Raw genomic sequence first — 41,860 nt, 5'->3', positions numbered from 1 at the left:
GCGAGAAAGTTGCCATGTGGCGTTTCTATGCAACGGCGCTGGGCATGGCTATCATGCGGGCCTCATTGTGAGGCGATACTTGCATGCTGACGTTGTTAAAACTCTTGAAAGATGGTCGTTTCCATTCCGGGGAGGCGCTTGGTGTTGCTTTGGGGATCAGCCGGAGTGCTGTCTGGAAGCAGCTACAGCATCTCGAGGCGGAGTTGGGCCTCACTATTCATAAGGTACGCGGTCGCGGTTACCAGTTGCGAGCGCCATTGACGCTGCTCGATCCGGCCGGTGTCGCTGAGTATTCGCCGTCCAGCCAATGGCCGGTGCTGGTGTTTGACTCGCTTGATTCAACCAATGCCGAGGCCCTGCGTTCAATCGAGCGCGGGATGGCCGCGCCGTTCCTGGTACTTGCGGAGCGACAAACTGCCGGTCGTGGTCGCCGGGGTCGCAAGTGGGTCAGTCCCTTTGCCGAAAACCTTTACTACAGCCTCGTGCTGCGTATCGATGGTGGTATGCGCCAGCTAGAAGGCCTGAGCCTGGTGGTGGGCCTTGCCGTGATGGAGACCTTGAGAGATCTGGGTATTGCCGGTGCGGGGTTGAAGTGGCCAAACGATGTTCTGGTTGGCGAGAAAAAGATCGCCGGCATATTGTTGGAGTTGGTCGGAGATCCTGCTGACGTGTGTCATGTTGTCCTGGGTGTCGGGATCAACGTGAATATGCAAGAGGCCGATGAGGTCGACCAGCAGTGGACCTCCATGTATCTGGAGGCGGGCAGGGCGTTTGATCGCAATTTGCTGGTGGCACGCCTCGGCGGCGTGCTCCAGGAGCACCTGAATCGTCACCAGTCTTCAGGTTTTGCGGTACTGCAGGCGCAGTGGGAGCAAGGGCACCTCTGGCAAGGGCGTGCGGTGTCGCTGATTGCCGGGGTCAATCGGATCGACGGTGTGGTGATGGGCATCGACGGGCAAGGTGCGCTGCGCTTGAAGGTCGACGGCGTGGAAAAGGTTTTTAGTGGTGGCGAGCTAAGTTTGAGGCTGCGCGATGATTCTTGAGCTCGACTGTGGGAATAGCTTTATCAAGTGGCGTGTGCTGCATGCAGACGCTACGCATCTGGTTGCCGAGGGGGTAGTGGATTCGGACCTGGCCCTGCTGGACGGTCTGCGCGGATGTGCGGGGCTGGATCTCAAGCACTGTCGCCTGGTCAGTGTGCGCACCAACGATGAAACGGCCGCGCTGGTGAAGGCATTGGCTGATGCGTTTGGCGTTGTCGCGCTGTGTGCGGCGCCATCCCGGGCGATGTCCGGGGTTGAGAATGGTTACGAGGATTTTCAGCGACTAGGACTCGATCGCTGGCTGGCCATGCTCGGCGCCTATCACCTGGCCGCAGGCGCCTGTCTGGTGCTGGATTTCGGTACGGCACTGACGGCTGACTTTATTGCTGCCGATGGCAAGCACCTGGGGGGCTTCATTTGCCCTGGTATGCCCTTGATGCGTCATCAATTACGCACGCACACTCGGCGCATTCGTTATGACGATGTCGCGGCCACCAGGGCGCTGGAAAGTTTCGCGCCGGGTCGCAATACGGTTGAGGCGGTAGAACGTGGTTGCTCATTGATGCTGCGTGGGTTCGTCCTGACGCAGCTGGAGCTGGCGCGTGAGTATTGGGGGGAAGGTTTTACCGTATTTCTCACCGGTGGCGACGCGGACCTGGTGTCCGGGGTCGTCCCGCAAGCGCGGGTGGTGCCGGATCTTGTATTTGTGGGCCTGGCCATGGCCTGTCCATTGTCCTGAGGTTCTTATGCGTTGGTTGTTTCTGCTGTTGTTGGTTCTTAACGTCTTCTATTACGTCTGGCATCAGCAGGAGGTCCCCTTGCGTGCCAAGGACGTCACGCCGCTGAGTCTGTATAAGGGCTCGCAGCAGGATATCCGTCTGTTGAGTGAAACCAAGGACTCCGCAGCGGCGCGCGACAAGTCCAGGGCGGAGTTGGCGGATGAGAACTGCCTGTACTTAGGGGGCTTTGCTCGCCAGGAGACGGCTAGAGCATTTGAGGGGCGTTTAGCAGCGCTCGATATTACGGTGCAGCAGCTGGCGACTTCGCTGCCAGATTCAGCCGGCTTCTGGATGCGCGTATCCCCTCAAACCCGGTATTTGGCCGATGACGCTGCCTTGCAGAAGCTTGTTAATGAATTCAATGAGTTAAAACATAAAATAATGCGGTGCGAGGGGGTTGCAACTGCTCAATAGGTTGCATAGAATGGCGCCCGCTACGCAGTGAAGGCCTTTAACGGCAAGCATCGCGAAGCACGGTCAACGCAGCTAACCTCAGGTTTTTAATGAGAAAATGCTTGACAGAAGGCTGGCATGATGTAGAATGCCGGCTCGCTTAGGAGGGGTTCCCGAGCGGCCAAAGGGATCAGACTGTAAATCTGACGTCTACGACTTCGAAGGTTCGAATCCTTCCCCCTCCACCATTTTTAGCGTGAGCTGCAAGCTTACGCGGGTATAGTTTAGTGGTAGAACCTCAGCCTTCCAAGCTGATGATGCGGGTTCGATTCCCGCTACCCGCTCCAAGTTCGCAGGTTGTGCAAGGTGTTTCGCTCTTGTAGCTCAGTTGGTAGAGCACACCCTTGGTAAGGGTGAGGTCAGCGGTTCAAATCCGCTCAAGAGCTCCATATAACAAGGCAGATATGAAAATATCTGCCTTTGTTTTAATGGCTAGTGTGACTTGTTTAATTCTTCTCTGTAGGGGTGAATTCGATGGCTAAGGAAAAGTTCGAACGTAATAAGCCGCACGTCAACGTAGGCACCATTGGTCACGTCGACCACGGTAAAACTACTCTGACAGCTGCTCTGACTCGCGTCTGCTCCGAAGTATTCGGTTCGGCGAAGGTTGACTTCGACAAGATCGATAGCGCCCCTGAAGAAAAAGCTCGTGGCATTACCATTAATACCGCTCACGTTGAGTACGATTCGGCTGTGCGTCACTATGCGCACGTTGACTGTCCAGGTCACGCCGACTACGTAAAAAACATGATTACCGGTGCTGCTCAGATGGATGGCGCTATTCTGGTTTGCTCGGCCGCTGATGGTCCGATGCCGCAAACTCGTGAGCACATCCTGTTGTCCCGCCAGGTAGGCGTTCCGTACATCGTGGTCTTCCTGAACAAGGCTGACATGGTTGACGACGCTGAGCTCCTGGAGCTGGTTGAGATGGAAGTGCGTGACTTGCTCAGCACTTACGATTTCCCGGGTGATGACACTCCGATCATCATTGGTTCGGCGCTGATGGCGCTGAATGGTCAAGACGACAACGAGATGGGTACTACTGCCGTCAAGAAGTTGGTCGAGACCCTGGATACCTATATTCCGCAGCCTGAGCGTGCTATCGACAAGCCGTTCCTGATGCCAATTGAAGACGTATTCTCGATCTCTGGTCGTGGTACGGTTGTGACTGGTCGTGTTGAGCGTGGCATCGTTCGCATCCAGGAAGAAGTTGAGATCGTTGGTCTGCGTGACACGGTCAAGACGACTTGCACGGGTGTAGAGATGTTTCGCAAGCTGCTGGACGAAGGTCGTGCTGGTGAGAACTGCGGCGTTCTGCTGCGTGGCACCAAGCGTGATGACGTTGAGCGTGGTCAGGTCCTGGTCAAGCCGGGTACTGTCAAGCCGCACACCAAGTTCACTGCAGAGGTTTACGTTCTGAGCAAGGAAGAGGGTGGTCGTCATACGCCATTCTTCAAAGGCTACCGTCCACAGTTCTATTTCCGGACCACTGATGTGACCGGTAACTGCGAGCTGCCGGAAGGCGTCGAAATGGTAATGCCAGGTGACAACATCCAGATGACTGTCACTTTGATCAAGACCATTGCGATGGAAGATGGTCTGCGTTTCGCTATCCGTGAAGGCGGTCGTACCGTCGGCGCTGGCGTCGTAGCCAAAGTAATCGAGTAAGTTGTTGTAATGTCTTTTTCAGGCCGGCATAATGGTCGGCCTGATTTTGTTTTAGGTCAGTAGCTCAATTGGCAGAGCGACGGTCTCCAAAACCGTAGGTTGGGGGTTCGATTCCCTCCTGACCTGCCAGATTCACTCAGTGTGTCTGGCTTTCTTTTCACAGGATCTTCATAGATGACTCCTAAGGCTGAAGCTCAAGGCTCTCGCTTCGATCTGCTTAAGTGGCTAGTAGTAGCTGCTTTGGTGGTTGTTGGCGTTGTTGGCAATCAGTATTACTCTGCTTCGCCGATCCTGTACCGCGTACTCGCTTTGCTTGCCATAGCTGCTGTAGCTGCCTTTGTAGGCTTGCAGACAGCGAAGGGCAAGTCTTTCTTTGTACTGGTTAAGGAAGCTCGCACCGAGATTCGTAAAGTCGTGTGGCCAACTCGCCAAGAAACCACGCAGACCACCCTGATTGTGGTGGCTGTTGTTCTGGTTATGGCGTTGCTGTTGTGGGGGCTTGATTCCCTGCTCGGTTGGCTTGTTTCCTTGATTGTTGGCTAAGGGTGTCCCGTGGCTAAGCGTTGGTACGTTGTGCATGCTTACTCGGGTTACGAGAAGCATGTCATGCGCTCGTTGGTAGAGCGCGTAAAGCTGGCTGGCATGGAAGATGGCTTCGGCGAAATTCTGGTTCCCACTGAAGAAGTGGTTGAAATGCGTAATGGCCAGAAGCGCAAAAGCGAGCGTAAGTTCTTCCCTGGTTATGTGCTGGTCCAGATGGATATGAATGAGGGTACTTGGCACTTGGTCAAGGACACTCCTCGTGTGATGGGTTTCATTGGCGGTACTGCTGATAAGCCTGCGCCGATCACTGATAAAGAGGCAGAAGCGATTCTGCGTCGTGTTGCTGATGGTAGCGACAAGCCGAAGCCGAAGACGTTGTTCGAGCCGGGCGAAGTGGTTCGTGTCACCGACGGTCCGTTTGCCGATTTTAATGGCACGGTCGAAGAAGTTAACTACGAAAAGAGCCGGATCCAAGTGGCAGTGCTCATTTTCGGTCGCTCTACTCCGGTAGAGCTAGAGTTCAGCCAGGTCGAAAAGGTCTAGCCGAACAAGCATCCCAACCCCGCAGCCCTAGGCTGTGGGGTTTTGTCGTCACTGGGATAAACGCGCAAGTAACCGGGGAGCCTCTCGAGGCGTTTGAACCCGTAATTGGAGTGCCTCATGGCCAAGAAGATTACCGCTTACATCAAGCTGCAAGTGAAGGCCGCTCAGGCTAACCCAAGCCCACCTGTTGGTCCGGCCCTGGGTCAGCACGGCGTGAACATCATGGAATTCTGCAAGGCTTTCAACGCCCGTACTCAGGGTCTTGAGCCAGGTCTGCCGACTCCAGTGATCATCACTGTCTACAGCGACCGTAGCTTCACGTTCGAAACCAAGTCGACCCCTGCTTCGGTTCTGCTGAAGAAGGCTGCTGGTCTGACTAGCGGTTCCGCTCGTCCTAACACCGTTAAGGTTGGCACCGTAACTCGTGCTCAGCTGGAAGAAATCGCGAAAACCAAAAACGCGGATCTGACTGCAGCTGATATGGAAGCAGCCGTGCGTACTATCGCCGGTTCTGCTCGTAGCATGGGCCTTAACGTGGAGGGTGTGTAATGGCTAAGCTGACCAAGCGCCAAAAGGCTATCGCCGGCAAAATCGAAGCGGGCAAGTCCTACAACTTTGTAGACGCTGCTGCCCTGCTGACCGAGCTGTCGACTGTCAAGTTCAGCGAGTCCGTTGACGTTGCTGTAAACCTGGGCGTTGACCCACGTAAATCCGACCAGGTCGTTCGTAGCGCTACTGTGCTGCCACACGGTACTGGCAAGACTGTACGTGTTGCTGTCTTCACCCAAGGCCCGGCAGCTGAAGCTGCTCTGGCCGCTGGCGCCGATCGCGTTGGCATGGACGACCTGGCTGCCGAAATGAAAGGCGGCGACCTGAACTATGACGTAGTAATTGCTTCCCCGGATGCAATGCGCGTTGTAGGTCAGTTGGGTCAGATCCTCGGTCCACGTGGTCTGATGCCTAACCCTAAAGTCGGCACCGTAACTCCAGACGTAGCTACCGCGGTTAAAAACGCCAAGGCTGGTCAGGTTCGTTATCGCACCGACAAAAACGGCATCATCCACACTTCCGTTGGCAAGGTCGGTTTCGACGCCGTCAAGCTGAAGGAAAACGTTGAAGCCCTGATCGCTGATCTGAAGCGTATCAAGCCAGCTTCCTCGAAAGGTATCTACGTCAAGCGCGTTACCCTGAGCACCACTATGGGCCCAGGTCTGGTCATCGACCAAGGCTCGCTGGACGTATAAGCAATACATTGGCGTGAGTAATCACGCCAATTGAAAAATTGGGGTCCCTGCCTGGCGGGGGCTATCCAAGACCGTAGGCGACGCAAGTCTTAAACCACAAGCCTACGCAGATGGTGCTCCCGGTTCCTTACCGAATCAGACACCAAAACGACATCCGGCTCCGGCCAGATGAAACGGTAACAAGCAGGAGTTAAACCCGTGGCAATTAATCTCGAAGACAAGAAGGCCATCGTCGCTGAAGTCAACGAGGCTGCCAAAGCTGCTCTGTCCGCTGTCGTGGCTGATGCCCGTGGTGTGACAGTAGGCGCTATGACCGGACTCCGTAAAGAGGCTCGTGAAGCTGGCGTATACGTACGTGTTGTACGTAACACCCTGCTCAAGCGCGCTGTTGCTGACACTGAATACAGTGTCCTCAACGACGTGTTCACTGGCCCGACTCTGATCGCGTTCTCCAAAGATCATCCAGGCGCTGCTGCCCGTTTGTTCAAGGAATTCGCCAAGAGTCAGGATAAGTTCGAGATCAAGGCAGCTGCGTTCGAGGGCAAGTTCCTCGCAGCTAACCAAATCGACGTACTGGCAACACTGCCGACCCGTAACGAAGCTATTTCTCAGCTGATGAGCGTGATTCAAGGCGCTACCAGCAAGTTGGCTCGTACTCTGGCTGCAGTTCGCGAGCAAAAAGAAGCTGCCGCAGCCTAAGGCTGAGCACTTTCTCTCGCGTATTTTTGTTTATTTCGATGGCCGCGTAGGCCGTCCCCCAATTCAGGAAATACAGCAATGTCTATCTCCCAAGACGATATCCTCAACGCCGTAGCTGAAATGTCGGTTCTGCAGGTTGTTGAGCTGATCAAAGCTTTCGAAGAAAAATTCGGCGTTTCCGCTGCTGCTGCATCGGCAGGTCCTGCTGCTGCTGCCGCTGTTGTTGAAGAGCAAACCGAATTCAACGTCATGCTGACCGAAGCTGGCGAGAAGAAAGTAAACGTGATCAAGGCAGTACGTGAACTGACCGGTCTGGGCCTGAAAGAAGCCAAGGCTGTAGTTGACGGCGCTCCTGCCATGGTTCTGGAAGCTGTTTCGAAAGACGCAGCTGACAAAGCCAAAGCAACTCTGGAAGAAGCAGGCGCTAAAGTCGAGCTGAAGTAAGCTTCGACTTTGCGTCTCCAGCCCGAGCGTTAAGCGAAAGGCTGATGGCTGGTGGCTCTTGCCACCGGCCTTTTTCCGTTATTGGCAGCCGATTGGGTCGGTGTCGATAACGTGCTGTAACCACCCGATGCGGTGGCGCAAACCATGGGGTTTGCACGATTTTCTGGCTGCTCCCGTCGGGAGGGGCCAAACAAGCAGGTGACCAAGCTGGGGAACGCTGATGGCTTACTCATATACTGAGAAAAAACGTATCCGCAAGGACTTTAGCAAGTTGCCGGACGTCATGGATGTGCCTTACCTCCTGGCCATCCAGCTGGATTCGTATCGTGAATTCTTGCAAGCGGGAGCGACTAAAGATCAGTTCCGCGACGTGGGCCTGCATGCGGCCTTCAAATCCGTTTTCCCGATCATCAGCTACTCCGGCAATGCTGCGCTGGAGTACGTCGGTTATCGCCTGGGCGAACCGGCATTTGATGTCAAAGAATGCGTATTGCGCGGTGTAACTTACGCCGTACCTTTGCGGGTAAAAGTGCGCCTGATCATTTTCGACAAAGAATCGTCGAACAAAGCGATCAAGGACATCAAAGAGCAAGAAGTCTACATGGGTGAAATCCCCCTGATGACTGAGAACGGTACCTTCGTAATCAACGGTACCGAGCGTGTAATCGTTTCCCAGCTGCACCGTTCCCCGGGCGTGTTCTTCGACCACGACCGTGGCAAGACGCACAGCTCCGGCAAACTGCTGTACTCGGCGCGGATCATTCCTTACCGCGGTTCGTGGCTGGACTTCGAGTTCGACCCGAAAGACTGCGTATTCGTGCGTATCGACCGTCGTCGCAAGCTGCCTGCATCGGTACTGCTGCGCGCGCTGGGCTATACCACTGAAGAAGTGCTGGACGCGTTCTACACCACCAACGTATTCCACGTGAAAGGCGAGAGCCTGAGCCTGGAGCTGGTGCCTCAGCGCCTGCGCGGTGAAATTGCTGTCCTGGATATCCTGGATGACAAAGGCAAGGTTATTGTCGAGCAAGGTCGTCGTATCACCGCTCGCCACATCAATCAGCTGGAAAAAGCCGGGATCAAAGAGCTGGAAGTACCTCTGGACTACGTCCTGGGCCGTACTACCGCCAAGGTCATCGTGCACCCGGCAACCGGCGAAATCCTGGCAGAGTGCAACACCGAGCTGAACACCGAGATCCTGGCGAAAATCGCCAAGTCGCAGGTTGTTCGCATCGAGACTCTGTACACCAACGATATCGACTGCGGTCCGTTCGTCTCCGACACCCTGAAGATCGACTCCACCAGCAACCAATTGGAAGCGCTGGTCGAGATCTATCGCATGATGCGTCCAGGCGAGCCGCCAACCAAAGACGCTGCCGAGACCCTGTTCAACAACCTGTTCTTCAGCCCTGAGCGCTATGACCTGTCTGCGGTCGGCCGGATGAAGTTCAACCGTCGTATCGGTCGTACCGAGATCGAAGGTTCGGGCGTGCTGTGCAAGGAAGACATCGTCGCGGTACTGAAGACCTTGGTCGACATCCGTAACGGTAAAGGCATCGTCGATGACATCGACCACCTGGGTAACCGTCGTGTTCGCTGCGTAGGCGAAATGGCCGAGAACCAGTTCCGCGTTGGCCTGGTACGTGTTGAGCGTGCGGTCAAAGAGCGTCTGTCGATGGCTGAAAGCGAAGGCCTGATGCCGCAAGACCTGATCAACGCCAAGCCAGTGGCTGCGGCGGTGAAAGAGTTCTTCGGTTCCAGCCAGCTGTCCCAGTTCATGGACCAGAACAACCCGCTGTCCGAGATCACCCACAAGCGTCGTGTCTCTGCACTCGGCCCGGGCGGTCTGACTCGTGAGCGTGCAGGTTTTGAAGTTCGTGACGTACACCCGACGCACTACGGTCGTGTTTGCCCGATCGAAACGCCGGAAGGTCCGAACATTGGTCTGATCAACTCCTTGGCCGCTTATGCGCGCACCAACCAGTACGGCTTCCTCGAAAGCCCGTACCGCGTGGTGAAAGACGCTCTGGTCACCGACGAGATCGTGTTCCTGTCCGCCATCGAAGAAGCTGATCACGTGATCGCTCAGGCTTCGGCCACGATGAACGACAAGAAAGTCCTGATCGACGAGCTGGTAGCTGTTCGTCACCTGAACGAGTTCACCGTCAAGGCGCCGGAAGACGTCACCCTGATGGACGTGTCGCCCAAGCAGGTGGTTTCGGTTGCAGCGTCGCTGATCCCGTTCCTCGAGCACGATGACGCCAACCGTGCCTTGATGGGTTCGAACATGCAGCGTCAAGCTGTACCAACCCTGCGCGCTGACAAGCCGTTGGTCGGTACTGGCATGGAGCGTAACGTAGCCCGTGACTCCGGCGTTTGCGTCGTGGCTCGTCGTGGTGGTGTTATCGATTCCGTCGACGCCAGCCGTATCGTGGTTCGTGTTGCGGATGACGAAGTTGAAACCGGTGAAGCCGGTGTCGACATCTACAACCTGACCAAATACACCCGCTCCAACCAGAACACCTGCATCAACCAGCGTCCGCTGGTGCGTAAGGGTGATCGGGTTCAGCGTAGCGACATCATGGCCGACGGCCCGTCCACCGATATGGGTGAGCTGGCACTGGGTCAGAACATGCGCATCGCCTTCATGGCATGGAACGGCTTCAACTTCGAAGACTCCATCTGCCTGTCGGAACGTGTAGTTCAGGAAGACCGCTTCACCACGATCCACATTCAGGAACTGACCTGTGTGGCACGTGACACCAAGCTTGGGCCAGAGGAAATCACTGCCGACATCCCGAACGTGGGTGAAGCGGCACTGAACAAGCTGGACGAAGCCGGTATCGTTTACGTAGGTGCTGAAGTAGGCGCTGGCGACATCCTGGTGGGTAAGGTCACTCCGAAAGGCGAGACCCAACTGACTCCGGAAGAAAAACTGCTGCGTGCGATCTTCGGTGAAAAAGCCAGCGACGTTAAAGACACTTCCCTGCGCGTACCAACCGGTACCAAGGGCACTGTCATCGACGTACAGGTCTTCACCCGTGACGGCGTTGAGCGTGATGCTCGTGCACTGTCCATCGAGAAGACCCAGCTCGACGAGATCCGCAAGGATCTGAACGAAGAGTTCCGTATCGTTGAAGGCGCGACTTTCGAACGTCTGCGTTCCGCTCTGGTCGGCCACAAAGCCGAAGGCGGCGCCGGCCTGAAGAAAGGTCAGGACATCACCGACGAAGTACTCGACGGTCTTGAGCACGGCCAGTGGTTCAAGCTGCGCATGGCTGAAGATGCTCTGAACGAGCAGCTCGAGAAGGCTCAGGCCTACATCGTTGATCGCCGCCGTCTGCTGGACGACAAGTTCGAAGACAAGAAGCGCAAACTGCAGCAGGGCGATGACCTGGCTCCAGGCGTGCTGAAAATCGTCAAGGTTTACCTGGCAATCCGTCGTCGCATCCAGCCGGGCGACAAGATGGCCGGTCGTCACGGTAACAAAGGTGTGGTCTCCGTGATCATGCCGGTTGAAGACATGCCGCACGATGCCAATGGCACCCCGGTCGACGTCGTCCTCAACCCACTGGGCGTACCTTCGCGTATGAACGTTGGTCAGATTCTCGAAACTCACCTGGGCCTCGCGGCCAAGGGCTTGGGCGAGAAGATCAACCGCATGATCGAAGAGCAGCGTAAGGTTGCCGAGCTGCGCAAGTTCCTGCACGAGATCTACAACGAGATCGGCGGGCGTCAGGAAAGTCTTGATGACTTCTCCGACCAGGAGATCCTGGATCTGGCGAAAAACCTGCGTGGCGGCGTACCAATGGCCACTCCAGTGTTCGACGGCGCCAAGGAAAGCGAAATCAAGGCCATGCTGAAACTGGCAGACCTGCCAGAAAGCGGCCAGATGCAGCTGACCGACGGCCGTACCGGCAACAAGTTCGAGCGCCCGGTTACCGTTGGCTACATGTACATGCTGAAGCTGAACCACTTGGTAGACGACAAGATGCACGCTCGTTCTACCGGTTCGTACAGCCTGGTTACCCAGCAGCCGCTGGGTGGTAAGGCGCAGTTCGGTGGTCAGCGTTTCGGGGAGATGGAGGTCTGGGCACTGGAAGCATACGGTGCTGCATACACTCTGCAAGAAATGCTCACAGTGAAGTCGGACGATGTGAACGGCCGGACCAAGATGTACAAAAACATCGTGGACGGCGATCACCGTATGGAGCCGGGCATGCCCGAGTCCTTCAACGTGTTGATCAAAGAAATTCGTTCCCTCGGCATCGATATCGATCTGGAAACCGAATAACACGTGACGTGAATCGAGAGCGGGGCAGGATTGCCCGCTCTCTGCTCCGCCAGGAGGAAAGGCCTTGAAAGACCTACTGAATTTGCTGAAAAACCAGGGTCAAGTCGAAGAGTTCGACGCCATCCGTATCGGATTGGCATCGCCTGAGATGATCCGTTCGTGGTCGTTCGGTGAAGTTAAAAAGCCGGAAACCATCAACTACCGTACGTTCAAACCAGAACGTGACGGCCTGTTCTGCGCCAAGATCTTTGGCCCGGTAAAGGATTACGAGTGCCTGTGCGGTAAGTACAAGCGCTTGAAGCACCGTGGTGTGATCTGCGAGAAGTGCGGCGTTGAAGTTGCACTGGCAAAAGTTCGTCGTGAGCGCATGGCGCACATCGAACTGGCCTCGCCAGTTGCCCACATCTGGTTCCTGAAATCGCTGCCGTCGCGTATCGGCTTGCTGATGGACATGACCCTGCGTGATATCGAACGCGTTCTCTACTTCGAGAGCTACGTCGTTATCGATCCAGGCATGACCACCCTTGAAAAAGGTCAGCTGCTCAACGACGAGCAGTACTTCGAAGCGCTGGAGGAGTTCGGCGATGACTTTGATGCCCGCATGGGTGCCGAAGCTGTCCGCGAACTGCTGCACGCTATCGACCTGGAGCACGAGATTGGCCGCCTGCGTGAAGAAATTCCGCAAACCAACTCGGAAACCAAAATCAAGAAGCTGTCCAAGCGTCTGAAGTTGATGGAAGCCTTCCAGGGTTCCGGCAACCTTCCAGAATGGATGGTGCTGACCGTTCTGCCGGTTCTGCCGCCAGATCTGCGTCCACTGGTCCCGCTGGATGGCGGTCGTTTCGCGACTTCCGACCTCAACGATCTGTATCGTCGAGTGATCAACCGTAACAACCGTTTGAAGCGCCTGCTGGATCTGTCTGCTCCGGACATCATCGTGCGCAACGAAAAGCGTATGTTGCAGGAAGCTGTCGATGCGCTGCTCGACAACGGTCGTCGTGGCCGCGCTATCACCGGTTCCAACAAGCGTCCTCTGAAATCCCTGGCTGACATGATCAAGGGTAAGCAAGGTCGTTTCCGTCAGAACTTGCTCGGTAAGCGTGTTGACTACTCTGGTCGTTCGGTAATTACCGTAGGCCCGACCCTGCGTCTGCACCAGTGCGGTCTGCCGAAGAAAATGGCTCTCGAGCTGTTCAAGCCGTTCATTTTCGGCAAGCTGGAAATGCGTGGTCTCGCTACCACCATCAAAGCTGCCAAGAAGATGGTCGAGCGCGAGCTGCCAGAGGTTTGGGACGTTCTCGCTGAAGTGATCCGTGAACACCCGGTTCTCCTCAACCGTGCACCGACCCTTCACCGTCTGGGTATCCAAGCGTTTGAACCGGTACTGATCGAAGGTAAGGCTATCCAGCTGCACCCGCTGGTCTGCGCCGCGTACAACGCCGACTTCGACGGCGACCAAATGGCCGTGCACGTACCGCTGACGCTGGAAGCCCAGCTCGAAGCGCGTGCGTTGATGATGTCGACCAACAACATTCTGTCGCCAGCCAACGGTGAGCCAATCATCGTTCCGTCGCAGGACGTTGTATTGGGTCTGTACTACATGACGCGTGAAGCGATCAACGCCAAGGGCGAAGGTCGTGTGTTCGCGGATCTGCAGGAAGTTGACCGTGTGTTCCGTGCCGGCGAAGCCGCACTGCACGCGAAAGTCAAAGTGCGGATCAACGAAACCGTCAATGACCGTGATGGCGGCAGCGTGACCAACACCCGTATCGTCGACACCACTGTCGGCCGTGCGCTGTTGTTCCAGGTTGTGCCAAAAGGTCTGTCGTACGACGTCGTCAACCTGCCAATGAAGAAAAAGGCGATCTCCAAGCTGATCAACCAGTGCTACCGCGTGGTTGGTTTGAAAGAGACCGTGATCTTCGCTGACCAGTTGATGTACACAGGTTTTGCCTATTCGACCATTTCCGGCGTTTCCATCGGTGTTAACGACTTCGTTATCCCGGATGAAAAAGCTCGCATCATCGGTGCTGCCACCGACGAAGTGAAAGAAATCGAAAGTCAGTACGCCTCCGGCCTGGTAACCCAGGGCGAGAAGTACAACAAAGTGATCGACCTTTGGTCCAAGGCGAACGACGAAGTTTCCAAGGCGATGATGGCCAACCTCTCGAAAGAGAAAGTCATCGACCGTCATGGCGTCGAAGTCGAGCAAGAGTCCTTCAACTCGATGTACATGATGGCCGACTCGGGCGCACGGGGTTCTGCTGCGCAGATCCGTCAGCTCGCCGGTATGCGTGGCCTGATGGCCAAGCCGGACGGTTCCATCATCGAAACGCCGATTACTGCGAACTTCCGTGAAGGTTTGAGCGTACTCCAGTACTTCATCTCCACTCACGGTGCTCGTAAAGGTCTGGCGGATACCGCGTTGAAAACCGCTAACTCCGGTTACCTGACTCGTCGTCTGGTAGACGTGGCACAAGATCTGGTTGTAACCGAGATCGATTGCGGCACCGAGCACGGCCTGCTGATGACTCCGCACATTGAAGGCGGTGACGTTGTGGAGCCGCTGGGTGAGCGCGTATTGGGTCGTGTTATCGCCCGTGACGTGTTCAAGCCAGGTACCGAGGACGTCATCGTTCCTGCTGGCACCCTGGTAGATGAGAAGTGGGTCGAGTTCATCGAGCTGAACAGCATCGACGAAGTGATCGTGCGTTCGCCGATCAGTTGCGAAACCCGCTACGGCATCTGCGCCAAGTGCTACGGCCGTGATCTGGCTCGTGGTCACCAGGTGAACATCGGTGAAGCGGTTGGCGTTATCGCTGCCCAGTCCATCGGTGAGCCGGGTACCCAGCTGACCATGCGTACGTTCCACATCGGTGGTGCGGCAAGCCGGACCTCCGCAGCCGACAGCGTTCAGGTGAAGAATGGCGGTACCGTCCGTCTGCATAACCTGAAGCACGTTGAGCGAGTGGATGGTTGCCTGGTTGCTGTGTCCCGTTCCGGTGAGCTGGCGATTGCTGATGACTACGGTCGTGAGCGTGAGCGCTACAAGCTGCCGTACGGTGCTGTGATTTCGGTTAAAGAGGGTGACAAGGTCGACGCTGGCGCAATCGTGGCCAAGTGGGATCCGCACACTCACCCAATCGTTACCGAAATGAAAGGTACCGTGACCTACGTGGGCATGGAAGAAGGCATCACGATCAAGCGTCAGACTGACGAATTGACCGGTATGACCAACATTGAAGTACTCGACGCCAAAGATCGTCCAGCTGCTGGTAAAGACATCCGTCCTGCCGTGAAGATGGTCGACGACAACGGCAAGGATCTGTTGCTGCCAGGCACTGACGTAATCGCTCAGTACTTCCTGCCAGCCAACGCCTTGGTCGGTGTAGCGGATGGTGCGAAAATCGCGATCGGTGATGTTATCGCGCGTATTCCGCAAGAGACTTCGAAGACCCGTGACATCACCGGTGGTCTGCCGCGTGTTGCCGACTTGTTCGAAGCTCGTCGTCCGAAAGAAGCCTCGATTCTGGCTGAAGTCAGCGGCACCATCGCGTTCGGTAAAGAGACCAAAGGCAAGCGCCGTCTGGTTATCACTCCGAACGACGGTACCGATCCGTACGAAGAGCTGATTCCTAAGTGGCGTCACCTGAACGTCTTCGAAGGCGAACAGGTAAACCGCGGCGAAGTTATCTCCGACGGCCCGAGCGATCCACACGACATCCTGCGTCTGCTGGGTGTGAGTGCGCTGGCCAAGTACATTGTTAACGAGATCCAGGACGTTTACCGTCTGCAAGGCGTGAAGATCAACGATAAGCACATCGAGACCATCCTGCGTCAGATGCTGCGTAAAGTTGAAATCGCTGAATCTGGCGATTCCACTTTCATCAAGGGCGACCAGATGGAATTGACTCACGTCCTGGTAGAGAACGAGCGTTTGGCTGGCGACGACAAGTTCGTCTCCAAGTTCACTCGCGTTCTGCTGGGTATCACCAAGGCGTCGTTGTCCACCGAATCGTTCATCTCGGCGGCCTCTTTCCAAGAGACCACCCGCGTACTGACCGAAGCGGCGGTAACCGGCAAGCGCGATTACCTGCGCGGCCTGAAAGAAAACGTGGTCGTGGGTCGTCTGATCCCGGCGGGTACCGGTCTGGCTTATCACAGCGAGCGTAAGCGTCGCCGTGATGCTGACAAACCGTTGCGCGTAAGCGCCAGTGAAGTGGAAGCTGCACTGACCGAAGCGCTGAACTCGAGCGGTAACTGAGTTCTGCGACAAATGAGCGTAAGGCCCTGACCGCTCCGTTCGTCGAATCCCGACAGTTTGTCGAGGTTCGATGGGCGGAGAGGTTGGGGCCTTGCCTTGACTGGGGACAAGATCCTCTTTAGACTCTTGTACCCCTAAATTTGGCGGGAATTCGTTCCTGCCATTTTGCTTTTCTTGCAAGACAATAGCGTCGCAAGACAACAGTGGAGCTAGTAGATGGCAACTATCAACCAGCTGGTACGTCAGCCGCGTAAGCGTATCGTCGAGAAATCCGACGTGCCTGCGCTGCAGAACTGCCCGCAACGTCGTGGCGTATGCACCCGTGTGTATACCACCACGCCGAAAAAACCTAACTCGGCACTGCGTAAAGTATGCCGTGTGCGTCTGACCAACGGTTTCGAGGTTTCCTCGTACATCGGCGGTGAAGGCCACAACCTGCAAGAGCACAGCGTGGTACTGATCCGCGGCGGTCGTGTAAAAGACTTGCCAGGTGTTCGTTACCACACCGTACGCGGCTCCTTGGATACTTCCGGCGTTAAAGGTCGTAACCAGGGTCGTTCGAAGTACGGTACCAAGAAGCCTAAGTAGTAGCGGCTTTTTGTAAAAACTGAATCATCTTATTTTCTGAGTCGATAAGAGTAAGGTCGGAGGCGTCCCGCAAGGGCACCGATTCCGAGCGAACCTGAAGACCGTTTGAGGGCTTATCCATGCCAAGAAGACGCGTAGCAGCCAAGCGCGAAGTGCTTGACGATCCAAAATACGGAAGCCAAATCCTGGCCAAGTTCATGAACCACGTGATGGAAAGCGGCAAGAAAGCCGTTGCCGAGCGTATCGTTTATGGCGCGCTGGAGAAGGTTAAAGAGCGCAAGAACAGCGATCCCCTGGAAATCTTCGAGAAAGCTCTCGACGCCATCGCTCCGCTGGTCGAAGTGAAGTCGCGCCGTGTAGGCGGTGCTACTTACCAGGTTCCGGTCGAAGTTCGCCCGTCCCGTCGTAACGCCCTGGCAATGCGCTGGTTGGTAGACTTCGCCCGTAAGCGCGGCGAGAAGTCTATGGCTCTGCGTTTGGCCGGCGAACTGTTGGATGCTGCTGAAGGTAAAGGTGCTGCTGTTAAGAAGCGTGAAGACGTGCACCGTATGGCCGAAGCTAACAAAGCTTTCTCGCACTACCGCTTCTAATTTTAGCTTCACTAATTTTGCGAGGGCTTTATGGCTCGTACTACTCCGATTAGTCGCTACCGTAACATCGGTATCGTCGCTCACGTGGATGCTGGTAAAACCACCACCACCGAGCGCGTCCTTTTTTACACTGGCAAAAGTCACAAGATGGGCGAGGTGCATGACGGCGCCGCGACCACAGACTGGATGGTGCAGGAGCAGGAGCGTGGTATTACCATTACTTCTGCTGCGATCACCGCCTTCTGGAAAGGTTCTGCCAAGCAGTACAAAGACGAGCATCGCTTCAACGTAATCGATACCCCGGGTCACGTAGACTTCACCATTGAAGTTGAACGTTCCCTGCGCGTACTCGACGGCGCTGTCGTTGTGTTCTGCGGTACTTCGGGTGTTGAGCCTCAGTCGGAAACCGTATGGCGTCAAGCCAACAAATACGGCGTTCCACGTCTTGTTTACGTCAACAAGATGGACCGTGCTGGTGCGAACTTCCTGCGCGTGATCGGTCAGATCAAGCAGCGTCTGGGTCACACTCCGGTGCCAATCCAGTTGGCCATTGGTTCGGAAGACAACTTCCAAGGGCAGATCGATCTGCTCAACATGGAAGCCGTCTACTGGAACGATGCTGACAAGGGCATGACTCCGCGTCGTGAAGCTATCCCTGCTGAGCTGCAGGAACTGGCTGACGAATGGCGCAACAACATGGTTGAGGCTGCTGCCGAAGCCAACGAAGAGCTGATGAACAAGTACCTCGAAGGTGAAGAACTCACCAACGAGGAGATCAAGGCTGCTCTGCGTCAGCGTACTATCGCTGGTGAGATCGTCTTGGCTGTTTGCGGTTCTTCCTTCAAGAACAAGGGTGTTCCCCTGGTTCTCGACGCCGTTATCGACTACCTGCCTGCACCTACCGATATTCCTGCCATCAAGGGTACTGACCCGGATGACGAGACTATCGAACTGGAGCGTCATGCAGACGATGCGGAGCCGTTCTCGGCTCTGGCGTTCAAGATCGCTACCGACCCATTCGTGGGTACTTTGACCTTCGTCCGCGTTTACTCGGGCGTGTTGAGCTCCGGCGACGGCGTGATCAACTCGGTTAAAGGCAAGAAAGAGCGCGTGGGTCGTATGGTGCAAATGCACGCAAACGCCCGTGAAGAGATCAAGGAAGTACGCGCTGGTGACATCGCGGCCCTGATCGGCATGAAGGACGTCACCACTGGTGAAACCCTCTGCAACGCTGACAAGCCAATCATCCTGGTTCGCATGGACTTCCCGGAGCCGGTTATTTCGGTTGCCGTAGAGCCTAAGACCAAGGACGACCAGGAAAAAATGGGTATCGCTCTGGGCAAGCTTGCTCAGGAAGATCCATCTTTCCGCGTTAAAACCGATGAAGAGACTGGTCAAACGATCATCTCCGGCATGGGCGAGCTGCACTTGGACATCCTGGTTGACCGGATGCGCCGTGAGTTCAACGTCGAAGCCAACATCGGCAAGCCTCAGGTTTCCTATCGTGAGCGCATCACGAAGAACTGTGAAATCGAAGGCAAGTTCGTTCGTCAGTCCGGCGGTCGTGGCCAGTTCGGTCACTGCTGGATTCGTTTTGCTCCTGCTGACGAAGGTCAGGAAGGTCTGCAATTCCTGAACGAAGTGGTAGGTGGTGTGGTTCCTAAGGAATACATCCCGGCTATCCAGAAGGGTATCGAAGAGCAGATGAAGAACGGCGTTGTTGCCGGCTATCCGCTGATCGGCCTGAAGGCTACCGTGTTTGATGGTTCTTACCACGACGTCGACTCCAACGAGATGGCGTTCAAGGTGGCTGCTTCCATGGCGACCAAGCAACTGGCCCAGAAGGGCGGTGGTGAGTTGCTCGAGCCGATCATGGCGGTAGAAGTTGTTACGCCTGAAGACTACATGGGTGACGTGATGGGCGACCTCAACCGTCGTCGCGGCATGATCCTGGGTATGGAAGACACGGTTTCCGGCAAGGTAATTCGTGCTGAAGTGCCGTTGGGTGAGATGTTCGGTTATGCAACCGACGTTCGCTCCATGTCCCAAGGTCGCGCAAGCTACTCCATGGAATTCAAAAAATACAATCCAGCTCCGACGCACATCGTCGAAACTGTCACCAAAAAACAAGGCTGATTCAGCCCTTTAGGCAAGGAGTTAATTGTCGTGGCTAAAGAAAAATTTGATCGTTCCCTACCGCACGTCAACGTTGGCACCATCGGTCACGTCGACCACGGTAAAACCACGCTGACTGCTGCTCTGACTCGCGTCTGCTCCGAAGTTTTCGGTTCGGCTGTTGTTGCTTTCGACAAAATCGACAGCGCTCCAGAAGAAAAGGCTCGTGGTATCACCATCAATACTGCGCACGTTGAATACAACTCGCTGATCCGTCACTACGCTCACGTTGACTGCCCAGGTCACGCTGACTACGTGAAGAACATGATCACCGGTGCTGCTCAGATGGACGGCGCTATCCTGGTTTGCTCGGCCGCTGATGGTCCGATGCCACAAACCCGTGAGCACATCCTGCTGTCCCGTCAGGTTGGCGTTCCGTACATCGTTGTCTTCCTGAACAAGGCTGACATGGTAGACGACGCTGAGCTGCTGGAACTGGTTGAGATGGAAGTGCGCGATCTGCTGAGCACTTACGACTTCCCAGGTGACGACACTCCGATCATCATCGGTTCGGCTCTGATGGCTCTGAACGGCCAAGACGACAACGAAATGGGCACCACTGCCGTTCGTAAACTGGTTGAGACTCTGGATAGCTACATCCCAGATCCAGTTCGTGTTATCGACAAGCCGTTCCTGATGCCAATCGAAGACGTATTCTCGATCTCGGGTCGCGGTACTGTTGTGACTGGTCGTATCGAGCGCGGTATCGTCAAGGTTCAGGATCCACTGGAAATCGTTGGTCTGCGTGACACTACCGTCACCACCTGCACCGGTGTTGAAATGTTCCGTAAGCTGCTCGACGAAGGTCGTGCTGGCGAGAACTGCGGCGTGCTGCTGCGCGGCACCAAGCGTGACGACGTTGAGCGTGGCCAGGTTCTGGTCAAGCCAGGTTCGGTTAAGCCGCACACTACCTTCGAAGCTGAAGTGTACGTGTTGAGCAAAGAAGAAGGCGGTCGTCACACTCCGTTCTTCAAAGGCTACCGTCCACAGTTCTACTTCCGGACCACTGACGTGACCGGTAACTGCGAACTGCCGGAAGGCGTTGAAATGGTAATGCCAGGCGACAACATCAAAATGGTTGTCACCCTGATCAAAACCATCGCAATGGAAGATGGTCTGCGTTTCGCTATCCGTGAAGGCGGTCGTACCGTCGGCGCTGGCGTCGTAGCCAAAATCATCGCTTAAGTAAGTGATGACTTGAAAAAAGCCCCCGCTCAGCGGGGGCTTTTTTTATTGAGTTGACACTGCGATAGCCCGTCTATAGAATTGCGCCTCCTTTTAACGGGCGTATTGCGCTCGCTGGGAATAGCAGCCGGAGTCTGAAATCCAATGCAAAATCAGCAAATCCGTATCAGGTTGAAGGCTTTTGACCATCGCCTGATCGACCAATCCACCCAGGAAATCGTGGAAACCGCGAAACGTACTGGTGCTCAAGTGCGTGGTCCAATTCCACTGCCTACCCGTAAAGAGCGGTTCACCGTTCTGGTCTCCCCGCACGTCAACAAAGACGCGCGTGACCAGTACGAGATCCGTACTCATAAGCGCGTTCTGGACATCGTCCAGCCAACGGATAAAACCGTTGATGCACTTATGAAGCTTGATCTTGCGGCCGGTGTGGAAGTGCAGATCAGCCTCGGCTAAGACTCGGTCTTAGTCGTGTAACGCTCTGAAATGGGCGGCCATAGCGGGTGAAAGCCCCGTACACTCATGAGGTTTACAACATGACTATTGGTGTAGTCGGTCGTAAATGCGGTATGACCCGTATTTTCACCGAAGAAGGTGTCTCCATTCCGGTCACGGTCATTGAGATCGAGCCGAATCGCGTCACCCAGTTCAAAACTGAAGAAACCGATGGCTATCGTGCAGTGCAAGTCACTGTCGGCGAGCGTCGCGCTTCGCGTGTTACAGCCGCTCAGGCTGGCCACTTCGCTAAGGCGAACGTTGCCGCTGGTCGTACCGTAATGGAATTCCGCCTTGAAGAAGGCGAGTACCAGGCCGGCGATCTGATCAACGCTGAAATCTTCGCTGCTGGTCAACTGGTTGATGTAACCGGTCAGTCCAAAGGTAAAGGCTTCCAGGGTACGATCAAGCGTTGGAACTTCCGCGGGCAAGATAATACCCACGGTAACTCCGTGTCCCACCGCGTTCCAGGCTCTATCGGCCAGTGCCAGACTCCTGGTCGTGTATTCAAGGGCAAAAAAATGTCCGGTCATATGGGCGCTGAGCGCGTGACCGTGCAGTCCCTCGAAGTAGTGCGCGTGGACGCTGAACGCAATCTGTTGTTGGTCAAGGGCGCTGTTCCTGGCGCTACTGGCGGCAACTTGGTTGTACGTCCAGCAGCCAAGGCTCGCGGTTAAGGGGAAGCTGACATGCAATTAAATGTAAATGACGCTCAAGCGATCGAAGTTTCCGAACTGACATTTGGCGGCGAGTTTAACGAGACGCTGGTTCACCAAGCAGTCGTGGCCTACATGGCTGGCGGCCGTCAGGGTAGCAAGCAGCAAAAGACCCGTTCCGACGTTCGTGGTGGCGGTAAGCGCCCATGGCGTCAGAAAGGTACTGGCCGTGCTCGTGCCGGTACTATCCGTAGCCCAATCTGGCGCGGCGGCGGCACCACTTTCGCAGCACGTCCACAGGATCACTCCCAGAAGCTGAACAAGAAGATGTATCGCGCAGCAATGCGTTCCATCCTTGCTGAGCTGGTGCGTACTGATCGTCTGGTCGTGGTTCAGGATTTCGCCGTTGAAACGCCGAAAACCAAAGACCTGCTGGGCAAGCTGAACAACATGAGCCTGACCGACGTTCTGATCGTGTCGGACGCTGTTGATCAGAACCTGTACCTGGCTGCTCGTAACCTGCCACACGTTGATGTACGTGACGTGCAAGGTTCCGATCCAGTTAGTCTGATCGCATACGACAAGGTGTTGATCACCGTGTCGGCCGTGAAGAAATTCGAGGAGCTGCTGGGATGAACCAGGAACGCGTATTTAAAGTTCTGCTTGGCCCGCACGTTTCCGAGAAGGCTACGGTTCTGGCAGACAAGAAAGGCCAGTTCGTTTTCAAGGTTGCTACTGATGCAACCAAGCTGGAAATCAAGAAGGCCGTCGAAAGCCTGTTCAGCGTGAAAGTAGAGCGTGTTACTACCCTGAATGTTCTGGGTAAGAGCAAGCGCACTGCTCGCGGTCTGGGCAAGCGTAATGACTGGAAGAAGGCAGTTATCTCCCTTCAGCCAGGCCAAGATCTCGATTTCAGCAGCAGTGCTGAGTAAGGAAGGGGTGCATCATGGCAATCGTTAAATGCAAACCGACTTCCCCTGGCCGCCGTTTTGTGGTCAAGGTGGTCAACCAGGAGCTGCATAAAGGCGCTCCTCACGCACCGCTGCTCGAGAAAAAATCGAAGACTGGTGGTCGTAACAACAATGGCCGTATTACTACCCGTCATATCGGTGGTGGTCATAAGCAGCATTATCGTATGGTCGATTTCCGTCGCAACGACAAAGATGGCATCGTCGCCACTGTCGAGCGTATCGAATACGATCCAAACCGTACTGCTCACATCGCACTGCTGTGCTACGCAGACGGCGAGCGCCGCTACATCATCGCCCCTAAAGGCGTGAGTGCTGGCGACCAGCTGATCGCAGGCGCACTGGCTCCAATCAAGCCAGGCAACGCTCTGCAACTGCGCAACATTCCAGTCGGTTCCACCGTACACGGCATCGAACTGAAGCCGGGTAAAGGCGCTCAGATCGCTCGTTCCGCTGGTGCTTCGGCTCAGTTGATCGCTCGTGAAGGCGTTTACGTGACCCTGCGTCTGCGTTCCGGTGAAATGCGTAAAGTCCTGGCTGAATGCCGTGCGACCCTGGGCGAAGTCTCGAACTCCGAGCACAGCCTGCGTTCGCTGGGTAAAGCTGGTGCCAAACGCTGGCGTGGCGTTCGCCCAACCGTTCGTGGTGTTGCCATGAACCCGGTTGACCACCCACATGGTGGTGGTGAAGGTCGTACCTCTGGTGGTCGTCATCCGGTATCGCCATGGGGCTTCCCGACTAAGGGCGCGAAGACTCGTGGTAATAAGCGTACCGACAAAATGATCGTCCGTCGTCGCAAGTAAATAGAGGGATACGACAGTGCCACGTTCTCTGAAAAAAGGTCCTTTTATCGATCTTCACCTACTGAAGAAGATCGAAGTGGCGGCGGAAAAGAATGATCGCAAACCGGTGAAAACCTGGTCGCGTCGTTCGATGATCCTGCCACAAATGGTCGGTCTGACCATCGCAGTACACAACGGTCGTCAACACGTCCCAGTTCTCGTTAACGAAGACATGGTCGGCCACAAACTGGGCGAGTTCGCCGGTACCCGCACTTATCGTGGGCACGTGGCAGACAAGAAAGCCAAGCGTTAAGGGGTTAGGAAATGGAAGTAGCCGCTAAGTTGTCGGGCGCTCGAATCTCCGCCCAGAAAGCCCGCTTGGTCGCCGACCAGATCCGCGGGAAGAAGGTGGGCGAAGCGCTCAACCTGTTGGCTTTCAGCAGTAAGAAAGCCGCCGAGATCATGAAGAAAGTGCTGGAGTCGGCCGTAGCCAACGCCGAGCATAACGAAGGCGCAGACGTTGATGACCTGAAGGTCAGCACCGTTTTCGTCAACGAAGGGCGTTCGCTGAAGCGCATCATGCCACGTGCCAAAGGCCGTGCTGATCGCATCGTCAAGCGGTCTTGCCATATCACTGTCAAGGTTGCTGACAAGTAACGGAGTCGAAGAGATGGGTCAGAAAGTACATCCCATTGGCATTCGCCTGGGAATCGTCAAGGAGCACACCTCCGTCTGGTACGCAGACGGTCGGACTTATGCGGACTACTTGTTCGCTGATCTGAAGGTGCGTGAGTATCTCCAAGACAAACTAAAAAGCGCGTCCGTAAGCCGTATCGATATCCATCGTCCGGCCCAAACTGCACGTATCACCATCCACACCGCTCGCCCAGGTATCGTTATCGGGAAGAAAGGTGAAGATGTTGAGAAACTGCGCCAGGACCTGACCAAGCAAATGGGTGTGCCTGTGCACATCAATATCGAAGAGATCCGCAAGCCGGAGCTCGACGGTATGCTGGTTGCGCAGAGCGTAGCTCAGCAGCTGGAGCGTCGCGTAATGTTCCGTCGCGCTATGAAGCGCGCTGTTCAGAACGCCATGCGCATTGGTGCCAAAGGCATCAAAATCCAAGTGAGCGGTCGTCTCGGCGGTGCTGAAATCGCACGTACTGAATGGTATCGCGAAGGTCGTGTGCCACTGCACACCCTGCGTGCCGACATCGACTATGCCAACTACGAAGCTCACACCACCTACGGTGTGATCGGTGTAAAGGTTTGGATCTTCAAAGGCGAAGTAATTGGTGGTCGCCAAGAAGAGCTGAAACCACAAGCACCAGCGCCTCGTAAAAAAGCTGCTAAGTAAGGGGTACGCCAAATGTTGCAACCAAAGCGTACGAAGTTCCGCAAGCAAATGACTGGCCACAACCGTGGTCTGGCATTGCGCGGTAGCAAAGTCAGCTTCGGCGAGTATGCGCTGAAGTCTGTAGCTCGTGGTCGTCTCACCGCTCGTCAGATCGAGTCAGCGCGTCGTGCTCTGACCCGTCACGTAAAACGTGGTGGCAAGATCTGGATCCGTGTGTTCCCGGACAAGCCTGTAACCAAAAAGCCACTCGAAGTTCGGATGGGTAAAGGTAAGGGTAACGTGGAATACTGGGTTGCCCAGATTCAGCCAGGCAAAGTCCTGTATGAAATCGAGGGTGTTTCTGAAGAGTTGGCGCGTGAGGCGTTCGCCCTGGCTGCTGCAAAGCTGCCACTCGCCACCTCCTTTGTTAAGCGGACGGTGATGTGATGAAAGCGAATGAACTTCGTGAAAAATCAGCACAGCAGCTGAACGAGCAACTGCTCGGCCTGCTGCGCGACCAGTTCAATCTGCGTATGCAGAAAGCAACTGGCCAGTTGGGGCAGTCTCATCTGCTCTCGCAAGTTAAGCGTGACATCGCTCGCGTGAAGACTGTGCTCAACCAGCAGGCAGGTAAGTAATCATGGCTGAAGCCGAAAAAACTGTCCGTACGCTGACTGGCCGTGTTGTCAGCGACAAGATGGACAAGACCATCACCGTTCTGATCGAGCGTCGCGTTAAGCACCCGATCTACGGTAAATACGTTAAGCGTTCGACTAAGCTGCACGCGCACGACGAAACCAATCAGTGCCACATCGGCGACAAAGTCACTATTCGTGAAACTCGTCCGCTGGCCAAGACCAAGTCTTGGGCACTGGTTGATGTTCTCGAACGCGCTGTGGAAGTCTAAGGACTAGGGGTCGGAGAAATTATATGATTCAGACTCAATCCATGCTCGATGTGGCCGATAACAGCGGCGCACGCCGCGTTATGTGCATCAAGGTGCTGGGTGGCTCCCATCGTCGTTACGCTGGTATCGGTGACATCATCAAAGTTACCGTGAAGGAAGCAATTCCTCGCGGTAAAGTGAAAAAAGGCCAAGTGATGACTGCTGTTGTAGTCCGCACTCGTCACGGCGTTCGCCGTGCTGATGGCTCCATTATCCGCTTTGATGGCAACGCTGCTGTTCTGTTGAACAACAAGCAAGAGCCGATCGGCACCCGTATCTTTGGGCCAGTGACCCGTGAACTTCGTACTGAGAAGTTCATGAAGATCGTCTCGCTCGCCCCAGAAGTGCTGTAAGGAGATCCGACATGCAAAAGATTCGTCGTGACGACGAGATCATCGTGATCGCCGGCAAAGACAAAGGTAAGCGCGGTAAGGTGCTTAAGGTTCTCGCTAACAACCGTCTGGTTATTGGCGGTCTGAACCTGGTCAAGCGTCATACCAAGCCTAACCCGATGTCGGGCGTACAAGGCGGTATCGTCGAAAAAGAGGCTCCACTGGACGCTTCTAACGTCGCCATTTTCAACGGCGAAACCAACAAGGCTGACCGCGTTGGTTTCAAAGTAGAAGACGGCAAGAAAATTCGTGTCTTCAAGTCGACCCAAAAAGCGGTTGATGCTTGAACACTGCTAGGTAGATAAGACCATGGCACGACTAAAAGAGATTTACCGGAAGGAAATCGCTCCGAAACTTAAGGAAGAACTTAAGCTTTCGAACGTGATGGAAGTTCCGCGCGTTACCAAAATCACCCTGAACATGGGTCTGGGCGAAGCGATCGGCGACAAAAAAGTCATCGAGCACGCTGTTGCTGACCTGGAAAAGATCACCGGTCAAAAAGTCGTTGTGACTTACGCTCGGAAATCCATCGCTGGCTTTAAAGTCCGTGAAGGTTGGCCGATCGGCGTCAAAGTGACTCTGCGCCGTGAGCGTATGTACGAGTTCCTGGATCGTCTGCTGTCGATCTCCCTGCCTCGGGTTCGCGACTTCCGCGGCCTGAATGCCAAGTCCTTCGATGGTCGTGGTAACTACAGCATGGGCGTGAAAGAGCAGATCATTTTCCCGGAAATCGATTACGACAAGATCGACGCTCTCCGCGGTCTGGACATTACCCTGACCACCACTGCCAAGAACGATGATGAAGGCCGCGCTCTGCTGCGTGCTTTCAAATTCCCGTTCCGCAACTGATTGGAGTAGGAAAATGGCCAAGAAGAGCATGAAAAACCGTGAGCTGAAGCGTCAGCTCACCGTTGCCAAGTACGCCACCAAGCGTGCAGCGCTGAAAGCTATCATCGTTGATCTGAACGCAAGTCCAGAAGCGCGTTGGGAAGCTACCGTAGCTCTGCAGAAGCAGCCACGTGATGCAAGCGCTGCGCGCATGCGTAACCGCTGCCGCCTGACTGGTCGTCCGCACGGCGTTTACCGCAAGTTCGGCCTTGGCCGTAACAAGCTGCGTGAAGCTGCAATGCGTGGTGACGTACCAGGTCTGGTTAAAGCCAGCTGGTAAGTGCTGTCAAAGTCTCGATGGTCGGGATCGCATGATCCCGACCATCGGTGGCCTTGAATCTGAATCAAGCCCCTTTTGGGGCTTGTTTCATTTCCGGAGTGTGTCTAGAATATCCGGCTCGCCTGAGCCCGTGTTTTTTATGCTCGGAGATTCTCGGCGACACGTAGTAGCCGCAAGGCTAATTTTTCTGTATTAGGAGCGTCTAGCCCATGAGTATGCAGGACCCGTTAGCGGACATGCTAACTCGAATCCGTAATGCCCAGATGGCTGAAAAGTCCGTCGTAAGCATGCCGTCTTCCACGTTGAAGGTGGCTGTAGCTAAAGTCCTGAAGGACGAAGGTTACATCGCGGGTTATCAGATCAGCAGCGAAATCAAACCACTGCTGTCTATCGAGCTGAAATATTTCGAAGGCCGTCCGGTCATCGAAGAAGTGAAGCGCGTTAGCCGTCCAGGCCTGCGTCAGTACAAGTCCGTCGATGATCTGCCAAAAGTTCGTGGCGGTCTCGGTGTGTCTATCGTCTCCACCAACAAAGGTGTGATGACGGATCGTGCTGCGCGCGCTGCCGGTGTCGGCGGCGAAGTTCTTTGCACTGTGTTCTAAGGGGGGATAAGCATGTCTCGCGTCGCTAAGAACCCCGTTAAGCTGCCAGCCGGTGTCGAAGTAAAATTCGCAGGCCAACAGCTTTCGGTGAAGGGTGCCAAGGGTACTCTTGAACTGAACATCCATTCGTCCGTTGAGATCGTTGAAGAAGCCGGTGAGCTGCGTTTTGCTGCTCGCAATGGCGATCAACAGACTCGCGCAATGGCTGGTACCACTCGTGCGTTGGTAAACAACATGGTCCAAGGCGTAAGCCAAGGCTTCGAGCGCAAGCTCCAGCTGGTCGGTGTTGGTTACAAAGCGCAAGCAAAAGGCACAGTGCTGAACCTGGCTCTCGGCTTCTCGCACCCAGTGGATTACGAACTGCCGGAAGGCATCACCGCTGAGACTCCTAGCCAGACCGATATCCTGATCAAGGGCATCGACAAGCAGCTGGTAGGTCAAGTGGCCGCCGAGATCCGCGACTTCCGTCCACCAGAGCCGTACAAAGGCAAAGGTGTGCGCTACGCGGACGAAGTCGTCCGTCGTAAAGAAGCCAAGAAGAAGTAGGGCATAGCAAATGACCGACAAAAAAGTTACTCGACTGCGTCGCGCTCGCAAAGCACGCCTGAAAATGCACGAACTCGAAGTCGTGCGTCTCTGCGTGTTCCGCTCTTCGCAGCACATCTACGCCCAGGTCATTTCGGCCGACGGCAACAAAGTTCTGGCATCTGCCTCGACTTTGGACAAAGAACTGCGTGATGGTGCCACTGGCAACATTGACGCGGCCACAAAGGTTGGCCAGCTGGTCGCTACGCGTGCTAAGGCCGCTGGCGTCTCGCAAGTGGCTTTCGACCGCTCTGGCTTCAAGTACCACGGCCGCGTTAAAGCGCTGGCTGATGCTGCTCGTGAAGCTGGGCTGGAGTTCTAAGTTATGTCAAATAACGACCAAAAGCGCGACGAAGGCTACATCGAGAAGCTGGTTCAAGTTAACCGCGTAGCCAAAACCGTTAAAGGCGGCCGTATCTTCACCTTCACCGCGTTGACCGTGGTTGGTGATGGTAAGGGCCGTGTTGGCTTCGGCCGTGGCAAGTCGCGTGAAGTGCCTGCTGCAATCCAGAAGGCAATGGAAGCTGCTCGTCGCAACATGATCCAAGTGGACCTGAACGGCACCACTCTGCAGTACGCAATGAAATCCGCCCATGGCGCTTCCAAGGTGTACATGCAGCCTGCTTCTGAAGGTACCGGTATCATCGCTGGCGGCGCTATGCGTGCTGTCCTCGAGGTTGCTGGCGTTCAGAACGTTCTGGCCAAGTGCTACGGCTCGACTAACCCGGTAAACGTGGTTCACGCCACTTTCAAAGGTTTGAAAGCTATGCAATCTCCTGAATCCATTGCCGCCAAGCGTGGCAAAAGCGTCAAGGAGATCTTCTGATCATGGCTACCGTTAAAGTAACGCTGATCAAAAGCATGACCGGCCGCATCCCTAACCACAAACTGTGCGTTAAGGGTCTGGGTCTGCGTCGCATCGGTCACACTGTAGAAGTACTGGATACTCCCGAGAATCGCGGGATGATCAACAAGGCTTACTACATGCTGCGTGTCGAGGGTTAATCGATGAAACTCAATGATCTGAGTCCAGCGCCGGGTTCCCGTCGCGAAAAGCATCGTCCGGGCCGTGGTATCGGTAGCGGTTTGGGTAAGACTGGTGGCCGTGGCCACAAAGGTCAAACCTCCCGCTCCGGTGGCACCATTGCTCCAGGCTTTGAAGGCGGTCAACAGCCGCTGCATCGTCGCCTGCCTAAGTTCGGTTTCGTTTCCCTGAAGGCCATGGATCGCGCAGAAGTGCGTCTGTCCGAGCTGGCTAAAGTGGAAGGCGACATCGTCACTGTGCAGTCCCTGAAAGATGCCAACGTGATCAACGTCAACGTACAGCGTGTGAAAATCATGCTGTCCGGTGAAGTGACTCGCGCTGTCACTATCGGCAAGGGAATCGGCGCCACCAAAGGTGCGCGTGCGGCTATCGAAGCAGCTGGCGGCAAGTTCGAGGAATAAATGGCTAAGCAAGGTGCTCTCTCTGCGCTCGGCAAAGGCGGTATGTCTGAACTCTGGGCTCGTCTGCGTTTTCTGTTCCTGGCGATTATCGTCTACCGAATAGGCGCACACATCCCGGTTCCAGGTATCAACCCGGACCGACTCGCGGACCTGTTTCGACAGAATGAGGGGACCATTCTTAGCTTGTTCAACATGTTTTCCGGCGGCGCGCTGGAGCGGATGAGCATCTTTGCACTGGGGATCATGCCGTACATCTCGGCATCGATCATCATGCAACTGATGACAGCCGTCAGCCCGCAGTTGGAGCAGTTGAAGAAGGAAGGTGAAGCTGGGCGTCGCAAGATCGCTCAGTACACCCGCTACGGCACTGTCGTCCTCGCTCTCGTCCAGGCCATTGGCATGTCCATTGGTCTGGCAGGGCAGGGCGTTGCGTTCACTGGTGACTTTGGCTTCCATTTCGTTGCGGTAACCACGTTTGTGGCGGGCGCAATGTTCATGATGTGGCTGGGTGAGCAGATTACTGAGCGTGGTGTTGGCAACGGTATCTCGATGTTGATATTCGCAGGTATCGTCGCCGGTCTTCCGAGAGCGATCGGGCAGTCTTTCGAGTCTGCGCGTCAGGGTGATATCAACATTTTCGCCCTGGTTGCCATCGGTTTGCTGGCAGTAGCGATTATCGGTTTTGTGGTGTTCATTGAGCGTGGTCAGCGTCGTATCGCTGTTCACTACGCCAAGCGTCAGCAGGGCCGCAAGGTTTTTGCTGCGCAGACCAGCCACCTGCCGCTGAAGGTGAACATGGCCGGTGTTATTCCGGCTATTTTCGCGAGCAGCATCTTGCTGTTCCCGGCTTCGTTGGGTACCTGGTTTGGTCAGTCTGAAGGTTTGGGCTGGCTGCAGGACATCTCGCAGTCGATCGCTCCTGGTCAGCCGTTGAATATTCTGCTGTTTAGTGCAGGGATTATTTTCTTCTGCTTCTTCTATACGGCGTTGATGTTCAATCCGAAAGACGTAGCGGAAAACCTGAAGAAGTCCGGTGCCTTTATTCCGGGCATCCGTCCAGGTGAGCAGTCTGCGCGCTACATTGATGGCGTTCTGACTCGTTTGACCCTGTTCGGTGCTCTCTATATGACGGCCGTGTGTCTGTTGCCCCAGTTCCTGGTGGTTGCGGCAAACGTTCCGTTCTACCTTGGCGGGACCTCGTTGCTGATCGTCGTCGTGGTTGTGATGGACTTCATGTCCCAAGTACAATCGCACCTCGTTTCGCACCAGTACGAATCCCTGATGAAGAAAGCCAACCTGAAGGGTTACGGCAGCGGCATGCTGCGCTGACCCATAAGGTTCGAGGAGTTGGTGATGAAAGTTCGTGCATCGGTGAAAAAGCTGTGCCGTAACTGCAAGATTATTCGCCGCGAAGGTGTTGTTCGAGTAATTTGCAGCGCGGAACCGCGTCACAAACAGCGCCAAGGCTGAGTGTGATTGTGCTTCAAGCCCGGCAGCTAGTGCGCTGCCGGGTTGATTATTTGTTATTACAGCGATATTATCTCGCGCCCTATTTCTTGGCTTCCGGGGCGTAGGTAGCTGTCAATTGGAGTCCCACTGAATGGCCCGTATTGCAGGCGTCAACATTCCAGATAACAAGCATACTGTTATCTCGCTGACCTACATCTATGGTGTTGGTCGCACTACTGCACAGAAGATCTGTGCAGTGACTGGGGTAAACCCAGCAGCAAAGATCAAAGATCTGAGCGACGAGCAAATTGAACAGCTGCGTGGCGAAGTGGCGAAGTTCACCACTGAAGGTGATCTGCGTCGCGAAATCAACATGAAAATCAAGCGCTTGATGGACCTCGGTTGCTATCGCGGTCTGCGTCATCGTCGTGGTCTGCCAGTACGCGGTCAGCGTACCAAGACCAACGCGCGTACCCGTAAAGGTCCGCGTAAGCCGATCCGCAAGTAATCGCCCCAGCGAATCGACAGGAAAATTATCATGGCAAAACCTGCTGCTCGTCCTCGTAAAAAAGTTAAAAAGACAGTGGTTGATGGCATCGCCCACATCCATGCATCTTTTAACAACACAATCGTGACCATCACCGACCGTCAAGGTAACGCGCTTTCTTGGGCTACCTCCGGTGGTTCGGGTTTCCGCGGTTCCCGCAAGTCCACCCCGTTTGCTGCTCAAGTAGCTGCTGAACGTGCTGGTCAAGCTGCGCTGGAATATGGCCTGAAAAACCTCGACGTTAACGTCAAGGGTCCAGGTCCAGGTCGTGAGTCCGCTGTCCGTGCTTTGAACGGCTGTGGCTATAAGATCGCCAGCATCACCGACGTGACGCCAATCCCGCACAACGGGTGCCGTCCGCCGAAGAAGCGCCGCGTGTAATCCAGGAGATTGTAAAGAATGGCTCGTTACATTGGTCCAAAATGCAAACTCGCTCGTCGCGAAGGCACCGATCTCTTCCTGAAGAGCGGCGTGCGCGCGATCGAATCGAAGTGCAACATTGAAGCAGCACCTGGTATCCACGGCCAACGCCGCGGTCGCCAGTCCGACTACGGCACCCAACTGCGTGAAAAGCAGAAAGTCCGTCGTATCTACGGCGTTCTCGAGCGTCAGTTCAGCGGCTACTACAAAGAAGCTGCTGGCAAGAAAGGTGCAACCGGTGAAAACCTGCTGCAACTGCTCGAATGCCGTCTGGACAACGTTGTATACCGTATGGGCTTTGGTTCGACTCGTGCCGAATCCCGTCAGCTGGTATCGCACAAATCCGTCAGCGTTAACGGTCAGACCGTAAACGTGCCGTCGTACCAGGTTCGTGCTGGTGACGTGGTCGCGATTCGCGAGAAAGCAAAGAACCAACTTCGCATTGTCCAAGCTCTCGATCTGTGTGCCCAACGTGGCCGCGTAGAATGGGTAGAAGTAGACACTGAGAAGAAGTCGGGCGTTTTCAAGAACGTTCCAGCTCGCAGTGATCTGTCCGCCGACATCAACGAAAGCCTGATTGTCGAGCTCTACTCCAAGTAAGGGCTAGAAAATAGGTGCATCCATGCAGATTTCGGTAAATGAGTTCCTGACACCCCGCCATATTGATGTGCAGGTTGTCAGTCCAACCCGCGCCAAGATCACTCTCGAGCCTCTCGAGCGTGGTTTTGGCCACACCCTGGGCAACGCGCTGCGCCGCATCCTGTTGTCCTCAATGCCCGGCTGTGCAGTAGTCGAGGCCGAGATTGACGGTGTGCTCCACGAGTACAGCGCCATCGAAGGTGTACAGGAAGACGTAATTGAAATCCTGTTGAACCTTAAAGGTCTGGCTATCAAGCTGCACGGCCGTGACGAAGTTACGCTGACCTTGTCGAAGAAGGGTTCGGGGGTGGTTACCGCTGCCGATATTCAGCTGGATCATGATGTCGAGATCGTTAATCCCGATCACGTAATCGCTAACCTGGCGTCTAACGGCGCCCTGAACATGAAGCTAGTAGTAGCTCGTGGTCGTGGTTATGAACCGGCCGACTCGCGTCAGAGCGATGAAGACGAAAGCCGCAGCATTGGTCGCTTGCAGCTTGACTCTTCGTTCAGCCCGGTTCGCCGTATCGCATACGTGGTGGAAAACGCCCGTGTCGAGCAGCGTACTAACCTGGACAAGCTGGTTATTGATCTGGAAACCAACGGTACTCTGGACCCTGAAGAGGCTATCCGTCGCGCTGCAACCATCCTGCAACAGCAGTTGGCTGCGTTCGTGGACCTCAAAGGCGACAGCGAGCCAGTGGTAATCGAGCAAGAAGACGAGATCGATCCGATCCTGCTTCGCCCGGTTGACGATCTGGAACTGACTGTACGTTCGGCTAACTGCCTTAAGGCGGAAAACATCTACTACATCGGTGACCTGATTCAGCGTACCGAAGTAGAGCTGTTGAAGACTCCGAACCTGGGCAAGAAATCCTTGACTGAAATCAAGGACGTTCTGGCCTCCCGCGGTCTGTCCCTCGGCATGCGCCTCGACAACTGGCCGCCTGCAAGTCTTAAGAAGGACGACAAGGCGACTGCCTGATCGTCGTAATCACCGAACGTTGTGTTTGGTAAGGAATGAACCATGCGTCATCGTAAAAGTGGTCGTCACCTGAGCCGCACCAGCTCGCACCGCAAGGCCATGTTTCAAAACATGGCGGTGTCGCTGTTCGAGCACGAGCTGATCAAAACTACACTGCCAAAAGCCAAAGAACTGCGTCGCGTTGCTGAGCCGCTGATCACTTTGGCCAAGACAGACAGCCTGGCTAACCGCCGTCTGGCTTTCGACCGTACTCGTTCGAAAGCTATCGTTGGTAAGCTCTTCAACGACCTGGGCAAGCGTTACGCTACCCGTGAGGGTGGCTACCTGCGCATCCTCAAGTGCGGTTTCCGCGCTGGCGACAACGCGCCTATGGCGTACGTCGAGTTGGTTGATCGTGCTACCGGCGGTGAAGCAGTATCCGCTGAGTAAGACGTCAGTCTGAAACGAAGAACCGGGCCTAGTGCCCGGTTTTTTGTGTGCGTTCAAAAATGCCGCCGACGGATGGTGTTGTTCCTGTCTATCCAGCGCTGCTTTCAATTAGTTAATTTCTATTGATGCTGATCAATTAATAAATTTGATGGTGTCATGTTCCTGGTCAATACTCCCTCTCAGCCGATTAGCCGGCAGTTTCCAAGACTGAAGAGGAAGATTGTGCATGAGCCAGAATAAAACGCTGACTACCGCCAGTGGCGCTCCCGTTGCAGATAACCAGAATTCCCGTTCCGCCGGCCCACGTGGCCCGCTATTGCTCGACGATTTTCACCTGATCGAGAAGCTGGCCCACTTCAACCGCGAAAACATCCCTGAGCGCCGTGTGCACGCCAAAGGCTCAGGCGCCTACGGCACCTTCACCGTCACCCGCGACATCACCCAGTACACCAGCGCCAAGCTGTTTGCGGCCGTCGGCAAGCAAACCCCGACCTTCCTGCGGTTCTCCACTGTCGGTGGAGAACGCGGCTCGGCGGACACCGAACGCGATCCTCGTGGTTTCGCTTTGAAGTTCTACACCGAAGAAGGCAACTGGGACATCGTCGGCAACAACACCCCGGTGTTCTTCATTCGTGACCCGCTCAAGTTTCCGGATTTCATCCACACCCAAAAACGCCTGCCGCAAAGCAATCTGAAAAGCGCGCAGATGATGTGGGATTTCTGGTCGCACTCCCCTGAGGCGCTGCACCAGGTCACTATCCTATTCTCCGACCGGGGCATTCCGGACGGCTACCGTCACATGCACGGCTTTGGTAGCCACACCTACAGCCTGATCAACGCCAGCGGCGAGCGGCATTGGGTGAAGTGGCACTACAAGACCCTGCAGGGCATCAAGAACCTGGCGCCGGCCGAAGCTGCGCGTCTGGCAGGGACTGACCCGGACTACGCCCAGCGCGACCTCTTCGGCGCCATCGAGCGCGGTGATTTCCCGAAATGGCGCGTGTGCATCCAGATCATGAGCGAAGCCCAGGCAGCGGCGCATTACGAGAACCCCTTCGACGTGACCAAGACCTGGTCGCAGAAAGAGTTTCCGTTGATTGAAGTCGGCGAACTGGAACTCAACCGTAACCCGCTGAACTACTTCGCCGAAGTCGAGCAGGCTGCGTTTGGCCCGAGCAACATGGTTCCGGGCGTCGGCCTGTCGCCGGACCGCATGCTGCAAGGCCGGGTCTTTGCCTATGCCGATGCGCACCGCTACCGTGTGGGCACCAATCACCAGCAACTGCCGGTGAACGCACCCCGCAGCCCGGTCAACAGCTATCAGCGCGACGGGTCCATGGCGTTTGGCAGCAACGGCGGCGCAGCACCCAACTACGAACCGAACAGCTTCCCGCAGTCGCCCAAGCAGGCACCGCAGTTTGCTGAGCCGCCATTGGCGTTGAGTGGGGCGGCTGATCGTTACGATCATCGCGAAGATACCGACTACTACAGCCATGCCGGTGCACTGTTTCGCTTGATGAGCGCTGAGCAGAAAGCCCTGTTGGTCAGCAACATTGCTGGCGCCATGACCGGAGTTTCCGCTGACGTGGTCGACCGTCAACTGCAGCATTTCTTCAAGGCCGATCCGGCGTACGGAGAAGCAGTCGCAACGGCGTTGGGTGTACAGCTTAACGAAGTCTAAACGAGAAGCAGAACCGCCCTCAATTGGGCGGTTTTTGCGTTATTTAAACTACTTTTCTCAGAATATCTTCGCTTTTATCTCGCGAATCGAGTGACCGAACGGTCGGCTTGGTTCAAACTACAGACTTTCAAGCAGGGAGATGTAGGGCGATGCAAGGTCACCCGGACGTAATCGATTACCTCAACACGTTGCTCACGGGCGAACTGGCAGCGCGTGATCAATATTTCATCCATTCGCGGATGTATGAGGACTGGGGCTTCACCGAGCTCTACGAGCGCATCAATCACGAGATGGAAGAAGAAGCCGGGCACGCCGATGCGCTGATGCGCCGGATCCTGATGCTGGAAGGCACGCCGCGCATGCGTCCGGACGACCTCGACGTCGGGACTACCGTGCCGGACATGCTGGCCGCTGACCTGCGCCTGGAATACAAGGTGCGCGCCGCGCTGTGCAAGGGCATTGAACTGTGTGAGCGGCACAAGGACTACATCAGTCGCGACATGCTGCGCATCCAGTTGGCCGATACCGAAGAAGATCACACCTACTGGCTGGAAAAGCAGTTGGGCCTGATCAAACTGATCGGTCTGGAAAACTACCTGCAGTCGCAGTTTTGATTTTGCAGTGAAAAGATCCCAGCCTTCGGCGGGGGGATTGTTCAGAAGTATAAAAAAGCCCCTGTCACCGATAACGTGACAGGGGCTTTTTCATGTGCCGGCATCAGGCCCGGTCGCGCTCCAGCAGTGGTTTGAGGTAGAAGCCGGTATGAGACTGCTTCATCTCGGCCACTTCCTCAGGCGTACCCACGGCGATGATCTGGCCGCCCTTGGAGCCGCCTTCCGGCCCCAGGTCCACCAGCCAGTCGGCGGTCTTGATCACGTCCAGGTTGTGCTCGATCACCACCACGGTGTTGCCGTGGTCGCGCAGGCGGTGCAACACGTCGAGCAATTGCTGGATGTCCGCGAAGTGCAGGCCGGTGGTCGGCTCATCGAGGATATACAGGGTCTTGCCGGTATCACGCTTGGACAGCTCGCGGGACAACTTGACCCGCTGTGCTTCACCGCCCGACAGGGTGGTCGCCGATTGCCCCAGCTTGATGTATGACAGGCCGACATCCATCAGCGTCTGCAGCTTGCGCGCCAGGGCCGGCACCGCGTCGAAGAACACCCGGGCTTCCTCGATGGTCATTTCCAGGGTTTCGTGGATGCTCTTGCCCTTGTACTTGATCTCCAGGGTTTCGCGGTTGTAGCGCTTGCTCTTGCACACGTCGCACGGGACATAGATGTCCGGCAAGAAGTGCATCTCCACCTTGATCAGGCCGTCGCCCTGGCAGGCTTCACAGCGCCCACCCTTGACGTTGAACGAGAAACGACCCGGACCATAGCCCCGCGAGCGCGACTCCGGTACGCCAGCGAACAACTCACGAATCGGCGTGAACAGCCCGGTATAGGTCGCTGGGTTGGAGCGCGGCGTACGGCCGATCGGGCTTTGGTCGATATCAACCACCTTGTCCAGCAGCTCAAGGCCCTTGATGCTGTCGTGGGCTGCGGCCTCCAGGGTCGTCGCGCCATTCAGCGCGGTGGCGCTCAGGGGGAACAGGGTGTTGTTGATCAGCGTCGACTTGCCCGAACCCGACACGCCGGTCACGCAGGTCAGCAGGCCCAGGGGGATCTCCAGGTCGACATTGCGCAAGTTGTTGCCCCGGGCGCCCTTCAGGTGCAGTGCCAGCTTCTTGTTGCGTGGCGTGCGTTTGGCGGGCACGGCGATCTTCACCCGGCCCGACAGGTATTTGCCGGTCAGCGAGTCCGGGTGGGCCATGACCTCGGCCGGTGTGCCTTCAGCGACGATATGCCCGCCGTGCACGCCGGCACCAGGGCCGATGTCCACTACGTAGTCGGCCAGGCGAATGGCATCCTCGTCATGCTCGACCACGATCACCGTGTTACCGATGTCGCGCAAATGCTTGAGGGTGCCCAGCAGTCGATCGTTGTCCCGCTGGTGCAGGCCGATGGACGGCTCGTCGAGGATGTACAGCACGCCTACCAGGCCGGCACCGATCTGGCTGGCCAGGCGAATGCGCTGCGCCTCACCGCCGGACAGGGTGTCGGCACTGCGGTCCAGGGACAGATAGTCGAGGCCGACGTTAACCAGGAACTGCAGGCGTTCGCGGATTTCCTTGAGGATCTTGTCGGCGATTTCGCCGCGCCGCCCCGTCAATTTCAGGGTGCCGAAGTACTCGCAAGCATCGCCGATCGGCAGGTTGGTCACCGCCGGCAGGGTTTTCTCGCCGACCCACACGTGCCGTGCTTCACGGCGCAGGCGGGTGCCCCGGCAATCCGGGCAGGGCTGGGTGCTGAGGAACTTGGCCAGCTCTTCGCGCACCGACGCGGATTCGGTTTCGCGGTAGCGGCGATCGAGGTTCGGCACGATGCCTTCGAACGGGTGCGAGCGCTTGACGATGTCGCCCCGGTCGTTGAGGTATTTGAAATCGACGTTCTGGCTGCCGCTGCCGTGCAGGATGACCTTCTGCTGATCGGCCGGCAGCTGGTTGAACGGCACTTCCAGGCTGAACCCGTAATGGGCGGCCAGGGAGCCGAGCATCTGGAAGTAATAGACGTTGCGTCGGTCCCAGCCGCGAATTGCACCCTCGGCCAGGGTCAACTCGCCGTTGACCAGGCGCTTGATGTCAAAGAACTGTTTGACCCCCAGGCCGTCGCAGGTCGGGCAAGCGCCTGCCGGGTTGTTGAAGGAGAACAGCTTGGGTTCCAGCTCGCTGATGGCGTGGCCGCAGATCGGGCAGGCAAAGCGTGCGGAGAAGATCATCTCCTCACCCGGCTCATCGTCCATCGGTGCGACCAGCGCGATGCCATCGGCCAGCTTCAAGGCGGTCTCGAACGACTCGGCCAGGCGCTGCTGCAGGTCTTCGCGAACCTTGAAGCGGTCGACCACCACATCGATCGAGTGCTTCTTCTGTTTATCCAGTTTCGGCAGCTCATCCAACTCGCACAGCTTGCCGTTGACCCGGGCACGGACGAAGCCCTGGGCCCGCAGTTCTTCGAAGACCGACAGGTGTTCGCCCTTGCGCTCACGAATCACCGGGGCCAGCAGCATCAGCTTGCTGCCTTCGGGCTGGGCCAGCACCAGGTCGACCATCTGGCTGACGGTCTGGGCTTCCAGGGGGATGTCATGATCGGGGCAGCGCGGAATACCCACGCGGGCGTAAAGCAGGCGCAGGTAGTCGTAGATTTCGGTAATGGTGCCGACCGTCGAGCGCGGGTTGTGGGAGGTCGACTTCTGCTCGATGGAGATGGCTGGCGACAAGCCTTCAATGGTGTCGACGTCAGGCTTTTCCATCATCGACAGGAACTGCCGGGCGTAAGCCGACAGCGACTCGACATAACGCCGCTGACCTTCGGCATACAAGGTGTCAAAGGCCAGGGACGACTTGCCGGACCCGGACAAGCCGGTGATGACGATCAGTTTGTCCCGTGGCAGGGTCAGGTCGATATTCTTCAGGTTGTGGGTTCGAGCCCCACGAATCAGGATCTTGTCCAAGGTGGCCTCGCTCGGCGGGCGTAAACGTAGGAGTATAAGGCCAAATACTGGATGGATGCACACTATCAAATGTGCACAACGTTGCCCTACATGAAGACTCTGTCATCCGTGCGCGGCAAAGCGTCGCCCTATACCCCGTCAACCGATGGGACTGATAGAATCGCCGCCGGTTCACATGAGGTAATTCCATGCACGATCCCCACAGCGAACGCATGAGTGGTAGCGAGACCCGCGCAGCGAGCGGTCTGGCCCTGGTGTTCGCGTTCCGTATGCTTGGCATGTTCATGGTGTTGCCGGTACTGGCGACCTACGGCATGGACCTGGCAGGCGCGACCCCGGCCCTCATCGGCCTGGCGATCGGCGCCTACGGCCTGACCCAGGCCGTGTTCCAGATTCCCTTCGGGATCATTTCCGACCGCATCGGGCGGCGTCCGGTGATTTACCTGGGCTTGATCGTCTTTGCCCTGGGCAGCGTGCTGGCGGCCAACGCCGACTCGATCTGGGGCGTGATCGCCGGGCGTATCCTGCAGGGCGCCGGGGCGATTTCCGCGGCGGTCATGGCCCTGTTGTCCGACCTGACCCGCGAGCAGCACCGCACCAAGGCCATGGCCATGATCGGCATGACCATCGGCCTGTCGTTCGCGGTAGCCATGGTGGTCGGGCCACTGCTGACCCGCGCCTTCGGCCTGTCCGGCCTGTTCCTGGCGACCGGTGGCATGGCATTGCTGGGCATCGTCATCGTGATGTTCATGGTGCCGCGCTCCACGGGGCCCTTGCAGCACCGTGAGTCAGGGGTCGCTCGCCAGGCCCTGTTGCCGACCCTCAAGCACCCGGACCTGCTGCGCCTGGACCTGGGGATTTTTGTGTTGCACGCGATGCTGATGTCGAGCTTCGTCGCCTTGCCGCTGGCGCTGGTGGAAAAAGCCGGGCTGCCCAAGGAGCAACATTGGTGGGTGTACCTGACCGCGCTGCTGATTTCGTTCTTCGCCATGATTCCGTTCATTATCTACGGCGAGAAGAAACGCAAAATGAAACGAGTTTTACTCGGTGCCGTCGCGACGCTGATGCTCACTGAGCTATTCTTCTGGCAGTTCGGCGACAGCTTGCGGGCCCTGGTGATTGGTACGGTGGTGTTCTTCACCGCGTTCAATCTGCTGGAAGCCTCCTTGCCGTCGTTGATCAGCAAGGTTTCACCGGCGGGCGGCAAGGGCACGGCCATGGGGGTTTACTCCACCAGCCAGTTCCTCGGTTCGGCACTGGGCGGCATCATGGGTGGCTGGATGTTCCAGCATGGCGGTCTGTCGGTTGTGTTCCTCGGATGCGCAGGTCTGGCTGCCCTCTGGTTGGCCTTTGCTGTTACCATGCGCGAACCTCCCTATGTGACGAGCCTGCGCTTGCCGTTATCGCCCGAAGCGATCCGCGAAGCCGGTCTGGTTGAGCGCCTGCTGGCCGTCGTTGGGGTAACCGATGCCATCGTGGTGGCTGATGAAGCCGCCATTTACATCAAATTGGACACCGAACTATTGGATCGCACCACCCTCGAGCGCCTGGTCAACAACCCGGCGCCGACAGCGTGCGAAGCCTAGGAGAACGTTATGGCCCGTGGGGTTAACAAAGTCATATTGGTCGGCACTTGCGGCCAGGATCCCGAAGTTCGCTACTTGCCTAACGGTAACGCCGTGACCAACCTGAGTCTGGCGACCAGCGAACAATGGACCGACAAGCAAACTGGCCAGAAAGTCGAAAAGACCGAATGGCACCGTGTATCGATGTTCGGCAAGGTTGCAGAGATCGCCGGCGAATACCTGCGTAAAGGTTCGCAGGTCTACATCGAAGGCAAGCTGCAGACCCGCGAGTGGGAAAAAGACGGCATCAAGCGTTACACCACCGAAATCGTGGTCGACATGCAAGGCACCATGCAACTGCTGGGCGGCCGTCCACAGGGCGACCAGCAAGGCCAGGGCGGTGGTAACAACTACCAGCAAGCCGCTCCACGCCAGCAGGCACCGCGTCCGGCACCGTCGCAACAGCCACAGCGTGAGTCGCGTCCAGCGCCACAGCAACAGGCTGCACCGCAACCGGCTGCAGATTTCGACAGCTTTGATGACGATATTCCGTTCTAAGCAACACCTGAGACCTGATTGAAGGTTTCTGCCAAAAAGCCCCTGTCCAGGGTAATGCCAGTCAGTTAAGCTGACTGGCATTTTTATTTTTGATCGGGTACTTCGGCGATTTCAGCCGAATCGCCCGAGGATAAACGCGCTCCTCCC

At 56.2% G+C, this 41,860-nt stretch carries 49 protein-coding genes and 4 tRNA genes; 52 read left to right on the top strand and 1 reads right to left on the bottom strand.

Going from position 1 to position 41,860, the window contains the following annotated elements; translation table 11 throughout:
- The first annotated feature begins 83 nt into the window (after positions 1-83).
- The 50 genes from birA (at position 84) to bfr (ending at position 36,652) form a co-directional block, all read left to right on the top strand.
- A complete protein-coding gene (birA, locus tag H7995_RS25395) occupies positions 84-1,043 on the top strand; it encodes a bifunctional biotin--[acetyl-CoA-carboxylase] ligase/biotin operon repressor BirA (protein ID WP_166591491.1) in 960 nt (319 codons plus the stop codon).
- The gene (locus H7995_RS25390; RefSeq protein ID WP_166591490.1) at positions 1,033-1,782 is read left to right on the top strand and encodes a pantothenate kinase; all 750 of its coding nucleotides are present in this window, start codon (positions 1,033-1,035) and stop codon (positions 1,780-1,782) included. Before birA ends, H7995_RS25390 begins: the two co-directional genes overlap by 11 nt.
- Before the next feature lie 7 nt (positions 1,783-1,789).
- Positions 1,790-2,236 carry a hypothetical protein gene (locus H7995_RS25385; RefSeq protein WP_166591489.1) on the top strand — a complete coding sequence of 149 codons (447 nt, stop codon included), beginning with the start codon at positions 1,790-1,792 and terminating at the stop codon, positions 2,234-2,236.
- Positions 2,237-2,378: 142 nt separating this feature from the next.
- Positions 2,379-2,463 (top strand) — tRNA-Tyr (locus H7995_RS25380).
- Between the two features lie 25 nt (positions 2,464-2,488).
- Positions 2,489-2,562, top strand: a tRNA-Gly gene (locus H7995_RS25375).
- A 26-nt stretch (positions 2,563-2,588) separates the two neighbouring features.
- A tRNA-Thr gene (locus H7995_RS25370) sits at positions 2,589-2,664 on the top strand.
- Between the two features lie 85 nt (positions 2,665-2,749).
- A complete protein-coding gene (gene tuf / locus H7995_RS25365) occupies positions 2,750-3,943 on the top strand; it encodes an elongation factor Tu (protein ID WP_010467251.1) in 1,194 nt (397 codons plus the stop codon).
- A gap of 53 nt (positions 3,944-3,996) precedes the next feature.
- Positions 3,997-4,072, top strand: a tRNA-Trp gene (locus H7995_RS25360).
- Positions 4,073-4,117: 45 nt separating this feature from the next.
- Complete coding sequence (gene secE, locus H7995_RS25355; protein WP_095147411.1) at positions 4,118-4,486, top strand: preprotein translocase subunit SecE; 369 nt, start codon at positions 4,118-4,120, stop codon at positions 4,484-4,486.
- 9 nt (positions 4,487-4,495) lie between these two features.
- Positions 4,496-5,029 (top strand): transcription termination/antitermination protein NusG, encoded by a 534-nt coding sequence (gene nusG / locus H7995_RS25350; RefSeq protein WP_003186097.1) that lies wholly within the window; start codon positions 4,496-4,498, stop codon positions 5,027-5,029.
- A 117-nt stretch (positions 5,030-5,146) separates the two neighbouring features.
- Entirely contained in the window at positions 5,147-5,578 is a 432-nt protein-coding gene (gene rplK / locus H7995_RS25345; RefSeq protein WP_007933726.1) for a 50S ribosomal protein L11, read from the top strand.
- The gene (gene rplA, locus H7995_RS25340; RefSeq protein WP_003176434.1) at positions 5,578-6,273 is read left to right on the top strand and encodes a 50S ribosomal protein L1; all 696 of its coding nucleotides are present in this window, start codon (positions 5,578-5,580) and stop codon (positions 6,271-6,273) included. Before rplK ends, rplA begins: the two co-directional genes overlap by 1 nt.
- A gap of 198 nt (positions 6,274-6,471) precedes the next feature.
- Complete coding sequence (gene rplJ / locus H7995_RS25335) at positions 6,472-6,972, top strand: 50S ribosomal protein L10 (RefSeq protein WP_003176433.1); 501 nt, start codon at positions 6,472-6,474, stop codon at positions 6,970-6,972.
- A 78-nt stretch (positions 6,973-7,050) separates the two neighbouring features.
- Positions 7,051-7,416, top strand: coding sequence for a 50S ribosomal protein L7/L12 (gene rplL / locus H7995_RS25330; RefSeq protein ID WP_025215758.1), 366 nt, complete (start codon positions 7,051-7,053; stop codon positions 7,414-7,416).
- A gap of 220 nt (positions 7,417-7,636) precedes the next feature.
- Positions 7,637-11,710 carry a DNA-directed RNA polymerase subunit beta gene (gene rpoB / locus H7995_RS25325; RefSeq protein WP_166591488.1) on the top strand — a complete coding sequence of 1,358 codons (4,074 nt, stop codon included), beginning with the start codon at positions 7,637-7,639 and terminating at the stop codon, positions 11,708-11,710.
- Between the two features lie 64 nt (positions 11,711-11,774).
- Positions 11,775-15,974, top strand: coding sequence for a DNA-directed RNA polymerase subunit beta' (gene rpoC, locus H7995_RS25320; RefSeq protein ID WP_166591487.1), 4,200 nt, complete (start codon positions 11,775-11,777; stop codon positions 15,972-15,974).
- 216 nt (positions 15,975-16,190) lie between these two features.
- Entirely contained in the window at positions 16,191-16,562 is a 372-nt protein-coding gene (gene rpsL / locus H7995_RS25315; RefSeq protein WP_002555494.1) for a 30S ribosomal protein S12, read from the top strand.
- A 119-nt stretch (positions 16,563-16,681) separates the two neighbouring features.
- Complete coding sequence (gene rpsG / locus H7995_RS25310) at positions 16,682-17,152, top strand: 30S ribosomal protein S7 (protein WP_002555493.1); 471 nt, start codon at positions 16,682-16,684, stop codon at positions 17,150-17,152.
- Between the two features lie 30 nt (positions 17,153-17,182).
- The gene (gene fusA / locus H7995_RS25305; RefSeq protein ID WP_185819081.1) at positions 17,183-19,288 is read left to right on the top strand and encodes an elongation factor G; all 2,106 of its coding nucleotides are present in this window, start codon (positions 17,183-17,185) and stop codon (positions 19,286-19,288) included.
- A gap of 30 nt (positions 19,289-19,318) precedes the next feature.
- Complete coding sequence (gene tuf, locus H7995_RS25300) at positions 19,319-20,512, top strand: elongation factor Tu (RefSeq protein WP_150582439.1); 1,194 nt, start codon at positions 19,319-19,321, stop codon at positions 20,510-20,512.
- A 144-nt stretch (positions 20,513-20,656) separates the two neighbouring features.
- Positions 20,657-20,968 carry a 30S ribosomal protein S10 gene (gene rpsJ, locus H7995_RS25295; RefSeq protein WP_003186070.1) on the top strand — a complete coding sequence of 104 codons (312 nt, stop codon included), beginning with the start codon at positions 20,657-20,659 and terminating at the stop codon, positions 20,966-20,968.
- An 80-nt stretch (positions 20,969-21,048) separates the two neighbouring features.
- Positions 21,049-21,684: a 50S ribosomal protein L3 gene (gene rplC / locus H7995_RS25290; RefSeq protein ID WP_003186059.1), complete on the top strand. Its 636-nt coding sequence runs from the start codon at positions 21,049-21,051 to the stop codon at positions 21,682-21,684.
- 12 nt (positions 21,685-21,696) lie between these two features.
- Positions 21,697-22,299 carry a 50S ribosomal protein L4 gene (gene rplD, locus H7995_RS25285; protein WP_003228735.1) on the top strand — a complete coding sequence of 201 codons (603 nt, stop codon included), beginning with the start codon at positions 21,697-21,699 and terminating at the stop codon, positions 22,297-22,299.
- Positions 22,296-22,595 (top strand): 50S ribosomal protein L23, encoded by a 300-nt coding sequence (gene rplW, locus H7995_RS25280; RefSeq protein WP_002555488.1) that lies wholly within the window; start codon positions 22,296-22,298, stop codon positions 22,593-22,595. Before rplD ends, rplW begins: the two co-directional genes overlap by 4 nt.
- 14 nt (positions 22,596-22,609) lie before the next feature.
- Positions 22,610-23,434, top strand: coding sequence for a 50S ribosomal protein L2 (rplB, locus tag H7995_RS25275; RefSeq protein ID WP_003228734.1), 825 nt, complete (start codon positions 22,610-22,612; stop codon positions 23,432-23,434).
- Positions 23,435-23,450: 16 nt separating this feature from the next.
- The gene (rpsS, locus tag H7995_RS25270; protein ID WP_002555486.1) at positions 23,451-23,726 is read left to right on the top strand and encodes a 30S ribosomal protein S19; all 276 of its coding nucleotides are present in this window, start codon (positions 23,451-23,453) and stop codon (positions 23,724-23,726) included.
- A gap of 11 nt (positions 23,727-23,737) precedes the next feature.
- Positions 23,738-24,070, top strand: a complete 333-nt coding sequence (rplV, locus tag H7995_RS25265) for a 50S ribosomal protein L22 (protein ID WP_003103908.1) — start codon at positions 23,738-23,740, stop codon at positions 24,068-24,070.
- 13 nt (positions 24,071-24,083) lie between these two features.
- Complete coding sequence (rpsC, locus tag H7995_RS25260; RefSeq protein ID WP_003176422.1) at positions 24,084-24,770, top strand: 30S ribosomal protein S3; 687 nt, start codon at positions 24,084-24,086, stop codon at positions 24,768-24,770.
- A gap of 12 nt (positions 24,771-24,782) precedes the next feature.
- Complete coding sequence (gene rplP, locus H7995_RS25255) at positions 24,783-25,196, top strand: 50S ribosomal protein L16 (RefSeq protein WP_027898303.1); 414 nt, start codon at positions 24,783-24,785, stop codon at positions 25,194-25,196.
- Positions 25,196-25,387 carry a 50S ribosomal protein L29 gene (gene rpmC, locus H7995_RS25250; RefSeq protein WP_002555481.1) on the top strand — a complete coding sequence of 64 codons (192 nt, stop codon included), beginning with the start codon at positions 25,196-25,198 and terminating at the stop codon, positions 25,385-25,387. Before rplP ends, rpmC begins: the two co-directional genes overlap by 1 nt.
- 2 nt (positions 25,388-25,389) lie before the next feature.
- Entirely contained in the window at positions 25,390-25,656 is a 267-nt protein-coding gene (gene rpsQ, locus H7995_RS25245; RefSeq protein ID WP_003176419.1) for a 30S ribosomal protein S17, read from the top strand.
- Positions 25,657-25,679: 23 nt separating this feature from the next.
- Positions 25,680-26,048: a 50S ribosomal protein L14 gene (rplN, locus tag H7995_RS25240; protein WP_002555479.1), complete on the top strand. Its 369-nt coding sequence runs from the start codon at positions 25,680-25,682 to the stop codon at positions 26,046-26,048.
- A gap of 11 nt (positions 26,049-26,059) precedes the next feature.
- Positions 26,060-26,374: a 50S ribosomal protein L24 gene (gene rplX / locus H7995_RS25235; RefSeq protein ID WP_003176416.1), complete on the top strand. Its 315-nt coding sequence runs from the start codon at positions 26,060-26,062 to the stop codon at positions 26,372-26,374.
- A 22-nt stretch (positions 26,375-26,396) separates the two neighbouring features.
- The gene (rplE, locus tag H7995_RS25230) at positions 26,397-26,936 is read left to right on the top strand and encodes a 50S ribosomal protein L5 (RefSeq protein ID WP_003210069.1); all 540 of its coding nucleotides are present in this window, start codon (positions 26,397-26,399) and stop codon (positions 26,934-26,936) included.
- A 13-nt stretch (positions 26,937-26,949) separates the two neighbouring features.
- Positions 26,950-27,255, top strand: a complete 306-nt coding sequence (rpsN, locus tag H7995_RS25225; protein ID WP_007918460.1) for a 30S ribosomal protein S14 — start codon at positions 26,950-26,952, stop codon at positions 27,253-27,255.
- Between the two features lie 209 nt (positions 27,256-27,464).
- Positions 27,465-27,857 carry a 30S ribosomal protein S8 gene (gene rpsH, locus H7995_RS25220; protein WP_003186040.1) on the top strand — a complete coding sequence of 131 codons (393 nt, stop codon included), beginning with the start codon at positions 27,465-27,467 and terminating at the stop codon, positions 27,855-27,857.
- A 12-nt stretch (positions 27,858-27,869) separates the two neighbouring features.
- Positions 27,870-28,403 (top strand): 50S ribosomal protein L6, encoded by a 534-nt coding sequence (gene rplF, locus H7995_RS25215; RefSeq protein WP_003176412.1) that lies wholly within the window; start codon positions 27,870-27,872, stop codon positions 28,401-28,403.
- Positions 28,404-28,413: 10 nt separating this feature from the next.
- Positions 28,414-28,764: a 50S ribosomal protein L18 gene (gene rplR / locus H7995_RS25210; RefSeq protein WP_003186037.1), complete on the top strand. Its 351-nt coding sequence runs from the start codon at positions 28,414-28,416 to the stop codon at positions 28,762-28,764.
- 3 nt (positions 28,765-28,767) lie between these two features.
- Positions 28,768-29,268, top strand: coding sequence for a 30S ribosomal protein S5 (gene rpsE, locus H7995_RS25205; protein WP_003186035.1), 501 nt, complete (start codon positions 28,768-28,770; stop codon positions 29,266-29,268).
- A 2-nt stretch (positions 29,269-29,270) separates the two neighbouring features.
- The gene (gene rpmD, locus H7995_RS25200; RefSeq protein WP_003186033.1) at positions 29,271-29,447 is read left to right on the top strand and encodes a 50S ribosomal protein L30; all 177 of its coding nucleotides are present in this window, start codon (positions 29,271-29,273) and stop codon (positions 29,445-29,447) included.
- Between the two features lie 3 nt (positions 29,448-29,450).
- Positions 29,451-29,888, top strand: coding sequence for a 50S ribosomal protein L15 (gene rplO, locus H7995_RS25195; RefSeq protein WP_003228720.1), 438 nt, complete (start codon positions 29,451-29,453; stop codon positions 29,886-29,888).
- Positions 29,889-31,217: a preprotein translocase subunit SecY gene (gene secY, locus H7995_RS25190; protein ID WP_095166168.1), complete on the top strand. Its 1,329-nt coding sequence runs from the start codon at positions 29,889-29,891 to the stop codon at positions 31,215-31,217.
- A 24-nt stretch (positions 31,218-31,241) separates the two neighbouring features.
- On the top strand, positions 31,242-31,358 hold the full coding sequence (rpmJ, locus tag H7995_RS25185; protein WP_002555468.1) for a 50S ribosomal protein L36: 117 nt from the start codon (positions 31,242-31,244) through the stop codon (positions 31,356-31,358).
- 130 nt (positions 31,359-31,488) lie between these two features.
- A complete protein-coding gene (gene rpsM, locus H7995_RS25180) occupies positions 31,489-31,845 on the top strand; it encodes a 30S ribosomal protein S13 (protein WP_003186020.1) in 357 nt (118 codons plus the stop codon).
- Positions 31,846-31,875: 30 nt separating this feature from the next.
- On the top strand, positions 31,876-32,265 hold the full coding sequence (gene rpsK / locus H7995_RS25175) for a 30S ribosomal protein S11 (RefSeq protein ID WP_002555466.1): 390 nt from the start codon (positions 31,876-31,878) through the stop codon (positions 32,263-32,265).
- Between the two features lie 18 nt (positions 32,266-32,283).
- Positions 32,284-32,904 carry a 30S ribosomal protein S4 gene (gene rpsD, locus H7995_RS25170; protein ID WP_003210056.1) on the top strand — a complete coding sequence of 207 codons (621 nt, stop codon included), beginning with the start codon at positions 32,284-32,286 and terminating at the stop codon, positions 32,902-32,904.
- A gap of 22 nt (positions 32,905-32,926) precedes the next feature.
- Positions 32,927-33,928 carry a DNA-directed RNA polymerase subunit alpha gene (locus H7995_RS25165; protein WP_007924176.1) on the top strand — a complete coding sequence of 334 codons (1,002 nt, stop codon included), beginning with the start codon at positions 32,927-32,929 and terminating at the stop codon, positions 33,926-33,928.
- A gap of 42 nt (positions 33,929-33,970) precedes the next feature.
- The gene (gene rplQ / locus H7995_RS25160; RefSeq protein ID WP_024778333.1) at positions 33,971-34,357 is read left to right on the top strand and encodes a 50S ribosomal protein L17; all 387 of its coding nucleotides are present in this window, start codon (positions 33,971-33,973) and stop codon (positions 34,355-34,357) included.
- 226 nt (positions 34,358-34,583) lie between these two features.
- Positions 34,584-36,038 carry a catalase gene (locus H7995_RS25155; RefSeq protein WP_185819080.1) on the top strand — a complete coding sequence of 485 codons (1,455 nt, stop codon included), beginning with the start codon at positions 34,584-34,586 and terminating at the stop codon, positions 36,036-36,038.
- 149 nt (positions 36,039-36,187) lie between these two features.
- Positions 36,188-36,652, top strand: coding sequence for a bacterioferritin (bfr, locus tag H7995_RS25150; protein WP_166591484.1), 465 nt, complete (start codon positions 36,188-36,190; stop codon positions 36,650-36,652).
- 103 nt (positions 36,653-36,755) lie between these two features.
- Here bfr and uvrA read toward each other — a convergent pair whose 3' ends face one another.
- Positions 36,756-39,590 carry an excinuclease ABC subunit UvrA gene (gene uvrA / locus H7995_RS25145; protein WP_166591483.1) on the bottom strand — a complete coding sequence of 945 codons (2,835 nt, stop codon included), beginning with the start codon at positions 39,588-39,590 and terminating at the stop codon, positions 36,756-36,758.
- A 188-nt stretch (positions 39,591-39,778) separates the two neighbouring features.
- On the opposite strand from uvrA, the gene H7995_RS25140 reads away from it, so the two are divergent.
- The gene (locus H7995_RS25140) at positions 39,779-41,176 is read left to right on the top strand and encodes an MFS transporter (RefSeq protein ID WP_166591482.1); all 1,398 of its coding nucleotides are present in this window, start codon (positions 39,779-39,781) and stop codon (positions 41,174-41,176) included.
- A gap of 9 nt (positions 41,177-41,185) precedes the next feature.
- Positions 41,186-41,713, top strand: coding sequence for a single-stranded DNA-binding protein (locus tag H7995_RS25135; protein WP_159998187.1), 528 nt, complete (start codon positions 41,186-41,188; stop codon positions 41,711-41,713).
- Positions 41,714-41,860: the final 147 nt, after the last annotated feature.

This window comes from Pseudomonas kielensis (assembly GCF_014236655.1).
Taxonomy (GTDB): domain Bacteria; phylum Pseudomonadota; class Gammaproteobacteria; order Pseudomonadales; family Pseudomonadaceae; genus Aquipseudomonas; species Aquipseudomonas kielensis.
This window is presented reverse-complemented; position numbering and strand designations above follow the sequence as displayed.

Excerpts from the sequence above, each read along its gene's own strand:
- birA (WP_166591491.1), top strand. The coding sequence starts at position 84 with ATGCTGACGTTGTTAAAACTCTTGAAAGATGGTCGTTTCCATTCCGGG.
- H7995_RS25390 (WP_166591490.1), top strand. The coding sequence starts at position 1,033 with ATGATTCTTGAGCTCGACTGTGGGAATAGCTTTATCAAGTGGCGTGTG.
- H7995_RS25385 (WP_166591489.1), top strand. The coding sequence starts at position 1,790 with ATGCGTTGGTTGTTTCTGCTGTTGTTGGTTCTTAACGTCTTCTATTAC.
- tuf (WP_010467251.1), top strand. The coding sequence starts at position 2,750 with ATGGCTAAGGAAAAGTTCGAACGTAATAAGCCGCACGTCAACGTAGGC.
- secE (WP_095147411.1), top strand. The coding sequence starts at position 4,118 with ATGACTCCTAAGGCTGAAGCTCAAGGCTCTCGCTTCGATCTGCTTAAG.
- rplK (WP_007933726.1), top strand. The coding sequence starts at position 5,147 with ATGGCCAAGAAGATTACCGCTTACATCAAGCTGCAAGTGAAGGCCGCT.
- rplA (WP_003176434.1), top strand. The coding sequence starts at position 5,578 with ATGGCTAAGCTGACCAAGCGCCAAAAGGCTATCGCCGGCAAAATCGAA.
- rplL (WP_025215758.1), top strand. The coding sequence starts at position 7,051 with ATGTCTATCTCCCAAGACGATATCCTCAACGCCGTAGCTGAAATGTCG.
- rpoB (WP_166591488.1), top strand. The coding sequence starts at position 7,637 with ATGGCTTACTCATATACTGAGAAAAAACGTATCCGCAAGGACTTTAGC.
- rpsL (WP_002555494.1), top strand. The coding sequence starts at position 16,191 with ATGGCAACTATCAACCAGCTGGTACGTCAGCCGCGTAAGCGTATCGTC.
- rpsG (WP_002555493.1), top strand. The coding sequence starts at position 16,682 with ATGCCAAGAAGACGCGTAGCAGCCAAGCGCGAAGTGCTTGACGATCCA.
- fusA (WP_185819081.1), top strand. The coding sequence starts at position 17,183 with ATGGCTCGTACTACTCCGATTAGTCGCTACCGTAACATCGGTATCGTC.
- rpsJ (WP_003186070.1), top strand. The coding sequence starts at position 20,657 with ATGCAAAATCAGCAAATCCGTATCAGGTTGAAGGCTTTTGACCATCGC.
- rplC (WP_003186059.1), top strand. The coding sequence starts at position 21,049 with ATGACTATTGGTGTAGTCGGTCGTAAATGCGGTATGACCCGTATTTTC.
- rplD (WP_003228735.1), top strand. The coding sequence starts at position 21,697 with ATGCAATTAAATGTAAATGACGCTCAAGCGATCGAAGTTTCCGAACTG.
- rplW (WP_002555488.1), top strand. The coding sequence starts at position 22,296 with ATGAACCAGGAACGCGTATTTAAAGTTCTGCTTGGCCCGCACGTTTCC.
- rplB (WP_003228734.1), top strand. The coding sequence starts at position 22,610 with ATGGCAATCGTTAAATGCAAACCGACTTCCCCTGGCCGCCGTTTTGTG.
- rplV (WP_003103908.1), top strand. The coding sequence starts at position 23,738 with ATGGAAGTAGCCGCTAAGTTGTCGGGCGCTCGAATCTCCGCCCAGAAA.
- rpsC (WP_003176422.1), top strand. The coding sequence starts at position 24,084 with ATGGGTCAGAAAGTACATCCCATTGGCATTCGCCTGGGAATCGTCAAG.
- rplP (WP_027898303.1), top strand. The coding sequence starts at position 24,783 with ATGTTGCAACCAAAGCGTACGAAGTTCCGCAAGCAAATGACTGGCCAC.
- rpmC (WP_002555481.1), top strand. The coding sequence starts at position 25,196 with ATGAAAGCGAATGAACTTCGTGAAAAATCAGCACAGCAGCTGAACGAG.
- rpsQ (WP_003176419.1), top strand. The coding sequence starts at position 25,390 with ATGGCTGAAGCCGAAAAAACTGTCCGTACGCTGACTGGCCGTGTTGTC.
- rplN (WP_002555479.1), top strand. The coding sequence starts at position 25,680 with ATGATTCAGACTCAATCCATGCTCGATGTGGCCGATAACAGCGGCGCA.
- rplX (WP_003176416.1), top strand. The coding sequence starts at position 26,060 with ATGCAAAAGATTCGTCGTGACGACGAGATCATCGTGATCGCCGGCAAA.
- rplE (WP_003210069.1), top strand. The coding sequence starts at position 26,397 with ATGGCACGACTAAAAGAGATTTACCGGAAGGAAATCGCTCCGAAACTT.
- rpsN (WP_007918460.1), top strand. The coding sequence starts at position 26,950 with ATGGCCAAGAAGAGCATGAAAAACCGTGAGCTGAAGCGTCAGCTCACC.
- rpsH (WP_003186040.1), top strand. The coding sequence starts at position 27,465 with ATGAGTATGCAGGACCCGTTAGCGGACATGCTAACTCGAATCCGTAAT.
- rplF (WP_003176412.1), top strand. The coding sequence starts at position 27,870 with ATGTCTCGCGTCGCTAAGAACCCCGTTAAGCTGCCAGCCGGTGTCGAA.
- rplR (WP_003186037.1), top strand. The coding sequence starts at position 28,414 with ATGACCGACAAAAAAGTTACTCGACTGCGTCGCGCTCGCAAAGCACGC.
- rpsE (WP_003186035.1), top strand. The coding sequence starts at position 28,768 with ATGTCAAATAACGACCAAAAGCGCGACGAAGGCTACATCGAGAAGCTG.
- rpmD (WP_003186033.1), top strand. The coding sequence starts at position 29,271 with ATGGCTACCGTTAAAGTAACGCTGATCAAAAGCATGACCGGCCGCATC.
- rplO (WP_003228720.1), top strand. The coding sequence starts at position 29,451 with ATGAAACTCAATGATCTGAGTCCAGCGCCGGGTTCCCGTCGCGAAAAG.
- secY (WP_095166168.1), top strand. The coding sequence starts at position 29,889 with ATGGCTAAGCAAGGTGCTCTCTCTGCGCTCGGCAAAGGCGGTATGTCT.
- rpmJ (WP_002555468.1), top strand. The coding sequence starts at position 31,242 with ATGAAAGTTCGTGCATCGGTGAAAAAGCTGTGCCGTAACTGCAAGATT.
- rpsM (WP_003186020.1), top strand. The coding sequence starts at position 31,489 with ATGGCCCGTATTGCAGGCGTCAACATTCCAGATAACAAGCATACTGTT.
- rpsK (WP_002555466.1), top strand. The coding sequence starts at position 31,876 with ATGGCAAAACCTGCTGCTCGTCCTCGTAAAAAAGTTAAAAAGACAGTG.
- rpsD (WP_003210056.1), top strand. The coding sequence starts at position 32,284 with ATGGCTCGTTACATTGGTCCAAAATGCAAACTCGCTCGTCGCGAAGGC.
- H7995_RS25165 (WP_007924176.1), top strand. The coding sequence starts at position 32,927 with ATGCAGATTTCGGTAAATGAGTTCCTGACACCCCGCCATATTGATGTG.
- rplQ (WP_024778333.1), top strand. The coding sequence starts at position 33,971 with ATGCGTCATCGTAAAAGTGGTCGTCACCTGAGCCGCACCAGCTCGCAC.
- H7995_RS25155 (WP_185819080.1), top strand. The coding sequence starts at position 34,584 with ATGAGCCAGAATAAAACGCTGACTACCGCCAGTGGCGCTCCCGTTGCA.
- bfr (WP_166591484.1), top strand. The coding sequence starts at position 36,188 with ATGCAAGGTCACCCGGACGTAATCGATTACCTCAACACGTTGCTCACG.
- H7995_RS25140 (WP_166591482.1), top strand. The coding sequence starts at position 39,779 with ATGCACGATCCCCACAGCGAACGCATGAGTGGTAGCGAGACCCGCGCA.
- H7995_RS25135 (WP_159998187.1), top strand. The coding sequence starts at position 41,186 with ATGGCCCGTGGGGTTAACAAAGTCATATTGGTCGGCACTTGCGGCCAG.